Annotated in this window: 53 protein-coding genes (2 of these 53 running past the window's edge); 24 read left to right on the forward strand and 29 right to left on the reverse strand. The window is 72.6% G+C overall.

Annotated elements, in window-relative coordinates; all coding sequences use genetic code 11:
• Nucleotides 1-555: the 3' portion of a LysR family transcriptional regulator gene (locus ACIHFD_RS10240; RefSeq protein WP_397366483.1), read on the forward strand. The gene continues 372 nt to the left of window position 1, outside the view; the window shows 555 of its 927 coding nt (coding positions 373-927); the start codon falls outside the window, past its left edge; it ends in the stop codon at nucleotides 553-555.
• 18 nt (nucleotides 556-573) lie between these two features.
• Here the strand turns inward: ACIHFD_RS10240 and ACIHFD_RS10245 are convergent, their stop codons facing one another.
• The gene (locus ACIHFD_RS10245) at nucleotides 574-2,295 is read right to left on the reverse strand and encodes an FAD/NAD(P)-binding protein (protein ID WP_397366485.1); all 1,722 of its coding nucleotides are present in this window, start codon (nucleotides 2,293-2,295) and stop codon (nucleotides 574-576) included.
• A gap of 59 nt (nucleotides 2,296-2,354) precedes the next feature.
• Entirely contained in the window at nucleotides 2,355-3,251 is an 897-nt protein-coding gene (locus ACIHFD_RS10250) for a diacylglycerol/lipid kinase family protein (protein ID WP_397366487.1), read from the reverse strand.
• 74 nt (nucleotides 3,252-3,325) lie between these two features.
• On the opposite strand from ACIHFD_RS10250, the gene ACIHFD_RS10255 reads away from it, so the two are divergent.
• Nucleotides 3,326-4,051 carry a phosphatase PAP2 family protein gene (locus ACIHFD_RS10255; RefSeq protein WP_397366489.1) on the forward strand — a complete coding sequence of 242 codons (726 nt, stop codon included), beginning with the start codon at nucleotides 3,326-3,328 and terminating at the stop codon, nucleotides 4,049-4,051.
• On the forward strand, nucleotides 4,048-4,698 hold the full coding sequence (locus ACIHFD_RS10260) for a phosphatase PAP2 family protein (RefSeq protein WP_397366490.1): 651 nt from the start codon (nucleotides 4,048-4,050) through the stop codon (nucleotides 4,696-4,698). The genes ACIHFD_RS10255 and ACIHFD_RS10260 overlap by 4 nt, the downstream gene beginning before the upstream one ends.
• Here ACIHFD_RS10260 and ACIHFD_RS10265 read toward each other — a convergent pair.
• The 3 genes from ACIHFD_RS10265 to ACIHFD_RS10275 form a co-directional block, all read right to left on the reverse strand.
• Nucleotides 4,675-6,231 carry a phospholipase D family protein gene (locus ACIHFD_RS10265; RefSeq protein WP_397366491.1) on the reverse strand — a complete coding sequence of 519 codons (1,557 nt, stop codon included), beginning with the start codon at nucleotides 6,229-6,231 and terminating at the stop codon, nucleotides 4,675-4,677. The genes ACIHFD_RS10260 and ACIHFD_RS10265 overlap by 24 nt on opposite strands.
• Complete coding sequence (locus ACIHFD_RS10270) at nucleotides 6,228-7,019, reverse strand: DUF1206 domain-containing protein (protein ID WP_397366492.1); 792 nt, start codon at nucleotides 7,017-7,019, stop codon at nucleotides 6,228-6,230. Before ACIHFD_RS10270 ends, ACIHFD_RS10265 begins: the two co-directional genes overlap by 4 nt.
• A gap of 95 nt (nucleotides 7,020-7,114) precedes the next feature.
• The gene (locus ACIHFD_RS10275; RefSeq protein ID WP_350727366.1) at nucleotides 7,115-7,651 is read right to left on the reverse strand and encodes a DUF3592 domain-containing protein; all 537 of its coding nucleotides are present in this window, start codon (nucleotides 7,649-7,651) and stop codon (nucleotides 7,115-7,117) included.
• 142 nt (nucleotides 7,652-7,793) lie between these two features.
• On the opposite strand from ACIHFD_RS10275, the gene ACIHFD_RS10280 reads away from it, so the two are divergent.
• Complete coding sequence (locus ACIHFD_RS10280) at nucleotides 7,794-8,495, forward strand: hypothetical protein (RefSeq protein WP_397366493.1); 702 nt, start codon at nucleotides 7,794-7,796, stop codon at nucleotides 8,493-8,495.
• Here the strand turns inward: ACIHFD_RS10280 and ACIHFD_RS10285 are convergent.
• Complete coding sequence (locus tag ACIHFD_RS10285; RefSeq protein ID WP_397366494.1) at nucleotides 8,476-9,699, reverse strand: hypothetical protein; 1,224 nt, start codon at nucleotides 9,697-9,699, stop codon at nucleotides 8,476-8,478. The genes ACIHFD_RS10280 and ACIHFD_RS10285 overlap by 20 nt on opposite strands.
• Before the next feature lie 83 nt (nucleotides 9,700-9,782).
• Between ACIHFD_RS10285 and ACIHFD_RS10290 the strand changes: the two genes are divergently transcribed.
• The 3 genes from ACIHFD_RS10290 to ACIHFD_RS10300 all read left to right on the forward strand — a co-directional run bounded on the left by ACIHFD_RS10290 (nucleotide 9,783) and on the right by ACIHFD_RS10300 (nucleotide 12,061).
• The gene (locus tag ACIHFD_RS10290) at nucleotides 9,783-10,709 is read left to right on the forward strand and encodes a hypothetical protein (RefSeq protein WP_397366495.1); all 927 of its coding nucleotides are present in this window, start codon (nucleotides 9,783-9,785) and stop codon (nucleotides 10,707-10,709) included.
• Between the two features lie 3 nt (nucleotides 10,710-10,712).
• Nucleotides 10,713-11,558 carry a hypothetical protein gene (locus tag ACIHFD_RS10295; RefSeq protein WP_397366496.1) on the forward strand — a complete coding sequence of 282 codons (846 nt, stop codon included), beginning with the start codon at nucleotides 10,713-10,715 and terminating at the stop codon, nucleotides 11,556-11,558.
• Nucleotides 11,559-11,659: 101 nt separating this feature from the next.
• A complete protein-coding gene (locus ACIHFD_RS10300; RefSeq protein ID WP_397366497.1) occupies nucleotides 11,660-12,061 on the forward strand; it encodes a hypothetical protein in 402 nt (133 codons plus the stop codon).
• Nucleotides 12,062-12,161: 100 nt separating this feature from the next.
• Here the strand turns inward: ACIHFD_RS10300 and ACIHFD_RS10305 are convergent, their stop codons facing one another.
• From ACIHFD_RS10305 to ACIHFD_RS10320, 4 genes are all read right to left on the reverse strand, one after another.
• The gene (locus ACIHFD_RS10305; protein WP_397366498.1) at nucleotides 12,162-13,337 is read right to left on the reverse strand and encodes an MFS transporter; all 1,176 of its coding nucleotides are present in this window, start codon (nucleotides 13,335-13,337) and stop codon (nucleotides 12,162-12,164) included.
• Nucleotides 13,334-13,873: an SRPBCC domain-containing protein gene (locus ACIHFD_RS10310; protein WP_397366499.1), complete on the reverse strand. Its 540-nt coding sequence runs from the start codon at nucleotides 13,871-13,873 to the stop codon at nucleotides 13,334-13,336. The genes ACIHFD_RS10305 and ACIHFD_RS10310 overlap by 4 nt, the downstream gene beginning before the upstream one ends.
• Before the next feature lie 254 nt (nucleotides 13,874-14,127).
• Nucleotides 14,128-15,036: a lysophospholipid acyltransferase family protein gene (locus ACIHFD_RS10315; RefSeq protein WP_397366500.1), complete on the reverse strand. Its 909-nt coding sequence runs from the start codon at nucleotides 15,034-15,036 to the stop codon at nucleotides 14,128-14,130.
• Complete coding sequence (locus tag ACIHFD_RS10320; RefSeq protein WP_355200370.1) at nucleotides 15,033-15,749, reverse strand: GNAT family N-acyltransferase; 717 nt, start codon at nucleotides 15,747-15,749, stop codon at nucleotides 15,033-15,035. The genes ACIHFD_RS10315 and ACIHFD_RS10320 overlap by 4 nt, the downstream gene beginning before the upstream one ends.
• A 375-nt stretch (nucleotides 15,750-16,124) precedes the next feature.
• On the opposite strand from ACIHFD_RS10320, the gene fusA reads away from it, so the two are divergent.
• Nucleotides 16,125-18,191 (forward strand): elongation factor G, encoded by a 2,067-nt coding sequence (fusA, locus tag ACIHFD_RS10325; RefSeq protein ID WP_397366501.1) that lies wholly within the window; start codon nucleotides 16,125-16,127, stop codon nucleotides 18,189-18,191.
• A gap of 109 nt (nucleotides 18,192-18,300) precedes the next feature.
• On the opposite strand, the gene ACIHFD_RS10330 is transcribed toward fusA, so the two are convergent.
• Entirely contained in the window at nucleotides 18,301-18,885 is a 585-nt protein-coding gene (locus tag ACIHFD_RS10330; RefSeq protein ID WP_397366502.1) for an O-methyltransferase, read from the reverse strand.
• Nucleotides 18,886-18,951: 66 nt separating this feature from the next.
• Here ACIHFD_RS10330 and ACIHFD_RS10335 point away from each other — a divergent pair, with 66 nt between their 5' ends.
• The gene (locus ACIHFD_RS10335) at nucleotides 18,952-19,551 is read left to right on the forward strand and encodes a hypothetical protein (RefSeq protein WP_397366503.1); all 600 of its coding nucleotides are present in this window, start codon (nucleotides 18,952-18,954) and stop codon (nucleotides 19,549-19,551) included.
• Between the two features lie 9 nt (nucleotides 19,552-19,560).
• Here the strand turns inward: ACIHFD_RS10335 and ACIHFD_RS10340 are convergent, their stop codons facing one another.
• Entirely contained in the window at nucleotides 19,561-21,078 is a 1,518-nt protein-coding gene (locus ACIHFD_RS10340) for a serine/threonine-protein kinase (RefSeq protein WP_397366504.1), read from the reverse strand.
• Nucleotides 21,079-21,131: 53 nt separating this feature from the next.
• Nucleotides 21,132-22,913: a serine/threonine-protein kinase gene (locus ACIHFD_RS10345; protein WP_397366505.1), complete on the reverse strand. Its 1,782-nt coding sequence runs from the start codon at nucleotides 22,911-22,913 to the stop codon at nucleotides 21,132-21,134.
• 236 nt (nucleotides 22,914-23,149) lie between these two features.
• Between ACIHFD_RS10345 and ACIHFD_RS10350 the strand changes: the two genes are divergently transcribed.
• Entirely contained in the window at nucleotides 23,150-24,556 is a 1,407-nt protein-coding gene (locus ACIHFD_RS10350) for an L-fuculokinase (RefSeq protein ID WP_397366506.1), read from the forward strand.
• Between the two features lie 12 nt (nucleotides 24,557-24,568).
• On the opposite strand, the gene ACIHFD_RS10355 is transcribed toward ACIHFD_RS10350, so the two are convergent.
• Genes ACIHFD_RS10355 through ACIHFD_RS10375 form a run of 5 tightly spaced genes read right to left on the reverse strand, consistent with a single transcriptional unit; the run spans nucleotide 24,569 to nucleotide 28,820 of the window.
• Nucleotides 24,569-25,546, reverse strand: a complete 978-nt coding sequence (locus ACIHFD_RS10355; RefSeq protein ID WP_397366507.1) for a zinc-binding alcohol dehydrogenase family protein — start codon at nucleotides 25,544-25,546, stop codon at nucleotides 24,569-24,571.
• The gene (locus ACIHFD_RS10360; RefSeq protein WP_387569378.1) at nucleotides 25,546-25,905 is read right to left on the reverse strand and encodes a hypothetical protein; all 360 of its coding nucleotides are present in this window, start codon (nucleotides 25,903-25,905) and stop codon (nucleotides 25,546-25,548) included. Before ACIHFD_RS10360 ends, ACIHFD_RS10355 begins: the two co-directional genes overlap by 1 nt.
• A complete protein-coding gene (locus tag ACIHFD_RS10365) occupies nucleotides 25,902-26,765 on the reverse strand; it encodes an extradiol ring-cleavage dioxygenase (protein WP_397366509.1) in 864 nt (287 codons plus the stop codon). Before ACIHFD_RS10365 ends, ACIHFD_RS10360 begins: the two co-directional genes overlap by 4 nt.
• Nucleotides 26,758-27,645: a citryl-CoA lyase gene (locus tag ACIHFD_RS10370; protein WP_397366510.1), complete on the reverse strand. Its 888-nt coding sequence runs from the start codon at nucleotides 27,643-27,645 to the stop codon at nucleotides 26,758-26,760. Before ACIHFD_RS10370 ends, ACIHFD_RS10365 begins: the two co-directional genes overlap by 8 nt.
• Nucleotides 27,642-28,820 (reverse strand): CaiB/BaiF CoA transferase family protein, encoded by a 1,179-nt coding sequence (locus ACIHFD_RS10375; protein ID WP_397366511.1) that lies wholly within the window; start codon nucleotides 28,818-28,820, stop codon nucleotides 27,642-27,644. Before ACIHFD_RS10375 ends, ACIHFD_RS10370 begins: the two co-directional genes overlap by 4 nt.
• A gap of 161 nt (nucleotides 28,821-28,981) precedes the next feature.
• Between ACIHFD_RS10375 and ACIHFD_RS10380 the strand changes: the two genes are divergently transcribed.
• The 4 genes from ACIHFD_RS10380 to ACIHFD_RS10395 all read left to right on the forward strand — a co-directional run bounded on the left by ACIHFD_RS10380 (nucleotide 28,982) and on the right by ACIHFD_RS10395 (nucleotide 36,041).
• Nucleotides 28,982-30,424: an amidohydrolase family protein gene (locus tag ACIHFD_RS10380; RefSeq protein ID WP_397366512.1), complete on the forward strand. Its 1,443-nt coding sequence runs from the start codon at nucleotides 28,982-28,984 to the stop codon at nucleotides 30,422-30,424.
• Nucleotides 30,425-30,494: 70 nt separating this feature from the next.
• Complete coding sequence (locus ACIHFD_RS10385) at nucleotides 30,495-31,295, forward strand: IclR family transcriptional regulator C-terminal domain-containing protein (protein WP_350727347.1); 801 nt, start codon at nucleotides 30,495-30,497, stop codon at nucleotides 31,293-31,295.
• Nucleotides 31,296-31,413: 118 nt separating this feature from the next.
• Nucleotides 31,414-33,426, forward strand: a complete 2,013-nt coding sequence (locus ACIHFD_RS10390) for a M14 family metallopeptidase (protein WP_397366513.1) — start codon at nucleotides 31,414-31,416, stop codon at nucleotides 33,424-33,426.
• A gap of 23 nt (nucleotides 33,427-33,449) precedes the next feature.
• Nucleotides 33,450-36,041 (forward strand): M14 family zinc carboxypeptidase, encoded by a 2,592-nt coding sequence (locus ACIHFD_RS10395; RefSeq protein ID WP_397366514.1) that lies wholly within the window; start codon nucleotides 33,450-33,452, stop codon nucleotides 36,039-36,041.
• On the opposite strand, the gene ACIHFD_RS10400 is transcribed toward ACIHFD_RS10395, so the two are convergent.
• Genes ACIHFD_RS10400 through ACIHFD_RS10410 form a run of 3 tightly spaced genes read right to left on the reverse strand, consistent with a single transcriptional unit; the run spans nucleotide 36,031 to nucleotide 40,529 of the window.
• Nucleotides 36,031-38,841 carry an FAD-binding and (Fe-S)-binding domain-containing protein gene (locus ACIHFD_RS10400; protein WP_397366515.1) on the reverse strand — a complete coding sequence of 937 codons (2,811 nt, stop codon included), beginning with the start codon at nucleotides 38,839-38,841 and terminating at the stop codon, nucleotides 36,031-36,033. The genes ACIHFD_RS10395 and ACIHFD_RS10400 overlap by 11 nt on opposite strands.
• Nucleotides 38,842-38,863: 22 nt before the next feature.
• Nucleotides 38,864-39,712, reverse strand: coding sequence for a fumarylacetoacetate hydrolase family protein (locus ACIHFD_RS10405; protein WP_397366516.1), 849 nt, complete (start codon nucleotides 39,710-39,712; stop codon nucleotides 38,864-38,866).
• A 46-nt stretch (nucleotides 39,713-39,758) separates the two neighbouring features.
• On the reverse strand, nucleotides 39,759-40,529 hold the full coding sequence (locus ACIHFD_RS10410) for an IclR family transcriptional regulator (protein WP_397366517.1): 771 nt from the start codon (nucleotides 40,527-40,529) through the stop codon (nucleotides 39,759-39,761).
• A 206-nt stretch (nucleotides 40,530-40,735) separates the two neighbouring features.
• Between ACIHFD_RS10410 and ACIHFD_RS10415 the strand changes: the two genes are divergently transcribed.
• Genes ACIHFD_RS10415 through ACIHFD_RS10425 form a run of 3 tightly spaced genes read left to right on the forward strand, consistent with a single transcriptional unit; the run spans nucleotide 40,736 to nucleotide 42,197 of the window.
• Entirely contained in the window at nucleotides 40,736-41,200 is a 465-nt protein-coding gene (locus tag ACIHFD_RS10415; protein ID WP_397366518.1) for a hypothetical protein, read from the forward strand.
• A 5-nt stretch (nucleotides 41,201-41,205) separates the two neighbouring features.
• Complete coding sequence (locus tag ACIHFD_RS10420) at nucleotides 41,206-41,448, forward strand: hypothetical protein (protein ID WP_397366519.1); 243 nt, start codon at nucleotides 41,206-41,208, stop codon at nucleotides 41,446-41,448.
• Between the two features lie 35 nt (nucleotides 41,449-41,483).
• Complete coding sequence (locus tag ACIHFD_RS10425; RefSeq protein ID WP_397366520.1) at nucleotides 41,484-42,197, forward strand: phosphatase PAP2 family protein; 714 nt, start codon at nucleotides 41,484-41,486, stop codon at nucleotides 42,195-42,197.
• Between the two features lie 46 nt (nucleotides 42,198-42,243).
• Here the strand turns inward: ACIHFD_RS10425 and ACIHFD_RS10430 are convergent, their stop codons facing one another.
• Nucleotides 42,244-42,990: an MBL fold metallo-hydrolase gene (locus ACIHFD_RS10430; RefSeq protein WP_397366521.1), complete on the reverse strand. Its 747-nt coding sequence runs from the start codon at nucleotides 42,988-42,990 to the stop codon at nucleotides 42,244-42,246.
• Nucleotides 42,991-43,017: 27 nt separating this feature from the next.
• Between ACIHFD_RS10430 and ACIHFD_RS10435 the strand changes: the two genes are divergently transcribed.
• Genes ACIHFD_RS10435 through ACIHFD_RS10445 form a run of 3 tightly spaced genes read left to right on the forward strand, consistent with a single transcriptional unit; the run spans nucleotide 43,018 to nucleotide 45,059 of the window.
• Nucleotides 43,018-43,425 (forward strand): MerR family transcriptional regulator, encoded by a 408-nt coding sequence (locus tag ACIHFD_RS10435; RefSeq protein WP_355200386.1) that lies wholly within the window; start codon nucleotides 43,018-43,020, stop codon nucleotides 43,423-43,425.
• 5 nt (nucleotides 43,426-43,430) lie between these two features.
• Nucleotides 43,431-44,240, forward strand: coding sequence for an NAD-dependent epimerase/dehydratase family protein (locus tag ACIHFD_RS10440; RefSeq protein ID WP_397366522.1), 810 nt, complete (start codon nucleotides 43,431-43,433; stop codon nucleotides 44,238-44,240).
• Nucleotides 44,241-44,300: 60 nt separating this feature from the next.
• Nucleotides 44,301-45,059 (forward strand): IclR family transcriptional regulator, encoded by a 759-nt coding sequence (locus ACIHFD_RS10445; RefSeq protein WP_397366523.1) that lies wholly within the window; start codon nucleotides 44,301-44,303, stop codon nucleotides 45,057-45,059.
• A gap of 41 nt (nucleotides 45,060-45,100) precedes the next feature.
• Here ACIHFD_RS10445 and ACIHFD_RS10450 read toward each other — a convergent pair whose 3' ends face one another.
• Genes ACIHFD_RS10450 through ACIHFD_RS10465 form a run of 4 tightly spaced genes read right to left on the reverse strand, consistent with a single transcriptional unit; the run spans nucleotide 45,101 to nucleotide 49,402 of the window.
• Nucleotides 45,101-45,910 (reverse strand): carbohydrate ABC transporter permease, encoded by an 810-nt coding sequence (locus ACIHFD_RS10450; protein WP_350727334.1) that lies wholly within the window; start codon nucleotides 45,908-45,910, stop codon nucleotides 45,101-45,103.
• On the reverse strand, nucleotides 45,907-46,833 hold the full coding sequence (locus tag ACIHFD_RS10455; RefSeq protein ID WP_397366524.1) for a carbohydrate ABC transporter permease: 927 nt from the start codon (nucleotides 46,831-46,833) through the stop codon (nucleotides 45,907-45,909). The genes ACIHFD_RS10450 and ACIHFD_RS10455 overlap by 4 nt, the downstream gene beginning before the upstream one ends.
• Nucleotides 46,830-48,116: an ABC transporter substrate-binding protein gene (locus ACIHFD_RS10460; protein ID WP_397366525.1), complete on the reverse strand. Its 1,287-nt coding sequence runs from the start codon at nucleotides 48,114-48,116 to the stop codon at nucleotides 46,830-46,832. The genes ACIHFD_RS10455 and ACIHFD_RS10460 overlap by 4 nt, the downstream gene beginning before the upstream one ends.
• The gene (locus ACIHFD_RS10465) at nucleotides 48,113-49,402 is read right to left on the reverse strand and encodes an alpha-glucosidase/alpha-galactosidase (RefSeq protein ID WP_397366527.1); all 1,290 of its coding nucleotides are present in this window, start codon (nucleotides 49,400-49,402) and stop codon (nucleotides 48,113-48,115) included. Before ACIHFD_RS10465 ends, ACIHFD_RS10460 begins: the two co-directional genes overlap by 4 nt.
• Before the next feature lie 241 nt (nucleotides 49,403-49,643).
• On the opposite strand from ACIHFD_RS10465, the gene ACIHFD_RS10470 reads away from it, so the two are divergent.
• The 3 genes from ACIHFD_RS10470 (at nucleotide 49,644) to ACIHFD_RS10480 (ending at nucleotide 53,112) form a co-directional block, all read left to right on the forward strand.
• Nucleotides 49,644-50,591 carry an endo alpha-1,4 polygalactosaminidase gene (locus ACIHFD_RS10470; RefSeq protein ID WP_397366528.1) on the forward strand — a complete coding sequence of 316 codons (948 nt, stop codon included), beginning with the start codon at nucleotides 49,644-49,646 and terminating at the stop codon, nucleotides 50,589-50,591.
• Between the two features lie 657 nt (nucleotides 50,592-51,248).
• Nucleotides 51,249-52,331, forward strand: coding sequence for an alanine racemase (locus tag ACIHFD_RS10475; RefSeq protein ID WP_397366529.1), 1,083 nt, complete (start codon nucleotides 51,249-51,251; stop codon nucleotides 52,329-52,331).
• Nucleotides 52,332-52,347: 16 nt separating this feature from the next.
• A complete protein-coding gene (locus tag ACIHFD_RS10480) occupies nucleotides 52,348-53,112 on the forward strand; it encodes an SDR family NAD(P)-dependent oxidoreductase (RefSeq protein WP_397366530.1) in 765 nt (254 codons plus the stop codon).
• An 18-nt stretch (nucleotides 53,113-53,130) separates the two neighbouring features.
• Here ACIHFD_RS10480 and ACIHFD_RS10485 read toward each other — a convergent pair whose 3' ends face one another.
• The 3 genes from ACIHFD_RS10485 to ACIHFD_RS10495 form a co-directional block, all read right to left on the reverse strand.
• Nucleotides 53,131-53,574 carry a MarR family transcriptional regulator gene (locus ACIHFD_RS10485; RefSeq protein ID WP_363971507.1) on the reverse strand — a complete coding sequence of 148 codons (444 nt, stop codon included), beginning with the start codon at nucleotides 53,572-53,574 and terminating at the stop codon, nucleotides 53,131-53,133.
• A complete protein-coding gene (locus ACIHFD_RS10490; protein WP_350727326.1) occupies nucleotides 53,571-53,783 on the reverse strand; it encodes a hypothetical protein in 213 nt (70 codons plus the stop codon). Before ACIHFD_RS10490 ends, ACIHFD_RS10485 begins: the two co-directional genes overlap by 4 nt.
• A 256-nt stretch (nucleotides 53,784-54,039) precedes the next feature.
• Nucleotides 54,040-54,651 (reverse strand): TetR/AcrR family transcriptional regulator, encoded by a 612-nt coding sequence (locus tag ACIHFD_RS10495; RefSeq protein WP_397366531.1) that lies wholly within the window; start codon nucleotides 54,649-54,651, stop codon nucleotides 54,040-54,042.
• 22 nt (nucleotides 54,652-54,673) lie between these two features.
• On the opposite strand from ACIHFD_RS10495, the gene ACIHFD_RS10500 reads away from it, so the two are divergent.
• Nucleotides 54,674-55,218, forward strand: the 5' portion of a protein-coding gene (locus ACIHFD_RS10500; RefSeq protein ID WP_397366532.1) for an NAD-dependent epimerase/dehydratase family protein. Its footprint extends 373 nt past the window's final position; 545 of the gene's 918 nt are visible here — the first part of the coding sequence; its start codon is at nucleotides 54,674-54,676; its stop codon lies off the right edge, out of view.

Genomic DNA, 55,218 nt, shown 5'->3' on the forward strand with positions numbered 1-55,218 from the left:
GAGCTCGTGCTGGGCGGGAAGGGGGAGCAACTGTCGGCGCTGCACGACGGCCGCGCGGACGTCGCCCTGGTGCCCGCTCCCCTTGACGAACCCCTTGACGCACGTGGCCTGGACGTCGAACCGCTGCTGACCGAGCCCCGGCTGGTCGCGCTGGCCGCCTCCGATCCGCTGGCCTCCCGCTCGCACCTGCGCCTGGCCGACCTGACCGGCAGGGTCCTCCCCGACGGGACACCCGCCGACGGCCAGGAAGCCTGCCCCGCGACGGCAGGGACCCGGCCGAGACGCCTGGACCTGGCAGAGATCTTCAACCTGGTCGAGGTGGGCAGCATCGTCTGGTTCCCCCCGGCCTCGGTCGCGCCGCGCCACCCCCGGCCCGGCATCGCGTACCGGATCGTCAGCGACCTGGCGCCGCTCACCCTCACCCTGGCCTGGCCGCACCACAGCCGCTCACCGGCCGTCGCCGCCTTCGTCCGCACGGCCACCGACATGGCCAGCGACATGGCCGCTGCCATGCATCCCGGGGACGCACCGGCGCCCCAGCCCGCCCCGAGCTGAACAACGCCCGCCGCTCCGCTACGCCGCCGGGCGGAGGCGGGCGGCGGTCGTGACGCTCAGGAGGGTGCGGGCCAGGGCGTCCGTCTGGCGGAACAGCGGGGCGTCGACGCCCGGGCGGGCGAATCCGGCCGTGCCGGGGCCGCCCGCCGTCCACATGCCGAGGGCGAAGCGGCGGGGATGGACGGCGCCGGTGCGGGCGACGAGGCGGCGGTCCGGGAGGCGGACGTCCAGGAGGCCGGACTCCTCGCGGCACTCGCCCCGGGCGAAGAGCGCGCCGAGGAGCGGGTCGCTGCTGCGGGCGACGGTCGGCTCCGGCAACCGGGCCTCCACCAGCGCCCGCGCCTCCACCGCGCCGGGCACGCTCGTGCTGACCGCCCGCCAGGCCCCCGCCCGCTCGTCCCGCCCGACCCGGATGCCCTCGCCCAGGAACGTGACCACCCCGGCCCGCGCCAGCGCCCGCAGCTCGGCCAGCCGGGACGCGGGCGGGCCGCTGGCGAGGTAGTTGTACAGGCCCTGGAACCAGGGATCCGCCGGCACCACCCCGCGCAGCGCGTTCAGGCCGTGGATCAGGGCCAGGTCCGCGCTGTGCGCCGGGTCGGCCCGGCGCTCCAGGTCGGCCGTCAGGTAGCCGCCCATCCAGCGCCCCAGCCCGGCCAGGTCGCCGAAGCGCATCCCGTGCAGCGGCCGTTCCAGCCGGTCCAGCCGCAGCCGGTCGGCGAAGCGCGGCACCGACCTGGTGACGAGCGCGCGCATCTCCTTCCCGCCCCACTCGACCTGCGCGAAGGCGGGCTCGAACGCGTCCCAGCCGATCCGGGTCCGCGACGGGTGCCCGTTGAACAGCTCGAAGTAGTACGCGTACGCCAGCTCCTTGGCCACCGCCCGCCGCAGCTCCCCGGCAGGCGTGCCCGGGGTGACGAACCCGGGCAGGCCGGGCGGCGGCGCGGCGAGCCGGTAGCCGGTCTTGGCGTGGTACGGCACTCCCCTGCGCGACCCCACGTACAGCCGCGGCTCGGACCCGCCGGGCACATAGTGCAGCTCGCCGCCGTATTCGGTGAAACGGCCGCCGCGTCCCGCCGTGAGCAGCGCCAGCAGGTCGGCGAACGCCAGCCCGGCACCCCGTACGAGCACCGGCTCCCCGGCCGGGATCACGCCCGGGTCGAGGTCGGCGGCGTACCCGGCGGGGAGGTAGGACAGGCCGTGCCGGGCGGCGAAGGCGAGCTCCTCCGCCTCCGGCGGCGAGGGCAGCGCGCCCTGGTGGCCCTGCGCGAGCACCACCGCGTCCACCTCCAGCGCTCCCCCGCCGGACAGCTCCACCCGCTGGCCCCCGCGCACGTCGGCCAGGCCGACGGCGGTGGCCCGGTGCAGCCGCACCCGTACGTTGGGCGGCGCGGTCCGCACCACCTGACCGAAGGCGAAGGAGAGATAGCGGCCGAGGACCGGGCGCGGCGCGAAGTACCCGGGCTCGCTCCCGAGCCATTCGGCCAGCGACGGCCCGGGACGGAGCGGGCCCTCGCAGCGCACCGACCCGTCGGTGAAGACCGTGATGTCGGCCGCCGCCGAGTTGGCCCACAGCAGGTCCGGCTGGCCCGCGCGCCAGACCCGGCCCGCGCCGTGCGGGTACGGGTCCACCACGTGCACGTCCAGCACGTGGTCTCCGAGCAGCTCGGGAGCGTTGGCGCAGATCCGCTCCACGACGGACGTCCCCGTGGGACCGGCCCCGATCACCGCTACAGCGCTCACCCCGACCCGCCCTCCCGTGACAATACCCACCTTAACAGTAGGGATTACGGGAAAGATCGTCAACCCGGCTGCCGCTCGTCCAGAGGCAGGCAGACCGTGAGCGCACCCGCGGCGGCCTCGGCCTTGAGCCGGCGGGTGGGCTCGCGTTCCCCGCCGTCGAGCTCGTACATCAGCGGCACCCCGAACCGGGCCGACACCTTCCTGGCCCGCGTGATCCGGACGAGCGGCGAGTCGTCGGAGCGCCCCGCGGCCATCCTGCCGATCACCCGCGCCCATTCGAGCGGCCCCTGAGCGGTCGAGACGCCGACCTCCAGCCAGCCGTCGTCCGGCCGCGCGTCGTCGAACGCCTGGACGCCGCCGGCGATCGTGCTCACGTTGCCCAGCAGCAGGCAGCTCGCCCGGCCCTCGAACCAGGTCGTCCCGTCGATCTTGATCTTCATCGGCACGAGCGGCTCGCCGACGTGCCGGACGGCCGCCTTGACATAGCTCAGCTTGCCGAGCCGCTTCTTGGCCCGCCCGCCGGCGTCGGCGACCATCTCGGCCTCGAACCCGGCCCCCGCCATCACCGCGAAGTGCTCGCCGTTGAGCACCCCCAGGTCCAGCTTCTCCCGCCGGCCGTGGAAGCCGATCCGCACCGCCTCGTCGAGGTCGGCGGGGATGCCGAGGTTGGCGGCGAACAGGTTCGCCGTCCCCGCGGGGAGCACGGCCATCGGCACGCCGGAGCCGGCCATCGCGTCGGCACAGCGCTGCACCATGCCGTCGCCGCCCCAGACGAACACCAGCTCGGCGCCCTGATCGAGGGCTTGCCGGACCTTCTTGGGGGCCTTCTTGCTCTTGGGCACCTCGTACCAGAGGAGCTCGGCGACGCCCTCCTCGGTGATGAGCACGCGTAGTCTGTCCAGACCCGCGCCGAGGGTCTTCTTGCGGTGCGCGACAACGGCCACGATGGGGGACATGCGTTCCGGACTACCCCGGGCGCCGGATTTCAGGCGGAGGAATCAATCCCGCGTGCCGGGGTAGCCGTGCGCGAATGAGTATCCACGGCGACCGCGGACTGGGATTGCGACTGACGCTCGCCAGCTTGGCGGTGGCGCTCATCATGGTCCCGTTCACCCTGCTGCTCGTCGTGGCCAAGATGCCCGTCGACGGACTGGACGCGGGAGCCGCGCGATATCTGCACGCGTATGCGCTCACCCATCCCGAGGTGACGAGGTTCCTCATCGTGTGGACGGATCTCTTCGGGCCGTGGCCGTGGCGCGTCGCGGTCATCGCGTACGCCGTCTGGCTGCTGTACGAGGGCGCGCCGAGGCTGGCCGTCTGGGCGGTCACCACCATCACCGTGGGCGGGCTGCTCGGCCTGGCGCTCAAGATCGTCGTGGCCCGGGCCAGGCCGCACCTTCCGGACCCCGTCGCACTGGCGCCGGGCGACTCCTTCCCCTCGGGCCACGCGGTGAACGTGACGCTCGGCGCGGGAGTGATCGTCCTGCTCGTCCTGCCCTTGCTGCCCCGGTGGGGGCGGGTGGTGGCGTGGGCCGTCGCCTGCTTCCTGGTGTTGTCCGTCGGCTACACGAGGATCGCGCTCGGCGTGCACTGGGTGAGCGATGTGGTCGCCGGGATCGTGCTGGGCGTGGCCGTGATCGCCGCGACGGCGGCGGCGTTCGAGACGTGGCGGCGCGAGCAGGGACGCAGGCCCGCCTCGCCGCCGGTCGAGGGAGTGGAACCCGAGTTCGTGAAAGCGGGCGATGAGAAGAAGTGAAGCGCTACGCGTTATCGATCGTGCTGCCGATGATCCTGATGGCCGCGGTGACGTACGGCGTGGGCAGGGCGATCCTCGCCTGGCCCACCGGTGAGGCGTCAGTGAGCCGGAGCCTGGCCGCCGGCCGCACCTCGCTGTGGAACACGCTCACCGACGTCGGCAGCAGCCTGTCGGACACCCCGTACATCGTGGCGCTCACCGTGATCGCCGCGATCGTCTTCAGACTGGTCTACCGGCGCCGGCGCGAATCGATCTTCATCGTCGCGGCCGTCTGGAGCCAGTCCCTCATCTTCCTGGCCACCACCGAGGCCGTCGGCCGGCACCGGCCGCCCGTGCGGCACATCGACCCGGCCCCGCCCACCTCCAGCTTCCCGTCGGGGCACGTCAGCGCCGCCGTCGCGTTCTACTGCGGGATGGCGCTCGTCCTGACCACGCATGTCCGCAACAGGGTGCTCCAGGTGCTGATCTGGACGCTCGGAATCGCCGCTCCGCTCGCCGTCGGCCTGTCGCGCCTGTACCGCGGCATGCACTTCCTCACCGACGTGGTCTGCGGCGCGCTGCTCGGCGTGGGCTGCGTCGTCATGGCCGCCCGGGCGATCCTGTACGCACGGAGGCGGCGGCGCTCAGAACTCGTTCGACCTGCGTAAACGCGAGGGCCGCCCGTCGGGGTCCACGACGATCCGGTACAGCGGCATGGCCAGCGCCCGGCGGACGCGGTCGAGCCCGGGCCGCGGATGCGGGCGCAGCCGGCCCGGCGGGCGGGGCCCCCGGCAGCCGTCCCGGTGCCAGGCCTCGAGCCGCGCGGCGGACTCGGCGAACGCCTCGTAGGCGCTTTCCGGGTCGAGCAGATCGTCCAGGTCGCCGGGGTCGCGGTCCAGGTGCTCGGCGGCGAGCGTGAGCCGCAGCTCCCTGGCGAACCTGCGGGCTCCCGAGGGCGGACGCGGGTCGGGCTGCGCGTCGAGGACGGCGCAGCTCAGCTCGGAGTCGAACGTCCACGAGCGCAGGTTCACGTTGTCGGAGCCGACGCTCGCCCACACGTCGTCGACCACGCAGACCTTGGCGTGCACGTACACCGGCGTGCCCCGGTGGTTCTCCAGGTCGTAGATCGCGACCCGGCCGTCGCCCGCGCGCGTCAGCCTGGCCAGCGCTTCCGACCTGCCGATCAGGCTGGCCGGGCCGGCCAGCCAGCCGTCCTGGTCGGGATGGCGGGGCACCACGATGATCATGCGCAGGCCCGGCTCGCGCTCCAGCGCCTCGGCGAACGGCTCGATCACCTCCGTGGACCACAGGTACTGGTCCTCCAGGTAGACCAGCGACCTCGCCCGCGTCAGAACCTTGCGGTACGCCCTGGCCACGCTGCGCTCCCCCTCCGGCGCGAACGGATAGGCGTGGCGCAGGTGGGGATAGGTCCTCAGGAGCTGCACGGCATGCGTCCCGGCCGCCGGCGGCGCGGGGCCGGGCTCCGGCAGCGGCGGCACGTCGGCCATCCGGGTCATACGGTCACGCAGCCGCCTGAACGGCTGGCGGGTCTCCGGCGCCGGGTCCTCCCAGCGCTCGCAGAAGACCTTCTCCACCTCGGCCACCGCCGGGCCGCTGATCGCCACCTGGACGTCGTGCCACGGCGGGCGATCGCCGTACGCGCCCGGCATCGGCGCCGCCTGCGGGTCGCCCAGGTGCTCGGCGTCGTCGCGGCGGCTGTGGCACAGGTCGATGCCGCCGACGAACGCCACGTCCCGGCCCGGTCCCCGGTCATGGCGCAGGACGACGAACTTCTGGTGGTGCGAGCCCCCACGCCGCACCCGGGTGTCGAGCAGCGCCTGCCCGCCGGCCGCCTCGATGTCCTCGCCGAGGTGCCGGTTCTCGGCCGAGCTGAAGCGCAGGAAGTCCAGGTGCGAGCGCCAGATCAGTCCTCGGACCAGGGCTCCCCTCTCGGCCGCCCGCGCCATCGCGGCCGCCACCTCGGGGCCGTCCGGCGTGAGCCGCTCGTCGGGGTCGCCGCGCCAGTCGGAGAACAGCAGCAGGTCGTCCTCTCCGAGGCCGGCCAGCCGCGCGGCGAGCTCGGCGAAGTAGGTGGCGCCGTGGACGAGCGGGCGCACCAGGTTGCCCTCCGTCCAGGGTGCGAGCCTGGTCGCGTCGTTCCCGCGTTCGGGGCCGGTGAGGAACCAGTCGTCCAGCCTCATGTACGCCGCCAGCGGGCCTCTCCGAAGCAGTATCCGGCGAACAGCAGCAGCCCGAGGGCCACCACCGCCAGCAGCCAGGGCCCGGCCGGCGTGTCGGCGAACGCCCTGAGCGTGGCGTCGATGCCCCCGGCCTTGTCCGGGTCGAAGGTGACGGCCGCCTGGACCAGGAAGACGCCGGCCAGCCCGGCGATCAGCCCGCGCGCGAGGTAGCCGGCGAGCCCGAGCCGGTCCATCACCGAGCCGGCCCGCCTCGGCATCGGCCTGAGCTCCTTGCGGAACTCCTTCTTGACGCCGTACCGCAGCCAATAGACGCCGAGCGCGACGACGCCGAGCCCGATCGCGCCCACCAGGACCTGCCCCGCGGGCAGGTCGAGCAGCTTTCCCGTGAGGTCCTGGGTCCGCTGGTCGTCGGAGGCGGTCTCGTGCGTCAGCAGCATGGTCAGCAGCGCGGTGCACACGAACGCGTAGACCACGACCCGGCCGGCCGCCTCCGCCCGGTCCTTGAGTTCATGGGCGCCGAAGATCGCCTCCGACGCCTGCCACAGGGTCAGGGCGGCGAACCCCACGACCATGACCCACAAGATCACGGCCCCGAACGGCAGCGACGCGACCGTGCTGATCGCCCCGCTCTTGTCGGCCTCCCGCCCGCCGTCCCCGAACGCGATCTGCACGGCCAGCACCCCGATCAGCCCGTACAGCACACCGCGGCAGACCAGCCCGACCCGCGCCAGCCTGTCCATGGCAGGGCTGTCCGCCGCCTGTCTCGCCTTGGCTCCGGCTTCGGTCATGACTTCTCCCAAGAGCTCGTCAAAACCGGCGAACTGCCCTGAATTGCGCGTCCTAGACCTTCACCCGCCGGGACCGGCGGATTTGAGCGTCGGGATCACTCGCCGAGGTCGAGATCGGGCGGGCAGTCGATGGGCTCGTAGGAGCCATCGGGCCGCTGCATCTCGCACTGGGTCTGCCGGTCGCCCTGCTGGTCGCTCTCCCCCGGGCCGGAGGATGCGGCAAAGCCGGAGAAGCCCGCGAAGAAGGCCAGGCCGATGACGACGGCGACGCATCCGACGATGATCCCGCCGTAGCCTCCGCCGGGGTTGGCCGCGGGCACGGCCCTGGTCGGGTTCTGCGGGTCGTAGAGCACCTCGGTCTCGTTGCCGACGCCGAGGCCGGAGGTGGTCGCCGCTTCGGTGGTGATCTCCTGCCCCTCCAGGGTCGTGAAGGTCAGGACCGGCCGCTGCCTCGCCCTCAGGTGCTCCCCTTGCCCCGTGAACGTGGTCCGGACGTCGCTGACCACGCCCGGCACCCGCTGCGCCCGCCGGACGAACTGCCTGCTGTCGACGGTCCCCTTGATCGAGCCCAGAACGATCACTATGCCCACCGCCACGAACAGCAGCGGGAAGTACTGGAACAGATTTTCCACCGCGGATCTCCTTGGGTCGGCCTGCACTTTAGAACGTCCGGGCGAGCCACAGGTTCCCTGCGGGAGATCTCGGTGGCGGCGGCGCGGAGTACCGTTGATCGACGGGCCGAGTGGCCCGGCGGCGGGACTGACGGGGGCGGCTTTGACCGAAGGCGAGCTCGAACAGCGCTTACGCGGGCATCCGGCGGTGACCGAGTGTGTCGTGGTCGAGGGCGAGCAGCTGATCGCCTACATCGTGGCCGACGAGAAGGACCGGGATCGGGTCACCGAGTTCCTGACGGAGTTGGTGCCGCGGCGGCGGCTGCCCGAGGTGGTCGCGGTGGTACCCGCGTTGCCGCGCACGCCTGAGGGCGAGATCGACGTCGCGGCGCTGCCCCTGCCGGTGGTGGAGGGGCAGCGGCCCGCGGGCGGCAAGGGCGGCGGCGCGACGGCCGGGAGCGGGTCGATGGTGGTCGGGGGCACGCTCCTGTTCGGCTTCCTGGCTTTTTCGACCACCAACGTCTTCTGGCCCTATTCCACCGACCTGTCCGGTGTGCCGCTGCCGTGGGCGGCACTGTTCTTCGGGCTCTACCTTTTCGAGTGCGCCTCGTTCGGGCTGGGCGTGATGGTCCTGCTGCGGGGCCGCTCGGCGCTGGCCCGGCGGGGCCGCTCCGCACCGCTGACCACGGCGGCCTGGCTGGCGCTCGCCTGGCTGCTGCTGGCGTGGTGGCCGCAGGACAACTTCTACCGCCTGGCCGCCAAGACCGACTGGCCGCAGCAGGCCGCCCTGGTCTACGGGTTCAACGTCACCCTGATGATCGCCGCGGCGGTGCTCGTCGCCTTCGTCACCGACCGACGGCGATGAACATGGCGCGGAGCGCCTCGTTGGCGGCCCGCACGGCCCGCTCCGCCGCGTCGAGCTCCCGGATCGTCCGGGCGGCGAGCGCGATCCCCAGGTAGGGAAAGGGGTCGAACGCGGCGGTCGGGATGGTGACCAGGAGGATCGCGCCGAGCTCCCGGCAGTGCGCGGCCAGCCGCGTGACGTGCTCGCGCAGCGCGGTCGACGGCAGCCGCGCGCCCAGCGGCAGGCAGTCCAGGGTGCGCACCAGGTGCCCGGCGCCGTGCAGGCCGTCCAGCGCCGTCTGAATGGTGAAGGCCGCGCAGGGTCCGGTGAGCCGCAGATTGATCTCGGTGGGCGCCAGCAGGCCCGCCCGGTCGGCCACGAAGTCCACGTCGTACCAGCCGCGGTAGCCGTGGCGGGCCAGTGCCGCGCCCACGTCGGCGCCGAACGCGGCCGCGGTCCGCGCCTGCTCGGCGGGCAGCGTGCCGGGTCCGACGGTGACGCCCTGGTAGCGGGTGCCGTCGATCGCCATCGCTCCCGTACCGACCGGGTGCACCTGCCCGTCGGCGGCGACGACGGCGTCGAACGTGGGGTTGGCGACGCCCGCGATGTACTCCTCCAGCAGCAGGCCGCGCACCCTGCGGGGCGGCGGGGACGTCGTCACGACCTGGGTGCCCGTGCCGCCCACTCCGTACTCGGTTTTGAGCACGTACGGCATGGCCGCCCCTCGCAGCTCCCGGCGTGCGGCGATCCGGCGCTGTGCCGCGATCCGGATCCCGCGATGGCCCGGAGCCAGCTCGCGGAAGAGCTCGTGGGAGCCGCGTTTGGACTCGAAGCGGCGGACGCACTCCAGCACCCCGGCGGGAGCGGGCCGGATCCGGTCGAACGCGGGTGTGCGGCCCCAGGACAGCACCGCCATCCCGGGCGGGACGAGCTCGGGCAGGCCCGCCAGAGCCGCCGACACCTGCCCGTCCGCCGCGATCCCGTCGCGTACCCGCACCTCGCCCCAGCCCAGCGTCCCGGCCAGGTGCCGGACCCACCAGTCCGGCACGGGCAGCGGCAGCACGACGAGGGCGGGCCGCGGACTGGCGAAGGCCGCCAGGCACGAGTAGTGGTCACGCGCGGCCGGTATCCCGCCGAAGGCGGCGTTGAACTCGGCGGCGTTGCCGACATGAACGGCGGGCAGCCCACCCGTCCAGGCCTTCACCCACGACGGCTCGGCACTCATCCGGTCAGGAAATCCCATGGATCACCCGACGTGCAAGTGACCCGCAAGCGCGCGGAAACGGCTTGTGGGGATAGTCACGGTTCGTGAGCGCGATCGTCCTCGACCCCGGCCTCCCCGAGGGGCACCGCCGGCTGATGGCCACCCGGCCGGAGCTCCTGCCGCCTGCTCCCGAGCGGCCCGCCTGGGGCGGGCGGACGCTCGGTGACGTCCTGGCCGTCCTGCCTCAGTCGGCGCTGTGGGGTTTCCTCCCCCTCGTCGTCGGCCTGGCCCAACGTGGCCGGATCGTGCTCCTCACCGGGCTGCTGCTGCAGGGGGCCATGCTCGGCGTCTGGATCCGGTACGGCTTCACGGCGTTCTTCCTCGCCGGATTGGCCGTGCAGGCATTGGCCTTCCTCGCGCTCCTGGCGCTGGCGGGCGAGTCGCCGGTGGCGGGGTACGGCCGCCGCCACCGCGGCAGGTACGTGACCGCCGCGATGCTGGAACCGCCGGACGCCGCGCTGCTGGAGCGGACGGTGGCCGCCACCGCGACGGTCCTGCGGTCCAGGCTCGATCGGGACGGCCTGCTCGACGGCATCGCCAACCGGGTGATCCTGCCCCGCCAGGAGTGGGAGATCGCCGAGACGCTGACCGAGCTGACCCGGCTGCGGCGCGAGCAGGCGGGCGCGCGGTCGGGACGTGTCACCGAGCGCATCGCCGCCATGCTCGAATCCCAGGAGGAGGCGCTCGACGTGGCGACCCGCGCGCTGGCCCGGCGGATCTCCTCCCTGGAGGAGTACGCGCGGCGTACCGAGGAGCCCGAGGAGGTCTACGCGGAGTGGCGGACCCTGCGGGACCTGGCGGATGACGGCGACGCCTACCGCGAGCTGCTCTCCAGGACCGTACGCGACGACCTGGCGGCCGGCGAGGTCGGCGAGCTGGCCGAGCGCGCCGACCTCCTCGAGGCGTCCCTGCGCGAGAGCGTCGAGCAGGCCCGGCTCGCCGGCCTCACCCTGATCCCCCGGGAGGGCTGACCCATGCCGCGCACCTCCGACCGCATGAAGCGGCTCCTGGCGCCGTTCCCGAGGTGGGTCCCGCTCCTCGGCTCCGCGGTCCTCCTCGCCGAGCTCGTCATCGGCCTCCCCATGGCGGTCGGCGGCGGATCCGCCCGGGAGCCCCGTTCGATGCCGAGCCCTCCCCCGAGCGTGACGGCCGTTCCGCCGAGTCCCGCATCCGCCGAGCCGGCGCCCACCCCCACCCTCGCGACGGCCACCCCGACGCCGAGCGGGCTCGCGGTCACGAGGATTCCCGAGGGGAGCGTCGTCAAGCTCCCCCGCCGGCCGGGCCAGGGTTCACCCGTCATCGACAGGGTGACCGACCCCAAGACCGGCCTGTCGTTCGCCGAGCTGGGCTCCCCGTGGCGGCCGAGCCGCCCGATCGGCGACGGCCCCATCCAGGACGGCCGCTACAACCTCCGCCAGACGCTGCTGACCGAGACCTACGGCACGGACGGCGATCGCGAGTGGTGGGCCGACATCGACTCCCAACATCTGTGGTCCGACCTCGACGCCGGTGACAGCCTCTACGACGCCGCCCGGGCGATGCTGGACTACAAGCAGGGCAGCGCCTTCCCCTCCGGGACGACCGGCCGTGACATCGCCTCGCAGCCGGTACGGCGTGGCTGGCTGCTCGCCCGGATGATCCGGATGCCGCCGAGCCCGGACGGCCGCAAGGCCAGGCAGGAGCTGTCGGTCGTCATCGCGGTCGACACGGGACGCCCTCGGCCCGCGATCCTGTGGATCACCATTCCCGACACGCACCGGCGCCTGTGGCCGGACGTCGACACGCTGGTGAAGTCCCTCAAGATCGTTCCCCGGCGCTGAGCCGCCGGCCCGGCCGAAAGTCCGTTGAATGCCCTGCTGCTGCCCTGGTCGGCCCTGTTCCCCGTGCCGAGAATCAGTGCGGGAAACCTGAGGAGGCGGACATGGCACACACCGGATCGCGATCGAAGAAGCCGACCATCGTCCTGAGCACGGCGGCAATGCTGAGCACCGCCATCGCGCTGCTCGCGGGCGGGACGGCGCGCGCCGACCAGGCGTCATCGGACGTGGCGCTCGCGGTCACCTGCGGAGACGGCTCGCTGTCGGCCGACTGGTACTTCGACTCCTCGCACTACAACCCCAACGCGTGCGCCAAGTGCCAGGAGGCGGGCGCCAGACTCGAGGCGACAGGTATCTGGCGCGCCTACTGCAAACGGCGGTACAACCCGGCAGGCACGCTCACCCGGGTGGACCTCTATCGCTACTGCGTGGGTTGCCGGAGCACCGAGGCGGCCCTCACCACGGAGCCGTCGCTCCAGCGGGTCAGCCGTCCGGTCCCCGCCTGACGAGGACGAGCACCAGGACCAGCACGGCCACGCCGGCCAGGCCCACGACGTCGCAGGCGTCGGTGAACGCCGGCGGATGTCCTCACGATGAGCTGCGTCATCACGGTTCCACACGGGTCGAGGGGGCTCTGCGGGCCCGGGGGACGAAGACGCCGGCGAGCGCCATCAGGGCCGCGGTGACCAGCAGCGCAGGCGGGTAGCCGGTCAGGGGTGCCAGGAGGCCGACCGCGAACGCGCCGGTGGCCATGCCGCTGTCGTAGGCGGCGTTCCACAGGGCGCTGACGGTGCTGAACATCTCCGGACGGACGCGCCCGTACATGACGGTCATGGTGGCGTTCTGCAGGACGCCGAACCCGGCGCCGAAGACGGCGGCGCCGGCGACGACGCTCAGGCTCCAGTGCGTCAGCGACACGGCGGCCATCCCGGCCGAGGACAGGACGAGCCCGGAGAGCAGCAGCCCCTCGTGCCCGCGGCGGTCGCCGACCCGGCCGGCGACCCACTTGGCCAGCGTCGCGGTGGCCGACTGGGCCAGCAGCGCGGCCGGCGCGACCCAGACGGGTCCGCCGCGCACCGCGAGCGGCACGAAGGTGCACAGGATCCCGGTCCCGGCGGCCGACGCGGCGAACACTGCCGCCGGCCACATCAGGTACGGCGAGCGCAGCCCGGCCATCACCCCCGCGGCCCGCCCCACGACGGCCGGACGGCCCGGCAGGAACGGGACGGTGAGGACGGACAGGACGGGGACGGCGGCGGTGGCGACGAAGACGGCGTCGTAGCCCGCGACCTGCGCGAGCCACGTGCCTGCGGGCAGCGCCAGGAGCGCGCTGACCCCGCTGACCAGGCCCACCAGCGCCAGCCCCTCGCCGCGCCGCTCGGCCGGCACGAGCTCGGCGGTGAGCGCGCCGCCCGCCACGACCGTGACCGCGAAGCCGACGCCGCGCAGCGCGCTGACGGCGATGATGGCCGCGGCGTCCGAGGACGTCAGCAGCACGAGAGTGGGCCCGCCCAGGGCGACGAGGCCCAGGCCGAGCGCCCACCGGTAGCCGAGCCTGGCCACCAGGGCCGGTGCGGCCAGTTCGACGGCCACGGTGATCACCAGCAGCGCGGCGTTCGCGGCGCCGGCGACGGTGGCGCCCGCCGACCGCTCGGCGTACTCGGGGACGACGGCGAACGGCAGGAAGAACCCGATCGACGAGGCCACCACGGTGGCCATCCGCACCAGCAGCGCCCCGGTGACGATCGGCGTCCGCGCCGCCGCGCGGGCGGTGGTGATCATGACCGCGACTCCCCGCCGGGGAGGGGCCCGGCGGCGTCCCGCCGGGCGGCCGGTGGCGCGGGCCTGGCGGAGTCCCGCCCGGTGGCTGGTGGCGCCGGCCCGCCCAGCTCCGCCTCCAGCGACTTCAGCGCGTCGCGCATGTGCTGCTCGAGCTGGGAGGTGTCGTCCTCGGTGAGGAAGGCGGCCTGCTCGGTGTGGACGAGCCTGGTGCCCGGCCCGTGCCGGGCGAACTCGATCGTGGCCAGCGAGACCAGGACGCGTACCTGGTCGAGCAGCACGTCGTAGCTGTAGAGGATGCGTTTGCTCGGCACGATGTCGAGGTAGCGGGCCCGGACCGTGTGCGCGGGACCGCCGACCTGGGTGCCGTGGTACCGCTCCACTCCGTCGACGCGGAAGTCCAGGTCGAGGCGCGGGTTCCAGCCGGGGGGACCGCCGGCCCAGCGGGCCTTGACGGCCGGGTCGGCCCAGGCGGAGAAGACCTCGACCGGCGGGACGGCGTACACGTGCTCGGCCACGAAGATGGCGTGCCTGATCATGGGAGCCTCTCGTCGTCGGTTCGCTGCCTGCGACTCTGGCCTGCCGCGACCGACGGGGACATCCGTGGGGACCCCCTGATCGCCACGGAGGAGGTACGGATCCGCCGCGGAAAGGGCACGGAGCCACCGGTCCCCCGACGAGGAGGGCTACTCGTCGATGATCCCCAGCTCGGTCAGCGCCGCCGCCGGCGCCGGCGTGCCCCTGCCTGCCCTCTGAGCCTCGTCTCCCGATCTCGGCCCGTACGAGGTCCCGCTCAGCGCTGATGCCTGGTGGCAGCGGCGTGGACAAGATCGTCAACGCCGGTGCGGACGCGGTCCTCGGCCATCCTGGCCAGCGTCGCGCGGGGCTCGGACCGCCTGCCTTCCAGCCGCACGGGCGGTACGGGGGCGGACAGCGTCACCTCCACGACCAGGTCACGGGTCCCGGCCACCCGGACCATGGAGGCGAGCAGCGAATCGTCACCGACGTAGCAGGCGCGGGTCGAGGTCGCCGTCCCTTCGCGGTAGCGCAGCGTGGCCGGGCGGACCGCGGCGCCCGTGTCGACGGCCGCCTGGAACACCGCGGGCCGGAACCGGCCCATCCCCCGCCCGCACCACGTGGTGCCCTCAGGGAAGGCGACGACGGTGTCGCCTTCCCTGAGCGCGTCCGCGACGGCCGCGACAGCAGCGGGCAGCGCGGAGAGCCGTTCCCGGTCGATGAACAGCGCCCCCGAGCCCCTCGCCAGCGTGCGGATGACCGGCCACTCGCCGATCTCGCGCTTGGCCAGCGGCCTGGACGGCAGCGTGGCCGCGACGACCAGCGGGTCGAGCCAGGACACGTGGTTGGCCACGACCAGGGCTCCCCCGTCCGAGACGGCCGGGGCGCCGGTGACCTCGAGCCGGATCCCGAGCGCGCGCAGGAGCAGCCGCGCCCAGGCCATGGTCAGCTTCGCCCGCCACGCCGTCCGTACCCGCCCCACGAGGGACACCGGCACCCCGGCGAGCACCACGAGGAGCGCGGCGCACAGGCGGGCGACCAGGAGGAAGGGCCTGGTCGCGCGGGCGGCGGGCGCGAGGCAGGCCTGCGCGGTGCACGGGGCGAACGGGTGCCAGGGGCCGGGGGCGGCCGCCGGAGCCGGCGCCGAAGCGGGGGCCGGGGCCAGGATGTCGACGGCCGTGTTCACAGCGGCTCTCCCAGGAAGTGGCGCAGGTAGCGGGTGTTCACGTTGGCCATCGAGAGCAGGACGAAGAAGTCGGCGGTGCCGAAGTCCCGGTCGTGCGCGGGGGCCCCGCACACCCACGACCCCAGCCGCAGGTAGCCGCGCAGGAGCGCGGGCGGCACGAACCGGTCGGAGCGCACCGCGCCCCGGGGACGCCACGGCACGCGCGGCGTGACCCGGTACTCCTCCGGCCCGAGCGGCACCCGCTCCACCACGGCGGCGGCCACCTCGCCCCCGTCGTCGAGCGGCACCGAGCAGCAGCCCGCCAGCCACTGGTGACCGCCGGAGACCATGTAGCGCGCGATGCCCGCCCACATCAGCGCGACGACCGCGCCGCCCCGGTGGTCGGGGTGCACGCACGTGCGGCCCGCCTCGACCAGCCCCTTCCTGATGGGCGCGAGGTTGGCCAGGTCGAACTCGCCGTCGGAGTAGAGCCGCTCCGTGCGCCCCGGGGGAAGCAGCCGGTAGGTGCCGACGACCTCGCGGCCGTCGCGCACGAGGAGGTGGTCGCAGTACGCGTCGAACCTGTCCACGTCGAGGCCGGAGACCGGGCTGTCGAGCCGCGCCCCCATCTCCTCGGCGAAGACCTCGTGCCGCAGCCGCTGCGCGGCCTGGACGTCGGCGGGGCCGGTGGCCATGCCGATCGTGTAGCGACCGGTGTCAAGAGAGATCGTCATGGGCGCGGGTCCTTCCCTGAAAGCGTCTCACGCCTATGTCGACATGCGGAAATGACGGCTGAGCCGCACATCGGGGTCAGCGAGGCGACCGCGTGGTGAACCTCGCACGCACGCGATAAATCGCTTTCTCCACCCGCCACCGGTTCACTACACTCGCCACTGATCATCGACGAGGGAGAGGAGTACGGCCGTGCGCAACAGCACCGCTGCCGTCATTCCCCCGTCGCGCTACGAGGTGATCCTGGTGTCTCCGTCTCTCCGGTGCCGGCTGCGCGGCCGCCACTGGACGACGCCCTGACGACACCCGCCTCCTGGCCTTTCGTCAGGGGAATCGCGCTGTCCCGCTGAAGAATCCTCCCGAAAGGGTCTTGGGCCGTGCGTCCCCGAATACCTGACAATTCCCTTGCCATCGTCCGCAACCTCGGCATCCTCGCCCACGTCGATGCCGGCAAGACCACCGTCACCGAGCGCATGCTGTTCCTGGGCGGCGCCACGTACAAGCGCGGTGAGGTGCACGACGGCACGACCGTCACCGACTTCGACCCCCTGGAGCGCGACCGCGGCATCACGATCTTCGCCGCCGCGGTGAGCTTCGCCTGGGACGGGCACCGCGTCAACCTGATCGACACCCCCGGCCACGTCGACTTCTCCGACGAGGTGGAGCGCTCGCTGCGGGTGCTGGACGGGGCGATCGCGGTGTTCGACGCCGTCGCGGGCGTCGAACCGCAGAGCGAGTCCGTGTGGCGGCTGGCCGACCGGTACGGCGTGCCGCGCATCGCGTTCGTCAACAAGCTCGACCGGGCCGGCGCCGACCTGGACACGGCCGTCGAGTCGATCCGCCGCCGGCTGCACAAGGCCCCGCTGGTGGTCCAGCTGCCGATCGGGCAGGAGGGCCGGTTCACCGGGGTCGTCGACCTGGTGCGGATGCGTTCGCTGGTGTGGGCGGGCGGGGGTTGCTCCGCCGGGCCGGTGCCGGAGGAGCTGCTGGCGGAGGCGCGGCGGCGACGCCGGCTGCTCGAGGAGTCGGTGGCCGAGCTGCACGCCGGCGCGCTGGAGGAGTTCTGCGTGCGGCCGTCGATCTCCGACGGGACGCTGGCCGGCGCGCTGCGCGACCTCACGCGCAGCGGCGCGGGCCTGGTGGTGCTCTGCGGGTCGGCCTACCGCGACCGCGGGATCGAGCCGCTGCTCGACGCCGTGGTGGCGTACCTGCCGTCGCCGCTGGACGTGCCGCCGGTGCGCGGCGAGGACGGCGCGGAACGGGCCGCCGACCCGGAGGCGCCGCTGGCGGCGCTGGCGTTCAAGGTGAACGCCACCGCCACCGGGCGGCTGACCTACGTGCGGATCTACTCGGGAACGATGCGGAAGGGGGACACGGTACTGGTCACTGGGCTGGCCACCGGGCTGGACACCGGCGCGGGGCGCACCGAGCGCGTCAGCCGCATCCTGCGCGTGCAGGCCGACCGGCACACCGAGGTGGACCTGGCGACGGCCGGGGACATCGTCGCGGTCGTCGGCCTCAAGTCGGCCCGCCTCGGGACCACGCTGTGCGCGCCCGGCGCGCCGCTGGTGCTCGAACCGCCGAGCACGGCCGAGCCGGTGGTGTCCGTGGCGGTCGAGGCCCGCAGGAGCACCGACGCCGAGCGGCTGGTCTCCGGGCTGGCGCGGATGGCCGAGGAGGATCCGTCGCTGGCGGTCCGTACGGACGCCGAGACCGGGCAGACGCTGCTGTCCGGGATGGGCGAGCTGCACCTGGAGGTCGCGGTGGACAAGCTCCGGCGCGAGCACGTCCTGGACGTCGCCGTGGGCCGGCCGCAGGTGGCCCACCGGGAGACGGTCGTGCGCGGCGTGTCCGGGCTGCTGTACCGGCATGTCAAGCAGGACGGCGGCGCCGGGCAGTTCGCCCACGTCGTGCTGGACGTGGAGCCGCTGGACGGCGCCTTGGACGGTGCCTTGGACGGAGGCGGTTTCGCGTTCGCCTCGACCGTCGTCGGCGGCCGGGTGCCGCGCGAGTACGTGCGCGCGGTGGAGGCCGGTTGCCGGGACGCCCTGGCCGACGGCCCGCTCGGCGGCCACCCGGTGACCGGCCTGCGGGTCACGCTGACCGACGGGGCCACCCATCCGAAGGACTCCTCGGACCTGGCGTTCCGCACGGCCGGGCGGCTCGCGCTGCGCGAGGCGCTGCGGGCGAGCGCCATGGAGCTGCTGGAGCCGGTGGTGGAGGTCACGGTCACCGTGCCCGACGACGCGGCCGGCGCCGTGCTCGGCGACCTGGCCGCCAGGCGCGGCCGGATCTCGGGCTCGTCGGCACGGGCCGGGACCGTGGTGATCAACGCCGTGGTGCCGCTGGCCGAGGTGTTCGGGTACGCGACCCGGCTGCGCAGCCGTACGCAGGGCCGTGGCACGTTCACCACCCGGCCCGCCGGTTACGCCCCCGCCCGGTAGGGGGTGGCCCCGTCCGTACGCCGGGCGGGGCCACCTGCCTGGAACGGGGTCCACACGGCGGACGGCCCGCAGGCCGGCCCCGGACCTGCGGGCCCGGCGGTCCACGTCTTCAGCGGCGCAGGGCGACCAGTTCGCCCTTGCCCACGTTGATCGTCGTGCAGGTCAGGCGCGGCTCCCGAAGAAGAAGTTCGCGCAGCGGGGCGATCTCCTCGGGATGGGACAGGGCGTTATCGGCCACGAGCAGCCCGCCCTGGCTCAGCACCCGGTACGGGTGCGGCCACCAGGAGGCGTACTCGACCCGTTCGGCGTCGAGGAAGAGGAGGTCGACGGAGCCGTCCGGCATGCGGGCGAGCGCGGCGCCGCCGTCCTCGACCTGGAACTCGACGTGATGGGCCAGTCCGGCGTCGGTGACGGTGCGCCGGGCGTGCCCCTGGGCATCGGCGTCAGTGTCGAGGCTGAGGACGTGACCGCCGACCGCCCGGGCGGCGTCGGCCAGCCACAAGGTGGACACGCCGCGAGAGGTGCCGATCTCCACGACGATTCGAGCTCCGGCGCTCTGGGCCAGGAACCAGAGGAACTCCCCAGCGTCGGGCTCGAGCACCCGCCACCGGTCCAGCCGGTCCTGCTGACCGGCGTCGTGCCGGGCGGCGGCCTCGTTCAGCTCAGCGATGATCTTGCGCAGTGCGGCGTCCATAGACGGATTCTGCCCCGGTGGAAGGCTTTCCGGGCGGGGCTCCTGGCGTTCTTGGATACTTGGCCCATGCCCATGATTGCCAGGGTCTCGTTAGGGATGACACTCCTCGGCGGCCTGCTCACGGGGTGCGGTGCCGGCAGCCCTGCCGCGACCGGCTCACCTGCTGAGTCCGCCACGACGACCGGCTCACCTGCGGCGTCCGCCATGGCGACCGCGCCGACCGCATCGGTCACCACGACCGCGCCGACCACACCGGCACGGGCCTTCACCCTGCCGAAGGACTGCGACGATCCCCGGCTGGTCGCGGCCATGGGGGCGTTGATCAAGGGCAAGAAGTTCGACAAGCGGTATGACGCGGCCGACAAGCTGACCTGCTCGTGGGGGAAGAAGGTGCCCACCGCCGCGGTGACGATCGGCCTTCCGTCGGCGCCGACCAAGTACAACAAGGACTTCCCCGAGGTCGAGGTCCCCGAGCTGACCGCGCTGGGCGTGAAGGCGCAGTCCGGCGGCACCGAGATCGCCATCGGTGCCCGATCCCTGTACAACCAGGTGTTCGTGGTCGTCGCCCCGCAGTTCCGGCTCACCGTCGATCAGTTGAGCGAGGAGCGCCGCGACGACGATCTGCGAGAGGCCGCCGTCGCGTTCACCACCTGGTTGACGTCATAGCGGACCGGGTCAGGACGCCCCGAGCTCTCGGCTGCTCTCGACCCGGAAGGAGCTGCCGTCGGGGACCAGGTTGAGCCTGCTCACGGTCCCGTCCGCGCCGAGGCGGAACACCCGTGCGCCCGCGGAGGTGACCGCCTCCAGGGCGACGGCGCGCGCACCATTGCCTGATGCGGCCGACAGCAGCGCCGTCGCCCGGCCGGACGGCCACTCCCCTGTGGTCATCTCGGCCGAGTCCGGCCGCGGGCTCGCCGGCCAGACGTGGTCCAGCTTCCACATGGTCCCGACGCCGCGCATTTCCATGACCACACCGCCGCGACGGTAACCGCTGGTGGCATCCCTGGTCGTGACCGTCTGGCCCCAGACCAGCACGACGACCCGATCACTGCGTGCGGCGACGATCCCGCTCTCGGACGGCACCGCCTTCTGCACGATCTTCTCGTCGCGGATCTGCCGCGCCTCGTCCTGAAGCCGGCCGGTGTACTCCACGGCCGCGCGTCCCGTGGTCGCGTCCTCCACCGCCCGAAGATCCTTGTTGAGCGTCTTGTAGTCGAAGCTGTTGATGATGCCGTAGGCGCGCCGTGCCGCTTCTTCGGCCTCCTGGGCGTAGAGCGGCGGGGGCAGCACGCCCCCTGTCTCCATGCTCGCCTGCCCGCCTCCGCCGCCGGTCCACCCTTGCCAGATCGCCGCACCGCCCCCACCCGCGATCACCGCGGCCGCCGCCGCCACCGCCACGACCCATCCCCGCCGCCGGGCACGCGCCCGCGCCGGCTTGATCGGGGCGCGGTCGACAAGGTGATAGAGGAGGTCCTGGGCGGACGGACGGAGGGCCGGGTCCTTGGCCAGGCAGGTCTGGAGGATCGCGCGCAGGAAGCCGCCCAGCTCGGTGGGCGTGCCCAGGTCGGGTTCCTGATGGAGAACGCGGTAGACGACGGTCGGCACCGCGTCGTCGCCGAAAGGGGGACGGCCCGTCGCGGCGTAGGCGAGTGTCGCGGCCCAGGAGAAGACGTCGGCGGCGGTGGTCGGCGGATGCCCGGCCAGTTGCTCGGGCGCGATGAACGCGGGAGTGCCGGCGACGAGGGCATCCGCGGTGGGGCCGCGGATCGCGCGGGCAAGACCGAAGTCGACGACGCGGGGCCCGTCCGGGCCGATGATCACATTGCGGGGGGTCAGGTCGAGATGGGCGACGCCCTCGCGGTGGATCGCGGTCAACGCGGTGGCGGTGGCGACGGCCAGCCGCTCCAGCGCCTCTCCGCGACGTGGGCCCTCGTGCCCGACGAGCTCGGCCAGCGACGGGCCGGGGACGTACTCGGTGACGATATGTGGCAGGTCGGCGGTCAGATCGGCGTCGAGCACCTGGGCCGTACAGAACCCGGAGACCCTGCGAAGCAGGTCGAGCTCGGCGGCCAAGCGGTGCCGCGCGGCCTCGTCGGAGATCCGGGGCAGCGTTTTCACGGCGACCCGCCGTCCGTCGTCCCCCACCGCGAGAAAGACGACACCCTGGCCGCCCGCGCCGAGCCGTCCGAGCACCCGGTATCGTCCGATCCCTTCCGGATCACCTTGACGAAGCTTGGCTAAAGGGCTCATTTCGTACGCCGCTCGAACATGGACCGGTTGTCCTTCGGCGATGTGACGTCCTCCAGCCTCCATCGCCCGTCGACCCGGCGCAGGTGCAGTCGGTAGCCGACGACCTTGTGGTCGGGGGCTTTGGCCGAGTCTCCGAGGTGGATCAAGGTCGCGACGTCGGGCCCGTCGAACCGTTCGAAGGCCGTGCCGATCTCCCGGTACTGCCAGGTCCACCAGTCAGGAACCTGAGCGTCGGGGACCGCGGCCAGCTCTCGCCACCACTGCTCGGCCCGTCCCGTGGTGCAGCGGTCGAAGAAGTCCGGGCGCTCTTCCAGGCGGGGCCCGTTGATGAAGGCTTCGGTCTGGCAGCGGGCCGCGTCGGCGACCATCCGGCGGACGTCCGCGGACGGCCAGGCGGCGTCGGCGGGAACGGCGGAGCTGGACGGCGTGGTCCGCGCGTAGTCCATCTTCCAGCCTGCGCCGGAGGGCACCATCTCGGCGAACAGCAGGGGATCCTCCGACTGCGCGGGAGTTCCGTTCCGGGTGATGGTGCTGAGCCCGGTGATGATGACGGACACCCGCTGCGGCGAGGCCCATACGATGCCCGCGGCGGTCGCCCGTGCCGTCTGCTTCGCCTTCGCGGCCACCACCGCGTTCTTGGAATTGCCGGCCAGGTGCTGGTAGTCCTGCGCCGCCACCCCGGAGAGCAGAGCCAGCGTACGCCGCGCTCCGCCGTCGTAGTCCGTGTAGTCGAGGCTGTACCACGCCTCGAAGGCCGTCCGTGCCGTCCCCGCCGCCGCCTGGGCATACCCGGGAGGCTCGTCGCCCGTGACGGTCTGCGTGAGCGTCGTCGGCTCCTTTCCTCTCGCCAGCCAGACCGCGCCCACCGTCAGCGCGATCGCCGTGACGATGGCACCCGATGCCAGCATCGCCCGGCGCCGCACCCGTCGCGGCTTTGTTCGCGTCGGTAATCGTCCGGTGTGACGTGGCTCGGCTTGGGCGCCGAGATCCATGATGGAAAGCGGGAGCTCGGAAGCCGTGGGACGGTCGGCGGGGTCCTTGGAAAGGCAGCGCCCTACCAGGGAGCGGAGATGGCCTGGAAGGAAGCCGAGGTCGGGCGGCTCGTGGAGCACGCGGAACAGGACGGCCGGAAGCGTGTCAGCCTCGAACGGGGAACGGCCGGTGGCGGCGTAGACGATGGTGGCACCCCAGGCGAAGACGTCGGCGGCGGGGCCGAACTCCTCGCCCCTGATCTGCTCGGGAGCCATGTATCGGGGCGTGCCCACGTGGGCGCTGGCGAGGGCGGCACCGTCCTGGAGAACGCGGGCGATGCCGAAGTCGATGACGCGCGGCCCGTCGCGCCCCAGCAGGACGTTCTGCGGCTTGAAGTCGCGGTGGACGATGCCCGCCCGGTGGATCGCGATGAGAGCCGTGGCCGTCGCCACCGCGAGCCGGTCGAGCTCGCCTCCCGTGAGAGGCCCGTGTTCGGCGACGAAGGCGTGGAGAGATGGACCGGCGACGTACTCGCTGACGATGTAGGGCGGGTCGGCCGTCACATCGGCGTCGAGGACCTGCGCGGTGCAGAAGCTGGAGACGCGCCGCAGAACGGCGAACTCGCGCTCGAACAGGCGGCGCGCATCAGAGCCGACCTCGGCGTTGATGACCTTCAACGCCACCTGGGCGCCGTCTGGCGCACCGGCCAGATAGACGATGCCTTGGCCGCCGGCTCCCAGCCGTCCCGTCAACACATAACGCCCGACGTGCTTCGGGTCGCCAGGAAGCAGCCCTTCAACACTCATCACCGCACAGGGTAGTGGTCGTTCAACCTACCGGCCAGAGTGACGTCATGATTCCGGTGGACAGGCCGCGGTCGGCGCCACGTGCCGCGGGAACCGCCTCGCCACGGCCGCGGTGTTCGCCCTGGCCCCTACAGGGGGCGGGTGGCGGTCGCGGGGGACGACGGTCGCGGGGGGACGGGCTGGCGATCTCGAGCGTGGTGGCCGGGCTGGGTGATCAGGCCCGCCATAGTGGCAGTATGAGGGTGCTGGCCGGGGTCGACGTGGGGACCACGCATGTCAAGGTGGGCTTCTTCGACGAGCGGGGCGGCTGCGTCGCGGTCGTGCGGCAGCCGACCCCGCGCGAGCTGCCCGCCCTCGTCGCCGCGGTGACGGGGGCGCTCGGCGAGTGCGCCGCGCGGGCCGGGCGGGGGCCGGAGGCGATCGGGGTCGCGGGCATGGCCGAGACCGGCGTGCCCCTCGACCGCGCGGGGCGGCCGCTCACCCCGCTGCTGTGGTGGAACGACCCCCGGGCCGCGCACGAGGCCGCCGAGCTGGCCCGGGACGCCGTGCGGTTGTACGCGCTGACCGGCCGCCGCGCCGACCCCAAATCGCCGCTGGCCAAGTGGCTGTGGCTGCGGGCCCACTCGCCCGAGGTGCTGGAGTCGATGCGGTGGTGGGCGCACGTGCCGGACGCCGTGGCGTACGCGCTCACGGGGCGCCTGCGGACGCACGGGACGCTGGCCGCCCGCACCCTGGCCTACGACCTGGAGGCCGGAGACTACGACCCGGAGCTGCTCGCGCGGGCCGGGCTGCGCGGCGGGCAGCTGCCGGCTCCGGCCGGGTCCGTGGAGCCGGTCGGGCCGCTGACCGCGGAGGTGAGCGGGGTGACGGCCGGGGTCCCCGTGGTGATCGCGGGCCACGACCACGCGGTGGGGTCGTGGGCGGCGGGGGTGCGGCGGCCCGGCGACGTGGCCGACTCCCTCGGCACGGCGGAGGCGGTGATGGTGCTGTCGGACTCCCGCCCGGACGCGCGTACGGGACTGGCGCTCGGCATCACGACCGACCCGTCGCTGGACGGGACCCGCAAGGTGGTGGTCGGCGGCCTGCCCACCAGCGGGGCCATGCTCGACTGGCTGCTCTCCCTCACGGGGAACGGCGAGAGCGGGTACGCGGCGCTGCCCGGGCTGCTGGGCGGGGTGCGGTTGCCGACGGGGATCGTGGTGGAGCCGTACCTGCGGGGCCGGGTCGCGCCCGCGCCCGACCCGGCCCGGCGCGTGACGGTGTCGGGGCTCGGGACCGAGCACACCTCGGGCGACCTGCTGGCGGCGGCCGTCGAGGGCACCTGCCTGCACGCCCGCTGGATGCTCGACGAGCTCGCCGCCGTCACCGGCACCGCTCCCGAGCGCCTCGTGGTCCTCGGCGGGCAGGTCAGGATCCCGCTGTGGATGCGGGTCAAGGCCGCGGTCTCGCCTGTCCCGGTCGAGGTGGTGCGATCCGATGACGCGGTCTGCGCGGGGGCGGCGCTCGTCGCCGGGCAGGCGGGCGGGTCGCTCGACGACGTGCCCGTGCTCCCCCGTGATCGCCTGCCGCCCGAACCCGAGCTCGCCGCCGCCTACGTCCCCCTTTACGAGCGCTTCCTGGCCTCGGCCCGCACACCCCGATGACGGACCGGCGCCTCAGGTGACGCGCAGGACGATCCGGCCGCCGGCCGCGCCCGCCGCCTGGCGCCGCCAGGCCGCTCCCGCCTCCTCCAGCGGCACCACCTCGTGGGCCACCGACAGCCGCCCCCGCGCCGCGTGTTCCGCGATGAGCGTGATGGCCTGGGCGCGTTGCTCCCGGGTCAGCTCGTTGTTGGTGTACCCGAGCACCCGCAACGACCGGCCGCGCAGGGTGGAGGAGTCGAGCGGGCACGTCTCGGAGGCCGAGCCGCCGAGGTTGACGAGCCGGCCGCCCGGCCGGAGGGTGCGGGCCGCCGCGGCGGCCGGGGCGCCGAAGAGCGGGTCGAGCACCAGGTCCACCGGCCCGTCGCAGGCGTCCGAGAGGCAGGCGGCGAGGCCGGCCACGTCCTGCGTGCCGAGCTCCACCACCGCGTCCGCGCCCGCCTGTTTCGCCCGTTCCCGGCCTTCGGGAGAGCGGGCGGCCGCGACGACCCGGCGCGCTCCGGCGAGGCGGGCGAGCTGGACGGCCGCCTGGCCCACCACGCCCCCGGCGCCCAGCACCACCACCTGCTCCCCCGCCGCGAGCTCGCCGCGCCAGGTCAGGGCCATGTGGGCGGCCACGGCCGACAGTCCGAGCGCGGCGACGGCGTACGGGTCGGCGCCGGCGGGCAGCTCCACCAGGTCCTCCGAACGCACCACCGCCAGCCCGGCCATGCTCCCGTCGCCGGGCGCCATTCCCGCCGAGGTCGGGAACCACACGGCCGTCTCCCCGACGGTCCCGACGCCCTGGACGCCGGGAACGTAGGGGACGGCGGGCGTGCCGAAGTAGGAGGCGCCGCCCGCGCACAGCAGGTCCAGCGGCGTGACCGGGGCGGCACGTACGCGCACCAGGGTCTCCCCCGGCCCGGCCACCGGCACGGGGACGTCGCCGACCACGGGCGGCCGGCCGCACGTCTCGACCCGGGCCGCCCGCATCCGGCCGTGCTCGCCGGTCATCAGGTCGCGATGTCCGGGTACGGAAGCCGAAAACCGGCCAGCCGCCGCGCGTACTCCGTCTGGAAGCCCAGCGGCGGGTGGTCGCGCTCGAACATCGCGATGAACAGGGTCAGCGTGAGGAACGGGTGCGCCCCCAGCTCGAACAGCTTCGGGTAGTCGTGCGCGGCCAGCGCCTCGCGCTCGGCGTCGTCGAGGCGCAACCAGGTGGAGGACTCGCCGGTGTGGCAGCCGAGGATGCGGTTGGCGTACTCGGACTCCCACCACTCGACGGTGGCGCGCGGCTCCTCGCGGTAACGCTCGACCAGCTCGGGGTCGCGGTCGACGGTGAAGAGGAACTTGTTCAGCAGGTATTTGCTCATGAAGAACCCCCACTCGGATACCAGGTGAAGTACGCCTCCATGGTGTGGAACAGGTCGTACGTGTCCACGTAGTCGGCCTTGCGGCCCTCCCCCGCCACCCCCATCATCAGCATGAAGTCCATGAACCCGTGCGTGGCGTTCCCCGGCTGGTGGAGGCTGTCCAGGGTGACCTCCGACAGGCAGCCCTCGATGTCCCCGGTGGAGATCCACTCGACGGCCTTGCGGTCGAACTCCGGGTCGGGCCCGTGCGGCCCGAACTGGCGCGGCCCGCCGAGCTCCAGCGACAGGTGCCCCGTGCCGATGACCGCCACCCGCCGGTCCGCCGGCCAGGACTCCACGAGCTGCCTGATCGTCCGTCCGAGCTGCACGAACCGCTGGGGACGCGGCAGCGGCGGGGCGAAGATGTTGGTGTAGACGGGCACGATCGGCAGGTCGGCCTCGGGGCGCAGGGTGATGATCGGGCACGTGATCGAGTGGTCGATGCGCAGCTCGTTACTGAAGGCGAGGTCGAAGCCGGCGTCCAGGCCCTCGCGCAGGATGTACGCCGACAGGTCCTCCTGGCCCTTCAGCACCATCCGCGGCAACCCGAACTCGCGTTCCTCGTTGTAGAAGTTCGCGTCGTAGAAGGGCGCCTTGCCGACCAGGAACTGCGGCATGTTGTCCAGCCACAGCTGGTGGAAGTGGTCGGAGCCGACCATCACCAGCACGTCGGGCCGCGCCTTCGTGAGGGTCTCCCTGAACGCCTCCACCTTGCGCACCCACTCGTCGGCGAACGGCGGGCGGTCCTCGCCGGTGGAGGTGCTGGCGCGGTAGTAGAAGGGGTGGTGGGTGGATGCGATGACCGCGACGACTTCAGCCATGCGTACCTCCGTTGGCGGCATACGGCTCGGGCGGGACGGGACGGTTGTTGAGGTCCACCGAGAGGAAGATGTCGTTGGCCACGGGACGGCGCAGCTCCTCGGCGAGCTGCCCGATCAGCCCGGCCGTCCTGGCCAGCAGCGCGAAGCCGCGCAGCAGCTCCAGCGGCAGCCCCAGGTCGGCCAGCGCCGCGCCGCACGCGCCCGCCCCGTTGAGCGGCAGCGTCCGGCCCAGGATCTGGGGGTGCACGCGGCCGACGGCGGCGAAGAGCGACAGGTGCGGCCCGAACAGGCCCTCCTCGGCCGCGATCTCGAACAGCCGGGCCGTGCGCGGGTCGCCGTCCTTGTGCACGTGGTGGCCGAGGCCGGGGACGCGCCCGCCCGCCTCGCGCCGGGCCCGTACGGTCTCCAGCGCCAGGGCATCCCAGCCGGCGTCGTCGGCCGGGAGAGGGCTCTGGTCCCGCAGCACGTCGTTGAGGAAGCGGCCGCAGTCCTCGGTGACGCCGAGGAAGCGGGAGCCGCCGCCGAGCAGCCCAGCCGCCAGCGCTCCCTGGACGGAGTCGGGCGCCGACAGGTACGTCAGCCGCGTCACGATCGCGGTGGGCGTGAACCCGTGGTCGGCCAGCGCGGCCAGCACGGCCTCGAACACGCGCACCTCGCCGCGGGCCGGGCGGCGCTGCGTGGCCAGCCAGAACGCCAGCTCCCCGAAGCCCACCTCGCCCATGACGTCGGCGGCCAGGTCATGGCCGAGCAGGGTGATCGTCTTCAGCGAGGACGCCCCGAGCGCAGTCGGATACTCCTTCGGCTCCCCGCCACGACCGCCGACCCCGACGACCGCCTCCTCCGCGTTCCCGCCGGTGCCGACCCCGTCGCCGCCGCTCACGACCGCGCCTCTTCGGAGGATCCCGAGGTCGGCTCGGTGAGGGTGAGCCACTTGCGCAGCTCCGTGCCGTGCTCGTCGAGCTCCGGCGGCGGCAGCCGGTAGCCCGCGGGCGTCTCCGAGAACCGGATCGGATGCCGCGTCGTCGGCACGGCCCGCTCCCCCTCCCCCACCACGACCACCGGTTCGAGCCCGAACCGCTCGGCCACCGCGAACCCGCCGTCGATCGTGTTGATCGGCCCGCTCGGCACCCCCGCCTCCACCAGCAGGTCGAACCACTCCTCCGCCCGCCGGGTCACGAGCCGCTCCTCGAGGATCGGCCTCAGCTCCTCCCGCCGCGCGGTCCGGTCGGCGTTGCGGGCGAAGCGCGGGTCGTCGGCCACCTCGGGGATGCCCAGCACCTCGCACAGCTTGCGGAACTGCCCGTCGTTGGCGGCCGCGACGATCAGCTCGTGGTCCGCCGTCGGCAACGGCTCGTACGGGAACACGCTCGGATGCGCGTTGCCCATCCGGTACGGCACCACACCCCCGGCCACGTACGCCGAGCTCTGGTTGACCAGCCCCGTCAACGCCGACGACAGCAGGTTGACCTCGACGTGCTGCCCCTGCCCGGTGGCCTCCCGGTGCCGCAGCGCGGCGAGGATGCCGATGACGGCGTGGTTGCCCGCCATCACGTCGAACACCGAGATCCCGGCCCGGTACGGCGGCCCGCCGGGATCGCCGGTCAGGCTCATCAGCCCCGACATGGCCTGCACCATCAGGTCGTACCCCGGCACTCGCGCGCCCGCCCCGGCGCCGAACCCGCTGATGGAGGCGTACACGACACCGGGGTTCAGGGCCCGCACGGCCGGGAAGTCCAGCCCGTACTTGGCGAGCCCGCCCGGCCGGAAGTTCTCCACCAGCACGTCCGCGCGCCGGGCCAGCTCCCTGGCCGCCTCCGCGTCGGCCGGGTCGCGCAGGTCGAGGGCGATCGACCGCTTCCCCCGGTTGACCCCGAGGTAGTACGTGGACACCTCGCCCCGCGCGGGCGGCGTCCACGACCGGGTGTCGTCCCCGCCGGGAGACTCGACCTTGACGACGTCGGCCCCCAGGTCGGCCAGGAGCATCGTGGCGTACGGCCCCGCCAGGACCCTGGAGAAGTCGGCCACCAGCAGGCCGGACAGCGGCCCCTCAGGCACGATGGAACTCCCCTTCCCGCGTCCGTTCAACGGACAGATGTCCGCTGAGCCCGATCTCATCACCGACGCGAGCTCGCGTCAACCGTCTTGACACGTAGGCGAGCGCTCATCACAGTGGCTGTGACCGTATAGCGGACAATCGTTCGCAAGGAGCGTGTGCCATGAACGAGTTCGAGGCCGGACGGCCCGTGGTGCTGCGCGGCGGCACCGTGCTGCCCATGTCATCCAGTGGGAGCAGGCGGGTTCTGCCCCGTACGGACGTCCTCGTGACCGGGGACAGGATCGCCGCCGTCGGCCCCGAGCTGGAGGCGCCCGAGGACGCGGTCGTGATCGACGCGTCCGGCGGCCTGGTCATGCCGGGCATGATCGACACCCACCGGCACATGTGGCAGACGGCGCTGCGCGGCTACGGCGCCGACTGGACGCTCACCCAGTACTTCGTCTGGTTCTACCTGGAGCACGGCAAGCTCTTCCGGCCCGAGGACATCCACGCGGGCAACACCCTGGCCGCGATCGAGGCGCTGGACGCCGGCGTCACCACCGTCGTGGACTGGTCGCACGGCCTGCGGACCGTCGACCACGCCGACGCCGCGGCCGACGCGCTGGAGTCCGTGCCCGGCCGGTACGTGCTCGCCTACGGCAACATCCAGCAGCCGCCCGCCGAGTGGACGGCCGCGCCCGAGTTCCGCGACTTCGTGCGCCGGCGTGTCTCCGGCGGCGACATGCTCGGCTTCCAGATCGCCTTCGACGTGCTCGGCGACCCGTCCTTCCCGGAGAGGCCCGCGTTCGAGGTCGCCCGCGAGCTCGGCGCCGCCGTCACCACGCACGCCGGTGTGTGGGGCGCCACCAGCGACGACGGCATCCGCCTGATGCACGAGCACGGCTTCATGACGCCGGAGACGATCTACGTGCACGCCGCCTCGCTGTCGGCCGACTCCTACCACCGCATCGCGGCCACCGGCGGCTCGATCTCGGTCTCCACGGAGAGCGAGCAGAGCGCCGGCCAGGGTTACCCGCCCACCTGGGCCGTCCGCGCCCACGGCATCCCGGTGTCGCTGTCCATGGACACCAGCGTGTGGTGGAGCGGCGACCTGTTCTCGGCCATGCGCACCACGCTCGGCGCCGACCGCTCGCGCGAGCACCTGGAGGCGCACGCCAAGGGCGAGACGGTCACGCACTGCGGCCTGCGCGCCGACCAGGTCGTGGAGTGGGCGACCCGGGGCGGCGCCCGGGCGCTGGGCCGCGACGACCTGGGCGTCATCGAGCCCGGTAAGAAGGCCGACCTCGTGCTCGTCAAGAACGAGCACTCGCCGGTGTCGTTCCCGATCCTCAACCCGTTCGGGCACGTCGCGTTCCAGGCCCAGCGCGGCGACGTGCACACCGTGATCGTCGATGGCCGCGTGGTCAAACATGAGCACCGCCTGCTCGGCGTCGACCTCGCCGGGGCCCGTGCGCAGGTCGAGCGCACGGTCGAGCACCTGCGCTCGACGATGGGCGACGAGGCCTGGGAGAAGGGCATGAACCCGGACATCCCCTCGGCCAAGGTCCTCGACAACCCGTACACGTACACCGACTACCGCAGCGACGCCACCCACCGCCTCTGATCGGCCGCTCTGCGGACGGGCGACCGTCTAGAGTCTGATCGAACGGATTCCGAGCGAGGCGAGGGCGTAGATGGCACGTGGTGACACCGGACCTGACTTCATCGAGGCGCTGGCCCGCGGCCTCGATGTCATCAGGGCATTCCAGCCGGGGCGCCCGGTCATGTCCCTGACGGAGGTGGCGACGGCCGCCGGCCTGGCCCGGCCGACGGCCCGCCGCATCCTGCTCACCCTCCAGGAGCTGGGGTACGCCAGGTCGGAGCAGGGCGGGTTCGCGCTCACGCCGAGGGTGCTGGAGCTGGGCGTCACCTACGTCCGCTCGATGGGGCTGTGGGAGGTGGCCAGACCGCACCTGGAGCGGCTCGTCACCCAGACCAACGAGTCGTCCTCGATCGCCCAGCTCGACGGCTCCGACATCGTCTACGTCGCCCGGGTCGCGGTGCCGAAGATCGTGTCGCTCCAGGTGCAGATCGGCACCCGCTTCCCCGCGCTCCAGACGTCGCTGGGCAAGGTGCTGCTGGCCGCGCTGCCGCCGGCCGAGGTGGAGCGGGTGCTGGCCGAGCCGGGCCGCTCGGGCATCGAGCCGCGCTGGCGCCCGGACGCCAAGGAGCGCGAGGCGGCGCTGCGCGCGGTCCGCGCCAAGGGGTGGGCCGCCACGGACGAGCAGCTCGCGCTGGGGATCCGGTCGGTGGCGGCGCCGCTCAGGGACGGGCTCGGCAACGTCATCGCGGCCGTCAACGTCAACGCCCACGCCGCCGAGACGTCCATGGAGAAGCTGACCGAGGAATACCTGCCGCTGCTGCTGACGACGGCCGGCGCGATCAGCGCCGACTGGGCGCTCTACCAGGCGGTCCCGCACGTCACGGCCTCCTGAGATCCATCCCCGCGCCGCCTGGGTCTTGCCGGTTTGGGCAACTCCGCCTTGAATGTGCCCCATACGGGTGATCCAGGAGGGGCAGATGCGTGGTTTACGGGCGTCCGCAGTCGTTCTGTTGATCGTTCTCACGACGTTCGTGGCCGCGGAGCCATCCGTCCCGGCGGTCGCCGGGCCGGGTGACCCGGAGCCGGCCTCGCTGGTCACGCTCTCCGTGCCCGACCGCGCCGCGATGGAGCGGCTGGTGGCCTCGGGAGCCGACCTCACCGAGCGGGTGCGCCCGCAGGCGGACGGCAGCGTCCAGGTGGACGCGGTGGCCACGCCCAGCCAGCTCACCTCCTACGCCGCGCTCGGCGCGACCCTGGCGCCGGGCACGCCGCCCCAGGCGAAGGCCAAGGCCACCGCCGCCCAGGACCGGCTGGTCATCGAACGGGCCGTCTGGATGAAGTCCCGCGACGGCTACTTCCTGTCGGTGGAGGCGTCCAGCAGCGCGGGCGAGGCGGCCACGCTCACCGTGACGTGGAAGGGCAAGGGCGGCTCGACCGGGCAGGCGCCGATGGTCGCGTACGTGGACGCGGGCGCGTACCTGGGCCACCAGTTCAGCACCCCGGTGCCCGCCGACGCCCGGCCGCAGTGGGTCACCGTGACCTCCGCCGGCGGCGGCACGGCCGAGGCGAGGGTCAGGGAGTGGCCCGACGGCGACCAGCCGGACCGCGCCGGTCCCGGCTACCAGAAGGACTTCGTCACCCAGTACATGCCGCCCGCGCAGCTCAACGAGCGGATCAAGGCGCTGCACCAGCGCTACCCCAAGCTCACCGAGCTGATCACGCTGCCGTACCCGACCAACGGCTACCGGCGGCACGCCCAGGCGCTGATCGGCACGCCGCCCGCCGCCGCCGTCGTGATCACCTCGGACGCGTACGGCTCCGAGGGCGGCAACGACCTGGCCGCCGAGCTGGTGAACCCCGGCGCGCCCGGCCGCCCGCTGCAGGTCACCGTGAACGGCAAGCTCATCACCGTCAGCCTGGCCACCGACGCCTCGGGCGCCCCCGCCAGCACCGCCGCCCAGGTCACGGCCGCGATCAACGCCACCGTGCCGAACTCCACTGGCGGCACCGGCGTCAAGGCCACCACCTACCGCGGCAACGCGGGCGACGGCGTCATGGCAACCGCGCCGCTCACCCAGCTCAGCGACTTCCTCAACGCGCCCGCGAGCGTCTCCCGCGCGCCCGCCCGGGTGCTGGCCCTCCGGATCGGCGCGCACCGCGACGGCAGCCGCACCGGAGTGCTGGCATACGCCCAGGAGCACGCCCGCGAGTGGGTGGCGCCCCTCGTCGTGGTCGAGGCGGCCGAACGGCTGCTGCGCAACTACGCCCGCGACAAGGCCACCCGCAGGCTGCTGGAGCGCACCGACGTCTTCATCGTGCCGACCGTCAACCCGGACGGCGCCAACTACAGCTTCTACGACTTCAACGGCCAGCGGAAGAACATGACGAACCACTGCCCGGCGCAGCAGTCCGACCCGGCGCTGCGCAACACCTGGGGCGTGGACGTCAACCGCAACTACGCCGTCGGCTCGCTGTCCGACGGGTACTTCGGCGCCTCGGCCAACTGCCAGAGCGGCACGTACGCGGGCCCCGCCGAGCATTCCGAGCCCGAGAGCCGCAACGTCATGTGGCTGGCCGAGAAGCACCGCAACATCAGGTTCGCCATGAACGTGCACAGCTACGGCGGCTACTTCATGTGGCCGCCCGGCGCGTACCGGCTGGACGGCCGCGTCACCCTGCCCAGGCCCACGACGCAGCAGGAGGCGTACTTCCTGCGCTCGGCCCGCACGATCGAGCAGGCCATCGCCGCCGAGCGCGGCACCGTCATCTGGCCCCAGCAGACCGGGCCCGTGACGGACGTGCTCTACTCCGCGGCCGGCAACTCCGCCGACGAGCTCTGGTACGACCACGGCGTCTATGGGTGGGACTTCGAGGTGGGCGCCGACCTGTGGGACCCCGGCACGCGGACGTGGCAGGCCGTGGGCTTCCAGCCGCCGTTCGCGGAGGGGCACGCGGAGGCGCTGGAGTTCGCGTCCGGGCTGATCTCCCTGGTGGGGGTCGCCGCCGACTACCGGGAACCCTGATCCGCACAATCTGGAGGACTCCCTTGCGCCTGCCCCCTGCCCTGCTCCCGGCTCTGCTCACCGGGCTCCTCGTGATCCCGCTCGTCCCGAACGCGGTGTCGGCCGACCCGGTCGCGCCGCCGGCCCCGGCCGTGCGCGACTTCGGCAACGGCCCGGAACGGAACGAGGTCGCCGCCGACGTGCCCGAGCGGGCCGAGGCGCGCGCAGCCGCCCGGTCCGAGCAGGCCGAGCAGCCCGGCATCCTGTCGCACGACCGGGGCTACCCCCGCCGGACCCGGCTGCCGGTGCCCCCCGAGAACCCGGCCGACGCCTCGATCAAGCTGGGCCTGGTGCCCCACCACGGCATCGCGCCCCGGCTGAACGACCTGCAGCAGCGCGGCGACCGGGTCAGCGCGCAGGTCATCGGCCGCTCGTACGGGGGCCGCGACCTCTACCTGGTGACCGTCACCGCGCCGGAGAGCGCCGCCGCGACGCGCGAGCAGGAGCGCATCCGCGACCGCATCGAGAACGACCCGGCCGCCGCCGCCCGCGACCGGAAGCTGGTCAAGAGGTACAAGGCGCCGGTGTTCGTCAACGCCAACATCCACGGCAACGAGTGGGAGGGCACCGACGCCGCCCTGCGCGTCATCGAGGAGCTCGCCACCAGCAAGGATCCCAAGGTCGCCGACCTGCTGGCGCGCACCCGCCTGTACTTCAACGTCACCGCCAACCCCGACGGCCGCGTCACCGGCGTACGCCAGAACGGCGCCGGCTTCGACCTGAACCGCGACTTCGTCACCGCCTCCCAGCCCGAGGTGCGGGCGATGCGCCAGATCATGATCGACGCCCAGCCGGTCACCATGATCGACCTGCACGGCTACGTCAACGGCACGCTCATCGAGCCGACCACGCCGCCGCACGGCGCCAACTACGAGTACGACCTGTTCATCCAGAACACCTACGCCAACGGCCTCGGCATGGAGGCCGCCGTGAACGGGCTGGGCTACACCGTCGAGAAGGACGGCGTGTACCCGGCGCAGATCCCGTTCCGCGACTCCGCGGAGGGCTGGGACGACTGGCCGCCGATCTTCACCCCGCAGTACGCGCCCTTCCACGGCGCGGTGGCCGCGCACACCGTCGAGATCCCGCTGCGGGTCAACGGCTCCGACTACACCCAGCTGCCGGTCGAGGAGCTGCGCCGCCGCTCCGCGATCAACACCGCCGTGGCCGCCGCCGCCATCCGGTCCACCTACGCCTTCGTGCGCGACCGGCACGACCGGCTGATCGCCGACCAGATCGAGGTGTTCCGGCGCGGCGCGGCCGGGGAGCCGTCCAAGACGGTGCCGCTCGGCATCGTACCCGGGTTCGGGCCGGAGGACGTCTACACCACCACCTTCCCCCGGGCGTACGTCATCACCGGCCGGCGCTCGGAGGCGGCCGCCGCGCGCCTGGTGGACCACCTGATCGCGAACGACGTGCGGGTCGAACGGGCCAGACACGCGTTCCGGGCGGACGGCAGGACGTATCCGGCCGGTTCATACGTGGTGGACATGCGCCAGCCGAAGCGCGGGCTGGCCAATGTCATGCTGGAGGCCGGCGCGGACATCTCGCCCAGGGTGGACGCCATGTACGACATCTCCGGCTGGAGCCACGGCCTGCTCTGGGGCGCCGGCGTGGAGGGCGTCACGTCCCTGCGGGTGCAGGCCGACCCGGTCAAGGCCGCCGCGCCGACCGGGTCCGTGCCGCGCACGCCCGGGGCGCTCGCGCTCAAGGTGACCGACGCCAAGGACGTCCTCGCGCTGAACGACCTCCTGGCCCAGGGCACGGCGGTGACCTGGGCGGACGGCGCGGCCATCGTGCCCGCCTCGGCGCGACAGGCCGCCCGCGAGGTCTCAGAGCGCTACGGCGTCGTCTTCACTCCCGCAGGGACGGCGTCCGGCGCGCCGCTCTCGCAGGTCAGGATCGCCGCCGCCGCCTCGGCCGACGAGCTGTTCACGCTGCGCGAGCTGGGCTTCGCCGTCACCCCCGTCTCCACGGCGGCCCTCAACGCGGGCTACGACTGGAGCGGGACCGACGTGCTGTTCGTCTCCAGCGGGCTGAGCTACACCGCGCTCAACCCGGCGGCCAGGACGGCGCTCGACGCGTTCCTGACCACCGGCGGCGTGATCACCCGTGGCGGCACCGGAGCGGCCTTCAACGCCGCCGCCGGGCTGCTCACCGCGACCGCCGTCGCGGGCCGCGGCGACGCCAACGGCGTCGTACGCGTGCTCTCCACGGGCGGCCCACTGAGCGGCCCAGTGGGTGGGCAGGTGGGCGGCGGATCGCCGGACCACTCGTTCGTGTACTCGCCGCGCTGGTTCACCGGCCTCGGGCCGGAGGTCACGGTCGAGCAGTCGTACGCGACCGAGGGCCCGCTGGTCTCCGGCCACTGGCGGCCCGACGCCGACGGCACCGGCGGCCAGGACGCCGCCAGGGGCCAGGCGGCCGTGGTGAGCGGCAGGGACGAGCGGGGTGCGGCCGTGGTGCTGTTCGGCACGGAGCCGATGTTCCGCAACCACCCCAAGGGGCTGTTCCCGCAGGTGGCCAAGGCCCTGTACTGGGCCTCCTCGGTCACCGGCGCGGCCGTCAAGGGGTAGTGACCCGGTCCAGGAGCTCCAGGAGGTGGTGGTACGGCTTGCCGGTGGCGCGGGTCAGGCCGAGCTCGCACGTACGGTTGACCGAGGCGTGGGCGGCGAAGTCCTCCCGCGCCACGGCGGCGGCCTCCGCCCGGGTGGCGGAGGCGGTCAGCTCGGGGTGGAGCAGGCCGCGGTCGCCGGCGAAGGCGCAGCACTGCCAGCCGTCCGGCACGACGACCCGTTCGGCGACGGTCTCGGCGACGCGGGTGATGGCGGCGTCGAGGCCGAGCCGGGTCGAGGAGCAGGTCGGGTGCAGGGCCAGTGAGGGCAGCCGGCGGGCGGCGGGCAGGCGCGGCAGGAGGTGCTCGGCGGTGAAGGCGACCGCGTCGAGCACCCGGATGGCGGGCGAGGCCGCGGCGGTGAGGCGTTCGAAGCCCTCGGTGCAGGAGGCGGCGTCGCTGACGACCGGGATCCGGCCGCCGTCCGTGGCCGCCGCCAGCGCGTCCCGGACCCGATGGCGCATCACCTCGTAGCCGTCCGCGAGGCCCTTGGACGACCAGGGCGTGCCGCAGCACAGGCTGCCGATCCCGTCGGGCACGCGCAGCCGCACGCCCGCCCGCTCGGCCAGGCTGAGCAGGGCGGCCATCGCGCCGGGGCCGCCCTCGGCCGGGGCGAACAGGGTGTTCAGGCAGGACGGGACGAAGACGGCGTCGGCGTCCTCGGCCGGGGCCGGGCGGCGGGGCGTCCCGCCCCGGGGCAGGTCGCGGCTCCACTGCGGGACGGCGTCCTGGCCCGCCACGGCGCGGGCGGCCTTGCTCGCGCCCTCGGCCAGCGGGGCAGGCGCCGCGGCGGCGGCGTCGAGGGCCAGGTTCATGGCCCGGGTGACGCCGTTCCAGTGCTTGGCGGCGGACTTCCAGCCCGCGCGGGCGGCGCGGCCGTGGCGCTCTTCGCGCAGGCGTTTGGTCAGGTCACCGGTGTTGATGAGGACGGGGCAGGCGGTGGCGCACATGCCGTCCACGGCGCAGGTGTCCACGGCGTCGTAGCCGTACTCCTCCTCCAGCCGTTTCGCCAGCGCGTGGTCGCCCGCCTCCTGGGCGGCGGCCAGCTCCCGCCGGAGCACGATGCGCTGGCGCGGCGTGGTGGTGAGGTCTCTGCTGGGGCAGACGGGCTCGCAGTAGCCGCACTCCACGCACCGGTCGACCTCGGGCTCGACGGTGACGACGTTCTTGAGGTCGCGCAGGTGGGCGTGCGGGTCGTCGGTGAGGACGACGCCGGGGTTGAGCGTGCCCGCGGGGTCGCACAGGCGCTTGACCTCGCGCATCACCTCGAACAGCTCGTCACCGTACTGGCGGCGGACGAAGGGGGCCATGACGCGGCCGGTGCCGTGCTCGGCCTTGAGCGTGCCGCCCCGGTCGAGCACGGCGGCGACCATGTCCTCGGTGAAGTCGGCGTAGCGCTCCAGGTCGGTGTCGAAGCGCTCGTTGAGCATGAAGTGCAGGTTGCCGTCCTTGGCGTGGCCGAAGATCACGCTGCGCTCGTACCTGTGCTTGGCGAACAGGCCGGCCAGGTCGTCGCAGAGGTCGGCCAGGACGGGCACGGGGACGGCGACGTCCTCCAGGAGCGCGGTGGTGCCGCTGGGCCGGGCGCCGGCGACGGAGGCGTACAGGCCCTTGCGGATGTGCCACAGAGCGGCCCGGCCGCCCGCGTCCCTGCTCAGCCGCGCCGGGGCGGCCAGGTCGAGCGTGGCGAACAGCCGCTCGGCCATGCGCTCGTGCTCGGCGAGCGCTTCGGGGTCCGACTCCTGCCACTCGACCAGGAGCGCGGCGTGGTCCCGTACGGTCAGCGTGCGCAGGACGTCGTCGGCCCTGGGGTCCCGCTGGGCCACCCGCAGGGACTCGGCGTCCAGCAGCTCGACGGCGGCGGGGCCGGCGGTGACGAGCTGCGGCATCGCCGCCATCGCCCGGCGCAGCGTGGGGAAGACGAGCAGGCCGGTCGCGGCCAGGCGGTGCGCCGGGACCGTGCGCAGGACCGCCTGCGCGACGAAGCCCAGGGTCCCCTCGCTGCCGATCGCGAGGTGGGCGAGAATCTGCGCGGGCGTGTCGTGGTCGAGGAAGCTGTTGAGCCCGTACCCCATGGTGTTCTTCAGGGAGAACTGGGCGGTGACGCGCCGCACCGACTCGGGGTTGCCGCGGACCCGGTCGCGCAGCCGTTCCAGGCCCTGCGCCAGCTCGGGCTCCAGCGCGCGCAGCCGCGCGTCGGCGTCGGGGGCGGCGGTGTCGACGACGGTGCCGCTGGGGAGCACGAGGACCAGCGACTCCAGCGTCCGGTACGTGTTGGCGTGGGTGCCGCAGGTCATGCCGCTGGAGTTGTTGGCGACGACGCCGCCGATCGTGCAGGCCGACTCGCTGGCCGGGTCCGGGCCGAGCTTGCGGCCGTGGGCGGCCAGCCGGGCGTTGACCTGGCGCAGCACGGCGCCCGGCTGCACGCGGACCCGGTCGCCGCCGTCGAGCACCTCGATGCCGCGGAAGTGCCGCCGGGTGTCGACCAGCAGGTGCTCGCTCACGCCCTGCCCGCTCAGGCTGGTGCCCCCGGAGCGGAACGTCAGCGGCAGTCCGGTCCGCATGAGCGCCGCCACCTGCTCGGCGCTCTCCGGCACCAGGACCGCCTGCGGGGTGAGCAGGTAGTGGGAGGCGTCATGGGCCATGCCGAGCCGGTCGGTGGCCCGCGTACGGGTGATCCCGGGCACGGCGGCCTCGACCGCTGCCAGGACGGCGGGGTCCGGGGCGGTCAGCCGCCGCTTCTCGGAATGGGTGACGCTCATATCTGTCCTTACCGCTCTGTCCTTACCGCGGGCCCAGGACCTGCTGGCGCTGGTTGCCGAGCCTGTCGATGCCGAGTTCGATCACGTCTCCGGGCTGGAGCCAGATGGGCGGGTTGTGGCCCATGCCGACGCCGGGCGGGGTGCCGGTGTTGATCAGGTCGCCGGGCTCCAGCACCATGAACTGGCTCAGATAGTGCACGATGACGTACAAGTCGAAGATCATCGTCTTGGTGGTGCCGGTCTGCCGGCGTACGCCGTTGACGTCGAGCCACATGCCCAGGTTCTTGACGTCGGGGATCTCGTCCGGGGTGACCAGCCACGGGCCGGCCGGGTTGAAGGTCTCGGCGGACTTGCCCTTGGACCACTGGCCGCCCCGCTCCATCTGGAAGGCCCGCTCGCTCACGTCGTTGACCACGCAGTACCCCGCGATGGCGGCGGCGGCCTCCTCGACCGAGTCGAGGTAGGAGGTGCGCCTGCCGATCACGATGCCGAGCTCGACCTCCCAGTCGGGCTTGGTGGAGCCGCGCGGGATGCGCACCTCGTCGTACGGGCCGATCAGGGTGTTGGGCGATTTGGTGAACAGGATCGGCTCATCCGGCACGGCCTGGCCGGTCTCGGCGGCGTGGTCGCTGTAGTTCAGGCCGATGCACAGGATCTGGTGCGGCCGGGCGATCGGCGCGCCGACCCGCTCACCCGCGAACGCCCGCACCTCACCCCGGGCGACCTGGTCGGCCAGCAACGCGGCGCCGCCCGCGGCGAAGAAACGCTCGTCGAAATCGGGCGTGACGTCCGAGACGTCGATGTAGTGGGACTCGTCCACGCGGACGACGGGCTTCTCGGCGCCGGGCGCGCCGATGCGCATCAGGTACAACGCTTTCTCCGTGTTCGGATCGGAAGGGTACGGGCGGCGGTGACGTTCACGAGGTCTCCTGCCCCGCGACGATGCGGCGGATGGCGGCCAGGTCGTCGACGAGCGACCTCAGCGGCGTCCGGTAGGCCAGCCCGCTGACGCTGACGGCGCCGCTGGGAACGGTGGGCGAGGTCAGGTAGGCCAGGACCGCCACGCAGTTGACGCCCGGCTCGTTCTCCTGGTCGTCGACGGCGTAGCCCAGCTCGCGGATGCGCGCCAGCTCGGCGTGCAGCTGCTCCACCGTGCCGATCGAGCGCTCAGTCGGCAGCTCCAGCCGCCGCTCCCCCACCCACTCGCGCACCGCTTCCTCGGTGCGCAGGGCGTCGGCGAGCAGCGCCTTGCCGACGGCGGTGCAGTGTGCCGGGTTCCGGCCCCCGACGACGGAGGTCAGCCGGACGGCCCCGTCGGACGGGTCGAGCTTGGAGCGGTAGACGACCGAGGTCCCTTCCAGCACCGCGTAGTGCACGGTCTCGCCGTAGCGGTCGCACAGAGCCCGCAGGATCGGCGTGACCCGCACGTGGTCAGGCCGGGCCTCGTGGTGGGCGAAGGCCATCCGCAGGAACTCGTCGCCGAGCACGTACCGCCCGTGGCCGTGCTGCGCCGCGAATCCGGCGCGGCGCAGCGACGCCAGGGCACGGTGAACCGTCGGCTTGGGGCTGGCCACCGCTCGGGCCATCTCCTCCAAGCCGATACCGTCGGGGTGGCGAGCCAGCTCGGCGAGGACCGCCAGCACGCGGTCGGATCCGACGAGCTTGAGCTCGGCAGCCATCTCGGACATGTTCCGAACGTTAGACTATCGTTCCGAAAAGTGAAAGTTGGCCCCCCGCCCCGGGCCCTTCACCTCAGACGGTTTGAACATCGCCACGACGAGGCGCCGCACCCGAATCGCATTGCCCGCCAGGCACCACACCCAGCGCTCCCGACCTTCAGGGCGGCTGAAGCTTGCGCTAGGCTTCAGTCACCCTGAAGGTTGGAGGTCAAGGAATGCTGGAGCATGTCCTGCTGTCGGTGCACGTCCTGGCCGGCATCGTGTTCGTGGGAGGCTCGGCCGTGGCGACGAGCCTGTTCCCCCGTTACGTGCCGGTCGCGACCGGCGGGCAGGGCGAGCCGCCGCCGGATCCGGGCGAGCGCAACCGGAGTGTCGCGGTCGCGCTGCACCGCATCACCGGGGGCTACGCCGCCTTCGGGCTCATCGTCCCCTTGGCCGGGATCATCCTGGCGAGCGTGCAGGGCCGGATGGGCGAGATCTGGATCATCGTCTCCATGATCCTCACGGCCGTCGCGGGCGCCCTGCTGGCCACGCAGATCTACCCGCGCCAGCGCGCCGCGCTCAGCGAGCCCGGCGACGAACGGCCGCTGCGCGTGATGTCCATGCTGGCCGGCTTCTACAACCTGGCCTGGGCGGTCGTCGTGGTCCTGATGATCGTACGGCCCGGCGCGGGGGACTGACCGCCATGCGCCTGCTCCGGATCGCGGCCGCCGTCGAGGCCGCATCCCTCGTGCTCCTGCTCGGCAACCTGTTCACCGTGCACGCCAAGGTGATCACGACGTTCTGCGGCCCGCTGCACGGCATCGCCTACCTCGCCGTGATCGCGGCCACCTGGACGGTCCGGCCCGCCGCCCGCCTGCTCGCGTTCGTCCCGGGGATCGGCGGGCTGCTCGTCCTGCGGACCGCGCGCGCCCGCGCCGGAGGCTGAACTCGGCCTTATCCGGCCCTCTTTATCGTTCCACCATGAGGTCGAACAGAGCGGGGTTCCCGGTTTCGGTTTCGGTGGCGCTCCTCGTTCTCGGCACGGTGATGGGCTTCGCCGCCCGTACGCCCGCGTGGACCGCCGTGGACGCCGCCGTGAGCGACGGGGTCCAGTCGCTCCGGAGCCCGTGGCCGACCGCGGTGGCGCAGGTCCTGAACGTGGGGTTCGGCACGGTCATGGGCCCGCTCCTCGCCGCCGCCCTCGTCGTGGGGGTGGCCGTCTCGGGCCGGCCGCGGGCCGCCGGGCGCGTGCTGGTGGTGATCGCCGCCGGGTGGGGCGTCAGCTGGGTGCTCAAGACCGTCGTCGCCCGGTCCCGGCCCCCGGTCTCCGACTCCCTGGTGTACGGCCTCGGCTCCGGCAGCTTCCCCAGCGGTCACGTGTGCCTGACCCTGTCGATCGTGATCGCCGTCGCGACCCTGGTCAGGCATACCCGCTTCCACCGGCCGGTGCTGGCGGCGGGCTTCGTGCTCGTGGCCGTCCAGATGCTGGCGCGGGTCTACCTGGGAGCGCATTACGCCACCGACACGCTGGGCTCGATCGTCGTGGCCCCCGCCGCGATCCACGTGGCGTTGAACACGCGCCGGCTGGGGCTGCTCGATCCGCCGTGGAGGCGCCGGCCACCCGGCCCCGCGGCGGCGGAGCAGGCCGGCGCCGATGCCGTCTCCCCGGCGTCGGACACGTGCTCCAGCCGGTAGCCGGCGTCCAGATGCGCTGCGGCGTCGAAGACCCGCACCGGACGGATCAGGCACTCGCGTCGAGTTCCCACCGTTTGCCTGTCGGCAGGTCCACCACCCGCAGTTCCGGACCCGCCAGTGCCACGGCGTCGGAGGCGGTGCCGCCGGTGCGGAACAGTCGCGACAGCGGGTCGTGGCCATGGGCGTCATGCACGGGGACCAGGACCTCGGCGCCGAGCGCGGACGCCCCCGCGACGGCCTGTTCCGGCCCCATCACCAGGCGGGGCCCGAACAGGGGGCGCAGCCCGTTCACGGGCAGCAGGGCCAGATCGGCCCGGTAGCGCTCCAGCGGCGCGACCTCCCCCGCCTCCCCTCCGAAGAAGACGACCCGGCCGCCCGCCGTGGCGAAGACGTAGGCGTTGTTGGGCCATACGAGGGTCCGCCCGGACGGCACGACCGTCATGGACAGGCCGGGCGCGAGGTCGAGTGTCCGCCCCCACGTCAGGCGCTCCGCCCGCCGGAATCCGAGGGCTCGGGCCCGGCGGGCCATGCCGCGCGTGGGCACGTACAGCGGTGTGGTGTCCTTGGCCGGGAAGTGGCGCAGCGCGCGCAGGTCCCAGTGGTTGGTGGCCAGGTTGGTGACCACGACGGCGGTGAGCGGGGGAAGGTCGCGAACGCGCAGGCCCAGCGGCTCGCCACGGCGCAGCCACCACCGTTCGGTGAACCAGGGGTCGGTGAGGACGGCGTGGCCGTCGAGTTCGAGCAGGACGCAGGAGTTGACCACCCGCGTCATCGCAACGGTCGGCTTGATCATGCCGCAACCGTGCCGGTTAATGTACACATGAAGTCAAGCGAGGGGATGGCCATCGGAGAGCTGGCGGAGCGGTTCGGCCTGGACACGCATGTCCTGCGCCATTGGGAGAGCATGGGCCTGCTGGCACCCGCGCGGCGCGCGGGTGGTCAGCGTGCCTACGGGCAGCGCGATCTCGAGCGGGTGGCGCTGATCCTGATGGGCAAGGAGGCCGGCTTCACGCTGGGCGAGTTGCGCGTGCTGCTGTCCGCCGCCGATCCGATGGACCACCGTGATCTGCTGCGCCACCACGTTCAGGAGCTGGAACGGCGCATCTCGCGGGCCCGGGCCGCCAAGGAGCTCGTCGAGCACGCCCTCGCCTGCCCGCACAGCTTCGCCGAGTGCGAGCACGCCCGCGAGCAGATCGCCACCCGCATCCCGGAAATCATGGATAAGTGATCAACATGACCAGACTCCCCGAACACGTCCTCGTGACCGGAGCCGCCGGAAACATCGGCCAGGTGCTGCGGCGCACCCTGCTGCCCAAGATCGCGCGGGTGCGCCTGTCCGATCTCCGCGACGTCGGCCCGCTCGCCGCGCACGAGGAGTTCGCGCCGGCCGACCTCCTGGACCTCGACCAGGTGCGGGCGGCCGTGCGGGGCACCGAGGCGGTGATCCACCTCGGGGGCGTCTCCGATGAGGCCGGCTTCGACGCGATCAAGGGCCCCAACCTGGAGGGCGTCTACAACGTCTTCGAGGCGTGCCGCAGGGAGGGCGTCCGGCTCGTCGTCAACACCAGCTCCAACCGCATCACCGGCTTCCACCCGGCGGGGGCGACCCTCGACGGGGAGGAGGCGGTGCGGCCCGACGGCCTGTACGGCGCGGCCAAGGCGTTCGGGGAGGCGCTGGGCAGCCTGTACGCCCACCGCTTCGGCCTCGACGTGATCTCCGTACGCGTCGGCTCCTTCGAGGAACGCCCCACCGAACCGCGCCACCTGCACACCTGGCTGAGCCACGACGACGCGGCGCGGCTCTACGGCGCCTGCCTGACCGCGCCGCCCGGCTCGGGACACGTGGTCGTCTACGGCGTCTCACGCAACACGCGGTCGTGGTGGACGCAGAACGCGGCGGCGAGCGCCCTCGGATACCGGCCGATGGACGACGCGGAGGACTTCGCGGCCGAGCTGGGCGCCTACACCGAGCCCCATCAGGGAGGCCGGTACACGCGCTACGAGTACGGCGGATGGGCCACCCGGCCCGGCGACACCCGCTGACTGGAGCGGTTCCGCGATACGCGCTAGCCTTCCATGAAGCGGAACAGGGAGGCGAGGGTAGTGGCGGACGGGCAGTCCCCGGTGGGAAGCGTCGATCGCGCGCTGCTGATCTTGCAGGAGATCGGCAAACACAGCAGAGGCGTTACGCTCGACGAGCTCGCCACCAGGCTCGGGCTGCCCAAGAGCTCGCTGCACCGGCTGCTGGGGGCCCTGAAGCACCGGGGGTTCGCCGCGCAGCCGGAGCCCGGCGGGCCGTACTTCCTCGGCACCGAGATGCTGGCCACGGCCTTCAGGTTCTACGAGACGATGGACCTGCGCAGCCTGGTGCGGCCGCTGCTCCTGCGGCTGAGCGACGAGTTCGCCGAGACGGTGCACATGGCCATGCTGGACGGCGGCGAGGTCGTCTACCTGGACAAGGTGGAGGCGGTGCGGACGATCACGATGACGTCCGTGGTGGGCGGCCGCAACGCCGCCCACTGCACGGGCGTCGGCAAGGCGCTGCTGGCCTGGACGTACCCGACGGACGAGGCCGTCAAGGCGTGGGCCGCCCGGTACGGCCCGCTGGCCACCAGGACCCGTAACACCATGACCAACCCCGCCAAGCTGGCCACCCACCTGGACCAGGTGCGCACGCGCGGCTACGCGCTCGACCTGGAGGAGAACGAGCCGGGCGTGCGCTGCGTGGCGGTCCCCGTCTTCCTGGGGAGGACGGCGCCGGTCGCGGCGGTGAGCGTGACGGCGCTCAAGGACCGGATGTCGCCGGCCAGGATGGAGGAGATCGGCGAGAAGCTGCGGCAGGCGGTCGCCGAGCAGGCCTGACGGGCCGGTGCCACTGGTCCCCGCCGGCCCGTGCCGCGACCTCAGCCCTTGACCGCGCCGGTCAGCGCCTGGACGAAACGGCGCTGGCCGAACAGGAACACGGCCAGCACCGGCAGCGTGGTCAGCACCGTGCCCGCCATGATGGCCGGCCAGTCGGCCCGGTGCTGGCCCTGGAAGGTCGTCAGCCCCGCCTGCACCGTGTAGTTGGCCTCGGAGTTGATCGCCACCAGCGGCCAGAACAGGTCGTTCCAGGCCGTGATGAACGTGATCACGGCCAGCGCCGCCATCGCCGGCCTGGCCACCGGCAGCACGACCCGGAAGAACACGCCGAAGCGCGAGCAGCCGTCGATCCGCGCGGCCTCCTCCAACTCCTTGGGGAACGACTGGAAGAACGAGGTCATCAGGTAGATGCCCACGGCGGAGGCCAGCGACGGCACGATCAGCGCGCCGAGCGTGTCGGTCAGCCCGGCCTCGCTGAAGATCAGGAACGTCGGGATGACCGTGAGCTGGAACGGGATCAGCGCGGTCGCGATGACCAGGATCAGCACCGTCTTGGAGCCGGCGAACCTGATCCTGGCGAAGGCGTACCCGGCCATGCTGCACAGCACGAGCTGGGCCGCCACGATGGCGCCCGAGACGATCACGCTGTTGAGGAACCAGCGCGGGAAGTTCGAGCGCTCGACGACCGTGCGGTAGCCGCCCAGGTCCACGGCCTCGGGCCAGATCGCCGGCGGGAACCGGTTGAGCTCGGCCTGGGTCATGACGGAGCTGAGCAGCAGCCACACGAACGGCAGCACGACCACCGCCGACATCGGCACCAGCACCAGGTGCCACTTGCTGGGCCATCTCATCCGGTCGCTCCCCTCCGCCGCGCGATCAGCAGGCCCGTGACGATCAGCACCAGGGTGCCGGCGAACAGCACGTACGCCACGGCCGCGCCGTACCCGGCGGTGTTGAAGGTGAAGGCGAGCTGCCAGACGTAGTAGACGATGGTCACGGTCGCGTTGGCCGGGCCGCCCTTGGTGGTGGTCATGACCAGGTCGAAGAACTGCAACGCGTCGATCATGCCCCACACCGTCAGGAAGATCGTCATCGGCCGTACCGACGGGACGATGACGTGCCTGAAGGTGGTCCACGACCCCGCTCCGTCGATCGCGGCGGCCTCCAGCACCTCCTTGCTGATCTCCTGGATGGCCGCCAGGTAGATGACCACGGCGAATCCGAACCGCGTCCAGAAGAAGATCAGCGTGAGCACGAGCATGGCCTGCGACGGGTCGCTCAGCAGCCCCTGCACCGGCAGCCCGAGCTTGACGAGCAGGCCGTTCATCAACCCGAAGTCGCGGTCGAAGATGTAGCCCATGAGCAGCCCGGTGGCGGTGGCCGAGACGATGTACGGCACCAGGAAACAGGTCCGGTAGAACCCGATCCCGCGGACCTTCCTGTTCAGCAGCACGGCCACGACCAGCCCGGTGACCAGGGAGGCCGGGATGTAGAGCACCAGCAGCAGCCCGGTGTTGGCCACCGCCTGGAGGAACACGGGGTCGTCGAGCAGCGCCCGGTAGTTGGCGAGCCCCACGTTCGTGCCCGGTGTCATCAGGTCGGAGTCGGTGAACGACAACGCCAGCGCCCAGGCCATGGGTATGAGCGAGAAGCCGAGGATGACCAGCGACGCGGGGCCCGCGAACGACCAGCCGGCGACGTTGTCGCCGAGCCTGCGCCGGTCGCGGGGCTGCCGGTGCCCGGTGCGGGCGGCGCTGAGCGCGGTGCTGCTCATGATCCCGGTACGGCCAGCGCGGCGTCCGCCTTGCCGGCCGCCTGGTCCAGGGCGGTCTTGGCGTCGCTCTTGCCGAGCAGCGCCTGGGCGATGGCCTCGGCCACGAAGGCGGAGACCCGGGGGTATCGGGTGGTCGGCGGCCGGACCCGTTTGGCGTTGGCCAGGTTCGCCGAGATCACCTCAATGCCCGGATATTTCGCGACATAGTCCTTATAGCCGGGCAGCTTGGTGATCGACTCGCGGATCGGCAGCGAGCCGGTGTCGCCCATCCACTCCAGCTGCTGCTCGGCCGCCGTCAGCCAGGCCAGGAACGTGGCCGCGGCCTTGACCCGGCGCTCGTCGTGCTCGAACACCACCCAGTTGTCCGGCCCCGAGATCGTCTCGTGGTTGCCGTCGGTGCCGGGCAGCTGCGCGACGCCGTAGTCGACCTTGGCCGCCTGCAGGTCGGGCAGCACCCACGGACCGGTCATGAACATGCCGAGCCGCCCCGACTCGAACAGCTTCTGGCCCTTCTCCGCCGGGCTGGAGTCGAGATAGACCGACTTGTCGACCACGGCCATGTCACGCAGCCTGCCGAGCGCCTGCTGGCCGGCGGCGGAGTTGAAGGCGGCCTTCTTGTGGTCGGGCGTGAGGATGTCCCCGCCGGCCTGCCAGAGCATCGGCCACAGGCCCCAGACCGCCTCCTCGCCGCCGCTGATCGGCCAGGTGGCGCCGAAGACGCCGTCCTTGGCGCTGGTGACCTGCTTGGCCTTGGCCCGGAAGTCGTCCCAGGTCCAGTCCGGTCCGGGCGCCTCGACGCCGGCCTTGGCCAGCAGTTTCCTGTTGTAGAGGACCACCATGTTGTCGACCACGGCGGGGAAGGCGATGACCTTGCCGTTGACGGTGACGGACTCCCGCTCGCCGGCCCAGAAGTCCTGCCAGTTGATCGCCGGGTCCTTGACGACCTCGGTGAGGTCGGCCGTCTTGGGGTTCCTGGCGATGTTGGGGGCCCAGGAGCCGTACAGGTAGGCGATGTCGGGATAGGCGTCGGAGGCCAGCGCGGCGGTGAGCTTGGGCAGCATCCCGTCGGCGGTGGCCCCGCCGGACTCGGTCTTCACCTTGACGTCGGGGTGGCTCTGGTTGAACCGCGCGACCAGCTTCTCGATCGACTTGGCCGAGTTGTCCTCCTGGCCGTGCCAGATCGTGATCTCCACGGGGCCGCCGGCCGCCTGCTCCTGGCCGCCGCCCGAGCAGCCGGTGACCGCCAGGGCGAGGAGCACGGCGGCGACGGGCGCGCGCCTCATCGGACGCCCTCGGGGAGCAGGTCGCCGTGGGCGGCGATCATGTCGTCCACGAGGTCGTGGATCTGCTGGAGCGTCAGCGTGGCCGAGGCGTTCGGGTCGAGCATGACGGCGTGGTAGACGTGGTCGCGGCGGCCCTCCAGCGCCGCGCGCACGGTCAGCTCGCCGACGTTGAGGAACGTCCGGTTCAGCGCGGCGAGCTGGGGCGGCAGCGCGCCGATGCGGGTCGGGCGCATCCCGGCCCGGTCCACCAGGCACGGCACCTCGACGCAGGCGTCGTCGGGCAGATTGGAGATCAGGCCGCCGTTGCGCACGTTGCCGTGCACGACCCTGGGGGTGCCGGTCTCGATGGAGTGGATGACGTCCGAGGCCAGCTCCCCGGCGGGGGCGATCTCGACACCCTCCCCGGCGGCCAGCCGCCGCCTGGTCTCCTCGTACGTGCCGAGGTTCTCCGCCGACCACCGCAGGTAGATCTCGACGGGGATGCGGAAGTGCTCCACCTGGTCGTCGTGGTGCAGGAACCAGGGCAGGTACTCCGAGCCGTGCTCGCTGCTCTCGGTGGGGAAGTGACCGAACCGGCGGTACATCTCCACCCGCACGGTACGGCGCAGCTCCGGGTCACGGGCGATGACCTCGTCGAGCACCGGATACAGGTTCCTGCCCTTGTGCTCGAACTTCAGCACGAACGCCTGGTGGTTGGCCCCGGCGGTGACGAACGACACCTCTTCCTCCGGCACCTCGACGAGTGAGGCCAGCCGGGCCTGGGTGTCGCGTACGGAATGGCAGAGCCCGACGACGTTCCTGAACGCGGTCCCCTCGTAGACGGCGCGGGGGATCATCGCCATCGGGTTGGTGTAGTTGAGCAGCAGCGCGTGCGGGGCCAGTTCGGCCAGGTCCGTGCCCAGGGCCACCATCACCGGGATCGTCCGCAGCGCGCGGAAGACGCCGCCGACGCCGAGGGTGTCGGCGATCGTCTGCCGCAGCCCGTAACTGCGGGGGATCTCGAAGTCGACGCGGGTGGCCGCGTGCCCGCCGACCGCGATCTCGTTGATCACGTAGTCGGCGCCGTCCACGGCGGCCCGCCGGTCGAGGTGCGCCTCCACCTTGGCGCCCAGGCCCAGCTCGGCGACCATCCAGTTCGCCATGGCCTCGGCCGTGGCCAGCCGCTCGGCGTCGATGTCGTGCAGGACAAGGGTGGACTCCCCCAGCTCGGGGAAGGTCAGGATGTCGGAGAGGACGTTCTTGGTGAACTCGACGCTGCCCGCGCCGATGAACACGATGCGTGCCATGGGGCTGTTTCCCTCCATTGAGCACGGCGGGCATGGGCCCGCTGCGTGCGGGTGAGTATAACCACGCATCCACCATGCAGACCAGGATTCCATCATTCGGAAAATGATGGTTTGGCGGATACCGCTGGCGAGGTGTCTGCTCTTATGGGATTCTCAACATCAAGATCGGATCGATCACCTCGTCAGCCATGGGTTTCCCTTATCACGGAATAGCATTCCGTATCGCGGAAGGACCAATGCATTGAACCTCCGGACACTCTTAACCCGGCTCGCCGTGGCCACGGCCCTGATACCGGCCTCCGCGACACTCCTCGCGGCCCCCGCCCAGGCGGCGGAGTCGGCGGCGATCTGGCGTCCGCCGGTGGACAGCCGCTGGCAGTACCAGCTCCAGGGCAGCAAGACCTACGCCGCCACCGGCGGCGTCAACGTCGACATCTGCGGGGTCCCGCAGAGCGGCGGCGCCTGCGTGCGGCCGACCGTCTTCGACATCGACCTGTACGCCGCCGAGGAGGTCGCCGGCGACAACAAGACGCTCAACACGGCGGCCGTCAAGGCCATCCACGCCCGCGGGGCCAAGGCGATCTGCTACATCGACGCCGGCTCGATCGAGGACTTCCGGCCCGACTACCAGCAGTTCGTGGACTTCCACAAGAAGAACGGCAACTCCCTGCTGGGCAAGCCCTTCAGCGCCGAGTTCCCGAACGAGCGCTGGGCGAACATCAACAACGACAAGGGCCAGCGCGACTTCCTGCTGAAGATGATGGCGGCCCGCGTCGACAAGTGCGTCCAGGCGGGCTTCGACGGGGTCGAGTTCGACGTCGTCAACGCCCACGAGGAGGGCAAGTCGGTCACCGGCTGGACCGTCTCCCCCGCCACCCAGCTCGTCTACAACCGCGCGCTGGCCGGCCTGGCCCACGACCGGGGCCTGTCGGTGGCACTGAAGAACGACCTCAGCCAGGCCGGGGAGCTGGTGTCGTCCTTCGACTACGCGGTCAACGAGGAGTGCTTCCAGTTCGACGAGTGCTCTGAGCTGAGCGTCTTCGTCAAGGCGGGCAAGCCTGTGTTCCACGTGGAGTACGAGACCGCGCCGGCGAGCTTCTGCGCCGAGTCGAAGACGCTGAAGTTCAACTCCCTCAAGAAGCCCGAGGACTACTCGCTGTTCGACAAGCCGTACAAGCCGTGCAGGTAACGGCGGCCCGCCGCCACATCCCGACCCGCACGCCGCAACGGCGGCCTGCGGGCCCCGGCCCGGCCGGCCCGACGCAGCGGCCCGCGGGCCCCGGCCCCCACGCGACGCAGCGGCGGCCCGCGAGGACCGGCCCGGCTCATCAGCGGCCACGCCACGCAGCCGCACCGACGACCGGCCGGTCACCACACCGCACCACCGGCAACCGCCAACCGCACGGGCCGGCCACTCGCCGCAGCCGGGCCACCCACCGCAGGCCAATTGCCCACCGCGAGCCGGCCACCCACCGCGGGCAAGTCGTCCGCCACAGGACGGCCATCCGCCGCAAGCCGGCCGCTCCTCGCGATCCCGCTCGGCGGCGTGCGAGCCGTCGACGTGGTGGAAGGCGGCGAACCGGGCGGCGTAACGTTCCAGGTCCGCCGCAGGCCCGCCGAGCCGGTGGCCGGGCGCCTCCGGCCGGGGCCGCCGCCCCCACGGGTCGCCGACTCTCATGCCTCGCTCCTCATTCTGTGATGCGGAATGAAGTTCCAAATCCGTGCCAGAACACCAGGAAGCGAGATCGCTGTCAAGAGGGGGTGCAGTTCCACATCTCGGAACGCTGGTGCACGATTCGGAATCGATGCTATTTTCGGGGAAATCTTCCGAAGGGGCGGTCCACCGATGTACCCCGAACTCGACACTCCGGCGCTCGTCATCGACCTCGACGCGGTCAGGGCCAACATCATGGAGATGGCCAAGGCGGCCGCCAAGCACGGCGTCAGGCTGCGGCCCCATATCAAGACGCACAAGATGCCCGAGCTGGCGCGGATGCAGCTCGACGCCGGGGCCGGCGGCATCACCTGCGCCAAGCTGGGCGAGGCCGAGGTGATGGCCGACGCCGGGATCGACGACATCCTGCTGGCCTTTCCCGTCTGGGGCGAGCCCAAGCTGCGCCGCCTGGCCGCGCTGCGCGAGCGCGCCAGGATACGGGTCAGCCTCGACTCCCCCGAGGTGGCCGCCGGGCTCGGCCGGTTGGGCGGCCCGCCGGTGGAGGTGCTGGTGGAGGTGGACACGGGTCAGCACCGGCTGGGCCGCCCGCCCGGCCGTCCCACCGCCGACCTGGTCGCCGAGATCGCCGCCGTCCCCGGCGTCGAGGTCGTGGGGCTGCTCACGCTGGCCGGTCACGCCTACCACGCGCGTACGCCGGCGGAGCTCGAAGAGACCGCCCGCCGCGAAGGCGAAGACCTGGTCGCCACCGCCGAGCTGTGCGCCCGGGACGGCATCGAGCTGCGGGAGATCAGCGTCGGCTCCACCCCCACCGCCCGGCACGCGGCCGGCGTGGCCGGCGTGACCGAGATCCGGCCGGGCACCTACATCTTCAACGACACCGCGATGATGCGCCTGGGCGTGGCCACCGAGCAGACCGCGGCGGCCCGCGTGCTGACCACCGTCATCGCCAGGCCGACGCCGGAACGGGTCGTCTTCGACGCGGGCACCAAGTGCCTGACCTCCGACGGGTACGGCACGCCCGGCTGGATCAGGGCCGTGAGCCTGCCGTACCTGCGCATGGAGTTCCTCAACGAGGAGCACGCGGTCGCCCACCTGGAGCCCGGGCATCACGGCGAGCTGCCGGTCGGCACGCGGGCGCAGCTCATCCCCAGCCACGCCTGCTCGGCCGTCAACCTCTTCGACCTCGCCTACGGCGTCGAGAACGGGCAGGTCACCACCGAACTCCGCGTCGCGGCCCGCGGCGCGGTCCGCTGACGAAGGAAGGGACATCATGCGGGGACTGGCCGGCAAGCGGGTGCTGATCAGCGGCGGGAGCAGCGGCATCGGCGCCGCCACGGCCCGCAGGTTCCTGGAGGAAGGGGCCAGGGTCGTGCTCGGCGGGCTTCAGCGGGAAGAGGTGGACGGCACGGTGGCGGAGCTGTCCGCGCTGGGCGAGGTGCACGGGCTCGCCGGCGACGTCAGCGCGGAGGCCGACGTGACCCGGCTGGTGACGGGCGCGATCGCGGCGCTGGGCGGCCTCGACGTCCTGATCAACAACGCCGGTACGGCCTGGCGCGAGCCGTTCCTGGAGATCACGCCCGGCCACTGGGACAGGATCATCGCGGTCAACCTGCGCGGCATGTTCCTCGTCGCCCAGGCCGTGGCCCGCCACCTGGTGGAGCAGGGCACGTGCGGGGTCATCCTCAACATGTCCTCCACCAACGGGCTGGGCGGGGAGGCCGACTACGCCCACTACAACGCCTCCAAGGGCGGCGTGCTGCTGCTCACCAAGACGATGGCCGTCGAGCTGGGCCAGCACGGCATCCGCGTCAACGCGCTGTGCCCCGGCTACATCCAGACCCCGCTCAACGCCTCGATCTCGGCCGGGCTCGCGGGCGACTTCGTCACCTCGTACGAGCGCGAGCACATCCCCCTCGGGAGGGCGGGGCTGCCGGAGGAGGTCGCCGCCGGCTACGCCTTCCTGGCCTCCGACGACGCCGCCTTCATCCACGGCACGGAGCTGGTCATCGACGGGGGCCAGCTCGCGATCATGTGACTCACGGGGCGCTCGCGGCTACCGCTGGTCGCTCTCCTCCAGGTTCGCGATCATGCGGTCGAGCGTGCGCATGAACGCGTCGAACTCCTCCTGGTCGATCCCCCGCAGCGCGCGGGCGTTGGCCTCCCGCGCGCCCCGGGTGAGCTCGGGCTGGATCTGGCGGGCCCGCTCGGTCAGCCGGTAGTGGGAGCGCCGCCGGTCCTGCGGGTCGGCGGTCCGGACGACCAGCCCGTCACGCTGCATGCGTTTGAGCGTGTGGGCCATCGTCGACTGGTCGATCCTCACCCGTTCGCACAGCTCCTGCTGGGTGAGCCCGTCCTCCTCGAACAGGGCCAGCAACTGCGCGAACTGCCCCGGCGTCACCCCCGTGTCGGCGATGTTGACCCGCAACCCGTTGCCGAGCAGCCTGGCCAGGTGGTTGATCTGGTAGCCGAGGGACGACTGCCGGGGCAACGAGGTCACACACGTTCCTTTGCGCGGATCAGCCGGCGGATGCGCGGCCACTGCCACATGGCCACGCCCGAGGCGAGCAGGACGGGCAGGATGACCCAGCGTATCGCCACATGGGCAGGCGAGTCGGCGGGCGGCGCCAGGTAGACGTAAGCGATGATCGCCAGCCCGGCGATCAGGTGGACGGCGCGCTGAATCGTACGGATCTGCCTGGCCTTCATGGCGACTCCTCGACGATGGGTTACATGGCTTGCCATCTATTATATATGGCAAGCCATGTAATCGCGCGGGGGGTCACCAGGCCCAGTCGGGGTGGCCGGTGGCGGCCTGGGACTCCGCCCACAGCCGGGCGCGGGCGGCCTCGTCGTAGGCGAGTAGGGGCTGTCACACGCCGGACTGCCCGCGACGTGGGAGCGGCGGAGTCGCGGCAGCGCTTCGAGGAGATCGTCGGCATGCCGCACGCGCGCAGCACCGCCGTCAGCGCAGCCGGAGGGTGGCGGCGGCGGTCTCGACCCAGGCCGCGAGGAACCGCTCCGGGTCGAGACCGCCCGGAGTGTGGCCGATCATGGCCCGGAGCAGCGGATAGTAGGTCAGGGACGCCAGGAGCACGGCCCCGGCCGCCTCCGGATCGTCGACGTCGGCCCTGCCCAGCTCCTTCTGCGCGGCGATCCAGGCGACCCCCTGGGCGTACACGCCGGCCAGCACCCCCTCCCACATGCGCTCGAACAGGTCGGGAAACCCGTCGTACTCGCGCAGCATGATGCGGATGAGATCGCGGTCGCTCTCCAGCGACTCCCAGACCACCCGCGCCATGCGCTCCAGCGCCGCGCGCCCGTCCGCGTCCGCCGGCCGCTCGGCCGTGGCCGCGGCGGCGCGCCGGGCGACGGCCTCCATGTTCTGCCGCACGGCCTCCTCCAGCAGCGCCCGTTTCGACGGGAAGTGCTTGTAGAGCGCGCCCGAGCCGGTGGTCAGCCCGCACGCCGCCTGGATGTCGGCGACCGAGGTCTCGGCGTATCCGCGGGTGGAGAACAGCCGCACCGCCTCGTCGATGAGCCGCTGCCGGGTGACCCCCGGGGTCGATCTCGCCATAGTGAGAGAGTACTCTCTTTCTATGCGAGTGTTCATCACGGGCGGCACCGGCGCGATCGGCCGCCACACGGTCCCTGCCCTGCTCGCCGCGGGGCACACGGTGACCGCTCTTGCCCGCACGCCGGGGAAGGCGGCCGCCCTCAGCAGCCAGGGAGCCGTCCCCGTCACGGTGTCACTGTTCGACCGCGAGGCGCTGGCCTCGGCCTTCGCCGGGCACGACGCGGTGGTCAACCTGGCCAGCGCGATCCCGCCGATGAGCAAGTTCATGAGCGTCACCGCGCACCGCCAGAACAACCGGGTGCGCGCCGAGGGCTCGGCCGCCGTCGTGGACGCCGCGCTGGCCGCCGGGGTCGGCCGGGTCGTCCAGGAGTCGGTCAGCATGGTCTACCGCGACCAGGGCGCGCGCTGGATCGACGAGGACGCGCCCGTCGATCACTACCCGATGACCCGCGGCAACTTCGCCGCCGAGTCGAGCGCGCACCGCTTCGGCCGGGAGGGCGGCGGCGCGGGCGTGGTGCTGCGGTTCGGCTGGTTCTACGGGCCGGGGGCCGCGCACAGCGAGGAGAT

The organism is Nonomuraea sp. NPDC051941 (assembly GCF_044593615.1).

Coding starts and splice junctions, on each gene's coding strand:
- ACIHFD_RS10250 (WP_397366487.1), bottom strand. CDS start 3,251: ATGTCCCCCATCGTGGCCGTTGTCGCGCACCGCAAGAAGACCCTCGGC.
- ACIHFD_RS10255 (WP_397366489.1), top strand. CDS start 3,326: ATGAGTATCCACGGCGACCGCGGACTGGGATTGCGACTGACGCTCGCC.
- ACIHFD_RS10265 (WP_397366491.1), bottom strand. CDS start 6,231: ATGAGGCTGGACGACTGGTTCCTCACCGGCCCCGAACGCGGGAACGAC.
- ACIHFD_RS10270 (WP_397366492.1), bottom strand. CDS start 7,019: ATGACCGAAGCCGGAGCCAAGGCGAGACAGGCGGCGGACAGCCCTGCC.
- ACIHFD_RS10285 (WP_397366494.1), bottom strand. CDS start 9,699: ATGAGTGCCGAGCCGTCGTGGGTGAAGGCCTGGACGGGTGGGCTGCCC.
- ACIHFD_RS10295 (WP_397366496.1), top strand. CDS start 10,713: ATGCCGCGCACCTCCGACCGCATGAAGCGGCTCCTGGCGCCGTTCCCG.
- ACIHFD_RS10300 (WP_397366497.1), top strand. CDS start 11,660: ATGGCACACACCGGATCGCGATCGAAGAAGCCGACCATCGTCCTGAGC.
- ACIHFD_RS10305 (WP_397366498.1), bottom strand. CDS start 13,337: ATGATCACCACCGCCCGCGCGGCGGCGCGGACGCCGATCGTCACCGGG.
- ACIHFD_RS10310 (WP_397366499.1), bottom strand. CDS start 13,873: ATGATCAGGCACGCCATCTTCGTGGCCGAGCACGTGTACGCCGTCCCG.
- ACIHFD_RS10320 (WP_355200370.1), bottom strand. CDS start 15,749: ATGACGATCTCTCTTGACACCGGTCGCTACACGATCGGCATGGCCACC.
- ACIHFD_RS10330 (WP_397366502.1), bottom strand. CDS start 18,885: ATGGACGCCGCACTGCGCAAGATCATCGCTGAGCTGAACGAGGCCGCC.
- ACIHFD_RS10335 (WP_397366503.1), top strand. CDS start 18,952: ATGCCCATGATTGCCAGGGTCTCGTTAGGGATGACACTCCTCGGCGGC.
- ACIHFD_RS10345 (WP_397366505.1), bottom strand. CDS start 22,913: ATGAGTGTTGAAGGGCTGCTTCCTGGCGACCCGAAGCACGTCGGGCGT.
- ACIHFD_RS10350 (WP_397366506.1), top strand. CDS start 23,150: ATGAGGGTGCTGGCCGGGGTCGACGTGGGGACCACGCATGTCAAGGTG.
- ACIHFD_RS10355 (WP_397366507.1), bottom strand. CDS start 25,546: ATGACCGGCGAGCACGGCCGGATGCGGGCGGCCCGGGTCGAGACGTGC.
- ACIHFD_RS10360 (WP_387569378.1), bottom strand. CDS start 25,905: ATGAGCAAATACCTGCTGAACAAGTTCCTCTTCACCGTCGACCGCGAC.
- ACIHFD_RS10365 (WP_397366509.1), bottom strand. CDS start 26,765: ATGGCTGAAGTCGTCGCGGTCATCGCATCCACCCACCACCCCTTCTAC.
- ACIHFD_RS10380 (WP_397366512.1), top strand. CDS start 28,982: ATGAACGAGTTCGAGGCCGGACGGCCCGTGGTGCTGCGCGGCGGCACC.
- ACIHFD_RS10385 (WP_350727347.1), top strand. CDS start 30,495: ATGGCACGTGGTGACACCGGACCTGACTTCATCGAGGCGCTGGCCCGC.
- ACIHFD_RS10400 (WP_397366515.1), bottom strand. CDS start 38,841: ATGAGCGTCACCCATTCCGAGAAGCGGCGGCTGACCGCCCCGGACCCC.
- ACIHFD_RS10410 (WP_397366517.1), bottom strand. CDS start 40,529: ATGTCCGAGATGGCTGCCGAGCTCAAGCTCGTCGGATCCGACCGCGTG.
- ACIHFD_RS10415 (WP_397366518.1), top strand. CDS start 40,736: ATGCTGGAGCATGTCCTGCTGTCGGTGCACGTCCTGGCCGGCATCGTG.
- ACIHFD_RS10420 (WP_397366519.1), top strand. CDS start 41,206: ATGCGCCTGCTCCGGATCGCGGCCGCCGTCGAGGCCGCATCCCTCGTG.
- ACIHFD_RS10425 (WP_397366520.1), top strand. CDS start 41,484: ATGAGGTCGAACAGAGCGGGGTTCCCGGTTTCGGTTTCGGTGGCGCTC.
- ACIHFD_RS10430 (WP_397366521.1), bottom strand. CDS start 42,990: ATGATCAAGCCGACCGTTGCGATGACGCGGGTGGTCAACTCCTGCGTC.
- ACIHFD_RS10435 (WP_355200386.1), top strand. CDS start 43,018: ATGAAGTCAAGCGAGGGGATGGCCATCGGAGAGCTGGCGGAGCGGTTC.
- ACIHFD_RS10440 (WP_397366522.1), top strand. CDS start 43,431: ATGACCAGACTCCCCGAACACGTCCTCGTGACCGGAGCCGCCGGAAAC.
- ACIHFD_RS10450 (WP_350727334.1), bottom strand. CDS start 45,910: ATGAGATGGCCCAGCAAGTGGCACCTGGTGCTGGTGCCGATGTCGGCG.
- ACIHFD_RS10455 (WP_397366524.1), bottom strand. CDS start 46,833: ATGAGCAGCACCGCGCTCAGCGCCGCCCGCACCGGGCACCGGCAGCCC.
- ACIHFD_RS10460 (WP_397366525.1), bottom strand. CDS start 48,116: ATGAGGCGCGCGCCCGTCGCCGCCGTGCTCCTCGCCCTGGCGGTCACC.
- ACIHFD_RS10465 (WP_397366527.1), bottom strand. CDS start 49,402: ATGGCACGCATCGTGTTCATCGGCGCGGGCAGCGTCGAGTTCACCAAG.
- ACIHFD_RS10475 (WP_397366529.1), top strand. CDS start 51,249: ATGTACCCCGAACTCGACACTCCGGCGCTCGTCATCGACCTCGACGCG.
- ACIHFD_RS10480 (WP_397366530.1), top strand. CDS start 52,348: ATGCGGGGACTGGCCGGCAAGCGGGTGCTGATCAGCGGCGGGAGCAGC.
- ACIHFD_RS10490 (WP_350727326.1), bottom strand. CDS start 53,783: ATGAAGGCCAGGCAGATCCGTACGATTCAGCGCGCCGTCCACCTGATC.
- ACIHFD_RS10495 (WP_397366531.1), bottom strand. CDS start 54,651: ATGGCGAGATCGACCCCGGGGGTCACCCGGCAGCGGCTCATCGACGAG.